The following is a 55,919-nucleotide window of genomic DNA, read 5'->3' as shown; positions in this document are numbered from 1 at the left end:
GGATTCTCCGGATCGTGCTGATTCCCGTGGTCGTGGCGATCCTGCTCGCGGCGTTGCTCGAGCCGGTCGCGGCGGCCATGCGCCGCCGCGGGATGAACAGGTCGCTGGCGGCCGCGCTGGTGCTGCTCGGCGGGCTGATCGTCGTCTTCGGTGGGCTCAGCCTGATCGTGCAGACGTTCATCTCGCAGTTCGACGACCTCTCGGACCAGGTCGGGCAGGGCATCGACGAGGTGCAGACCTGGCTGGCGAACAGCCCGCTGCACCTCTCGCAGGCCCAGGTCAACGACGCGATCGAGCAGTTGCAGCGGCAGTTCATGGACAACCGGGACAGCCTGGCCACCGGGGCGCTGAGCACGGCGACCACGGTCGGCGAGGTCGTCACGGGGTTCTTCCTGGTGCTCTTCACGCTCTTCTTCTACCTGCGCGACGGCGAGTCGATCTGGACCTTCCTGTGCCGGCTGCTGCCGCGGGGCGCGCGGGTGCCGGTGGCCCGGGCCGGGCACTACTCGTGGCACACGCTCGTCTCGTACGTGCGGGCCACCGTGCTCGTGGCGTTCATCGACGCGGTCGGCATCGGCATCGGCCTGGCGGTGATGGGGGTCCCGCTCGCCCTGCCGCTGGCGGCGCTGGTGTTCCTCGGCGCCTTCATCCCGGTGATCGGTGCGACGGTCAGCGGGGCCGTGGCGGTGCTGGTCGCCCTGGTCACCCAGGGGCCGATCAGCGCGCTGATCGTGCTGGCCATCGTGATCGGGGTGCAGCAACTCGAAGGGCACGTGCTGCAGCCGCTGATCATGGGGCGGGCGGTCGCGTTGCACCCGCTCGCCGTGATCCTCGCGATCGCGACCGGTGTCGTGGTCGGCGGCATCGTCGGTGGTCTGGTGGCCGTGCCGATCCTGGCCGTGGCCAACACCGCGGTCCGCTATCTCGTCGAGCATCCGACGGGCGAGCCGACGCCGGACCACGAGCCACCGGGCACGGAGCCGGCGGGGGAGGACGACGACGAGAAGGACGACGACGTGACGGACGACGACGAGCCGGAGTCGTCCACGGTGGAGCTGCCGGCCGACCCCGCCCCGCGCTGAGGAGCTAGAGAGCGCCGATCGCCTCGTCGATCGGTGTGTCTCCGCCGGTGACCTCGAACTGCCGGCGCACGGCCAGGTTGCCGGTCAGGACCGCGGCGATCGACGCGGCCACGTCGGCGCGGGGGATGCTGCCCCGGGCGACCGTCTCGCCGACCGTCACCTTCCCGGTGCCGGGCTTGTCGGTGAAGCCGTCCGGGCGCAGGATCGTCCAGTCCAGGTCGCTGCCGCGGACCGCGGCATCGGCCGCGCTCTTCGCCTCCAGGTAGACCTCGAAGTCGTCGTCGAGGGACGGGTCGAAGTCGTCGGCGCCGATCGCGGAGAGCACCACGAACCGGCGCACGCCGGCCGCGGCCGCCGCCGCGGCGAGCAGGACGCAGGCGTCCCGGTCGACCGTCCACTTGCGAGCCGGGCCGCTGCCCGGGCCGGCGCCGGCGGCGAACACGGCCGCGTCCGCGCCGTCCAGGGCGGCGGCCACGTCCTCGCGGGACACCTTCTCCAGGTCGAGGACGACGGGCTCGGCCCCGGACGCCACCACGTCGGCGGTGTGCGCGGGGTTGCGGATGATGCCCACGACCGTGTGGCCGCTGTCGGCGAGCCGCCGGTTGAGCAGCCGGGCCACCTGCCCGTGGCCGCCGGCGATGACGATCCTCATACCCGCGACGCTACTCCGGCCCCGGCGCGGCGCCGGGCTGGGCACGCGCGTAGCGGGCCGGCGGCTCGCCCACCACGGCCGTGAAGTCCCGGGTCAGGTGGGCCTGGTCGGCGTAGCCGAGGCGGGCGGCCAGGGCGCCCACGTCGAGGTTCTCGCCGCGCTCCGCGGCCGCGGCGGCCGCCTCGTGCAGGCGGTACCGGCGGATCACCCACTTCGGGCCGACGCCGACGTGGTCGGCGAAGAGGCGCTGCATCGTCCGCGCGCCCACACCGAACGCGTCGACGAGGTGGTCGACCCGGGTGACGGCCGGGTCCTCGGCGGCCCGGGCGGCGATCGCCTCGACGGTGCGCGCGGCCGGGTCCGGCTCGGCCGGGGCGCGCGCGGTGAGGAACCCGTCGAGCAGCGCCGCGGCGTCCGCGTCGGAAGCGGCCAGGACCGCGTCGGCGGCCAGGTCGGGGAACACCTCGTCGACCGGCAGGAAGCGGTCGGTGATCGTGGCTACGGGCGCGCCGAGGAACGGGCGGAACCCGGTCGGCCGGAACCGCACGCCGAACACCCGCCCGGTGCCGGTCAGCACCTCGGTGAACCGGCCGCGGGGCACGCCGGTGACGCGGCAGCGGCCGGGCAGGAAGGTGACGTTCACGGCCGGGTACGTGAGCACCGCCTGCTCGTGCGGCGCCTGCCCGCGCAGGTCCCAGTGGATGATCCAGTAGTGCGCGACGTAGGGCGCGAGCGCGGCGGCCGGCGCCCGGGTGCTGAACCGGAACGCCCGGTGCGCCCGCCCGGCGTGCAGGATCCCCGGCATCCGCCCAGGCTATGTCGCGTTTGTTCAAGCCCCGGCACCGGCCGTCGGCCTAGCGTGGTCCCCATGCACCTCGACTCCGTGATCTCCGACGCGACCGGGCGTACGGGCGCCGTGCTGCGCGCCGTGACCCCGGCCGACCTGGCCGCGCCGACGCCGTGCGCGCAGTGGGACGTGCGCACGCTGGTCAACCACCTGCTCCAGGTGGGCAGCGCGCTGGCGCTGGCCGGGCGCGGCGGGCCGGTGCCGGGCGAGCTGTGGGCCGCGGAGCTGATGGACCCGGAGTTCGCGGACCGCTTCGACACCGACGCCGCCGACGCGCGGGCCGCTTGGGCGGAGCCGCCGGCGGGCCCGATCACCCTGGGCGCGTACGAGATGCCGCCGGCCGCGGTCGCCTCGATGCTGGCCGCCGACCTCACGATCCACGGCTGGGACCTGGCCCGGGCGACCGGCCAGGACTACGCGCCCGAGCCGGGCACCGTCGAGCTGACCACCCGGTTCATGGCCGAGATGGTCGAGCAGGGCCGCGCCCGTGGCATCTTCGCCGATCCGGTCCCGGTCGCCCCGGACGCGGGACCGTTCGCGGCCGTGCTCGCGGTCAGCGGACGCGATCCGCGGTGGCGGAAGCGCTGACAGCGGGCGTTCCGGCGCGCTCCGGCCGGGCGCGGCCGAAGTACATCAGCTCCCAGATCGCCTCGTCGGCGACCTGCTCGACCAGCCGGCCGTCGCGGTGGTGCGCGATCGTGAGCACGCCCGCGAAGCGCAGGTAGGCGCCGTCGAACCGGGCCAGCCGGGCCGCGGCCCGCTTCCACCACGGCAGGTCGCCGGTGAGCGGGTTGCGGACGAGGTCGCGCTCCCGGTCGAAGGTCACGACGTAGGTGTCGGGCCCGTCGACGTAGGTGTAGCGGACGATCCCGGCCACGGGCTTGCCGGTCTTCGGATCCGTGTAGACGTCCTGCCGCTCGAACGTCAGCTTCGCCGGGTCGTCGCCGATGATCCGGCCGTCGCGGGCCAGCATGAAGATCGGGATCTCGTGGAAGCCGTACGTGGCCGTCGCGGTGATGAACGACGCGATCACCGTGTACGGCCCGGCCTGCCCGCGCCCCCAGTACCAGTCGTTGACGATCTTCAGCAGGCCGACGTTGCCCCAGTTGTGGTCGTGGTAGCCGACCCCGGTGACGTCGTGCCGGACACCCGCGACGGTGTACGAGCCGCGGACGGTGCCCTGCGGCACGGCGGGCAGCCAGCTGAACTCCAGGTCCCGCACCGGCCCGAAGAGCATGTGCCCGGTCGCCGGGCGCCAGGCGGGCACGTCGGCGGTCAGCGTGAGGTCGACCTGGACGTCACCGGCGGTCGCTTCGATCCGGTAGTCGCGCAGGCCGTACCCGGTGAAGTGGTTGCCGGGCCACATCCGCACGTCGGTGCGCCCGCGCAGCGCCGACCACTGCGCAGCGGGGACCGCGATCGTGTGGTTGCTCGTGGTGCCGTCGGGCAGGTCCACATTGACCCGAAGCTGCGGGGCGAGGCCGCCGCCGGTCGCGCTGAGGTCCTTGTTCATGAACACCACGACGACCTTCGCGCCGTCGTCGAGGTGGGCGTCGAAGTACCACCACTCGTAGGTTCCCGCCCGCCCGTCGGTGCGGGCGCCGTCCTCCCACTCCCGCACGGCGTCGCGCTCGAGCCCGAAACGCTCGTAGTCGTCGCTCATGACGGCCAGTCGGTCCGGCATGACTCCTCCTCTCACAGGCCGGCGAACCCGGTCCGCCAGGACGGGTACGCGGGCTTCCAGCCGAGTCCTTCGCGGGCGTGGCGGTTGCTGGCGCCGCGGGCCCAGGCGTGCGGCCGCTCGCCGGTCGACACGGGTGGCGCGGGCACACCGACCGCCGCGCAGAACGCGGGCACCCACTCGGCGGCGGGCGCGGGCTCGTCGTCGCAGACGTTGACCGCGCCGCTGGGCCAGTCGAGCGCCTCGGCCGCGGCCGAGGCGGCGTCGTCGACGTGCAGCAGGCTGCTCACGTCGGCGTCCGCCCGGACCGCGCCGGCCGGCGCCCGTTGCGCCATCAGGCCCCCACGGGCGAACCAGGTGTCCGGGCCGTAGAGCGTCCCGTAGCGCAGCACGACCCATTCGGGCGCCTCGCGCACCGCCGCCTCGAGCGCCGCGACACCGGCCACACTGGTCCGGCGCGGTTCCGGGGCGCCGGCGTCGAACGGCGTGTCCTCGGTCGCCGGCGCGAGGCCGGGTTCGTACGCCCAGGCGATGCCCTGCGCCACGATCCGCCGCACGCCCGCCGCCAGCGCCGCGTCGACGAGGTTGCGGGTGCCGACCTGCCGCAGCCGCGAGTTGGCGGCGAGGTCGCCCGAGGCGAGCGTGGTCACCTGGTGCATGACGACGTCCGGCCGGGCAGCGGCGACGGCCGCCATGACACCGTCGCGATCGAACAGGTCGACGGCGCCCGGCCCGGTGCGGGCGAGCGGGACGACCTCGTGGCCGCGCGCGGCCAGCAACGGCCCGAGCCGCCGCCCGATGACGCCGGTCGCACCGGCGAGCAGGACCCGGGTCATGGCCGCGGGGCGCGCAGGTGGCGCCGGGCTTCGAGCTCGTCCGCGCCGACCAGCACGAGCATCTCCTGGTCGGGCGCGCAGACCATCACGACCAGGAACGTGGTCGGCCGGTCCGGCAGGTTGTTGGCGGCCTGGTAGTGGATGACGTCGCCGCCCGGCTCCCAGAACGCCTCGCCGGCCTTGATCACCCGCTCCGGCTCGCCCTCCAGCTCGAAGATCATCTCCCCGTCGAGCAGGTAGCCGAACACCGGACCGGAGTGCCGGTGCGGCGGTGAGCCCGGGTCGCCCGGCGGCAGCTCGATCGTCGCCGTCATCACGTGCGAGCCGGCCGGGAGCAGCGGCGGCAGCGCCGTGCCCAACAGCTCGACCTCGTTGTTGCCCAGTTTCATGCGTACGACTCCTCGGTCATTCCTGGTGCTGGAAGCGGGACAGCTTCTCGGGGTTCAGGGTCAGCAGGACGCGTTCGATGCCGGCGTCGGAGGCGTCGATCGCGATCAGGGCGACCGCCTCGCCGTCGTGGGACGCGAGGATCGCCGGCTGGCCGTTCGACTCGACGATCTCCATGTCCAGGTCGGCGCCGTACTTGCGCCAGAGGCCGACGATGTAGCGCGCCACGTTCTCGCGGCCGACGATCGGGTGCGGTGCGGCCCGGACGGTGCCGCCGCCGTCCGCGTACGAGGTGGCGGTCTCGGCCAGCAGCCGCTCCAACTGGTCCAGGTCACCGGCGCGGGCCGCGGCCAGGAACGAGCGCAGCAGCCGGCCGTGGTCGGCGCGCCCGACGGTGGCCGGCCGCTCCTCGGCGAGATGCGTGCGGGCCCGCCGCCCGAGTTGCCGCGCGTTCGTCTCGGACGTGCCGAGCACCTCGCCGATCTGCCGGAACGGGTAGTCGAACGCCTCGTGCAGCACGTACACCGCCCGCTCGGCCGGCGTGAGCCGCTCCAGCAGGAGCAGCAGCGCGAGCTCAAGCGACTCGTCGCGCTCCGCCCGGAACACGGGGTCGGCGGCCGTGTCGACGGGCTCGGGCAGCCACGGTCCGGGATAGACCTCGCGGCGGGCGCGGGCCGACGTCACGGCGTTGAGCGCGAGCCGGGAGGTCGTCGTGATCAGGAAGCCCTCCGGGTCGCGGACCCGGTCGCGGTCGGTCTGCTGCCAGCGCAGCCACGCGTCGTGCACGACGTCCTCGGCGTCCGCGACGGTGCCGAGCATCCGGTACGCGATGCCGAACAGCCGCGGCCGCACGGCGCCGAACGCCTCCAGCGCGCCGTCCAGGGTCCCCAGTCTCTCTGGCCTCTCCATCACCGTTCGCCCCGTTCCTCGCATGGCTCTACGACCGCCGCCGCCGGGCGCCGGTGCACAGACACGTACCCCTGCGCCGCGGTCCTACGACGCAGCCGCGCACCAGCGTGGTGACCAGCCAGGACAGCGGGTCCGCCACGCGTTCCCGCGCGGCCGGCGGCATCGTGTACCAGCGCGCGTACGTGGCGCGGACCGCGTGCTCCGCGGCCTCCCGGTCGCCGATCAGGCCGTACGCGAGGATCTCCAGCAGCCGCCGCTCGGCGACGACGGCCCGCAACGCGCTGGGCAGGCGGGGTTCCGACACCATGGCCACCCTCCTCGCTTCCACTCACCAGATACGGACCGAGCGGCCCCGCGATTCGTGACATCCGGCTCCGCGGCTCTGGATAGGCTGGTCAACGGGGTCGATATGCCCGAAATCCGTACGCCTGACCAGCGGTTGCGGGTTTTCGTCAGCTCGACGATGAACGAGCTGTCGGAGGCCCGGGTCGCCGCGCGGCGGGCCATCGAGCAGCTGCACCTCACGCCGGTGATGTTCGAGCTGGGTGCCCGGCCGTACCCGCCGCGCGACCTGTACCTCGCCTACCTGGACCAGAGCGACGTCTTCGTCGCGATGTACGGCGAGAGCTACGGCATGGTCGAGCCGGGCCGCGAGGTGTCCGGCCTCGAGGACGAGTTCCTCGCCGCGAAGGGCAAACCCCAGCTCGTGTACGTGCAGCGCCCGGCGCCGCACCGCGAGCCGCGGCTGACCGAGATGCTGGAGCGGGTGGCCCGCGGCGGCGTCTCCTACCGTACGTTCGCGCACCCCGACGAGCTGGTCGGCCTGATCGGCGGCGACCTCGCCCTGCTGCTCAGCGAACGCTTCGGCGGGACGACCGGCGCACCCGCACCCGCCGAACCCGCCGAACCCGTCGAGCCCGTTCGCACGCCGCGCCGGCTCGGTGGGACCAACACGTTCATCGGGCGCCGGCGCGAGCAGAAGGAGCTGCGGTCGCTGCTGCGCGGATCCGGCCCGCGGGTGGTGACGCTGGCCGGGCCGGGCGGGATCGGCAAGACCCGCCTCGCCGTCGAGGTCGTGGCGGCCGTCGCCCGCAGGTTCGAGTCCGTGGCCACGGTGGAGGTCGACCAGCTCGCCTCGGCCCGCCAGGTGCCGCCGGCGATCGCCGCCGCGTTGGGCGTGCCCGACACACCCGGCCTGTCGGTGCTCGACGCGGTGGCGGGCTCCGTCGACGGGCACCGGACCCTGCTGCTGCTCGACGGCTTCGAGCACGTGCTGGACGTGGCGCCGATGGTCGCCGAGCTCGTCGCGCGGACGTCCCGGCTCACCGTGGTGGCGACCAGCCGTGAACCCCTGCACCTCACCGGCGAGCACGTCTTCGAGGTGCCGACGCTCGGCGTGCCGGACTGGGCCGACAGCACCGCCACCGCGCGCAGGGCGGACTCGGTGCGGCTGTTCGCCGACCGGGCCGCGGCGGCCGGGGTGCGGCTGCGGTTGGACGAGTCCGCCGTGCGTACCATCGCGGAGATCTGCCGACGGCTCGACGGCCTGCCGCTGGCCATCGAGCTGGCCGCGCCGCGGACCCGGCTGCTGGACCTGCCCGACCTGCTGGCGCGACTCGACAGCAGCTTCGACGCGCTCGGCGCAGGCGCCCGCGACATGCCGTCGCGGCAGCGCACGCTGCGCTCGACGATCGCCTGGAGCTACGACCTGCTCGACCCGCCGGACCGCACGCTGTTCGCCCGGCTCGGCGTGTTCGGCGGCAGCTTCCGCCTCGACGCGGCGGAGACGGTCTGCGACGCGGCGTTCGACGACGTGTCGTCCCTTGTGGACAAGGCGCTGCTGCGCCCGGACCACTCGGTGCCCGGCGAGCCCCGGTTCAGCATGCTTCACGTCGTTCGCGACTTCGCGACCGAGCGCCTGGCGGGGACCGGTGAGGCCGAACAGCTCCGCAAGCGGCACGCGGAGCACTTCCGCCGCCTGGCCTTCGACATCGGCGCGTCGCTCGCCGGCAACGACCGCATCCGGCCGCTGGTGCTGACCTGTGTGGCCGACCGGGACAACTGCCGGCTCGCCCTGCGCTGGTTCGTCGACAACGGCGACGCCGGGTCGGCGGTCGGCATGGGCCTGGCCATCTGGCCGCTGCTGTTCGACCAGGGTCTCGCCGTCGACGTCCAGGAGGCGATGGACCGGGCGCTGGCGACCGACCTGAGCGCCGACGACCGGGCCAACGCCCAGCTCGTGCTCGGCATGCTGGCGTTCCTGCGCGCCGACTACGGCCGGGCGGCGGAGGTGCTGCCGGCGGCCCGCGCGCATTTCGTCGCGCGCGGCGACGAGCGCGGGGCGGCCACCGCGTCACTCGTGTTCGGCACGATCGACGCCGCGACGGACCCCGACGAGGCCGACCGGGAGCTGCGCTCCGCCGTCGACACGTTCCGCCGGCTCGACGACCGGTGGTGGCTCCTGCTGGCCCAGCTCTCGCTCGGCCTCGCCCGGGTGACCATGCACCGGGAGGACGCCGCGATCCCGCTGCTCGAGGCCGGTGTGCGGGACGCCCGTGAGGCGCAGGACGACGTGCTGTTCAGCAACGGGCTCATCGGGCTCGCGCTGGCGCACCTGCACACGGGCGACCTCGCGCTGGCCGGCCGGCAGTTCGGGGAGGCCCTCGAGCGGGCGGTCGCGTTCGGCAGCCGGGAGACGATCCCGCGGGCGCTGGACGGGCTCGCCGCCGTGGCGGAGCGGACCGGTGACACCGACCGGGCCGCGACGCTGTTCGGTGCCGCCGAGGGCGTGCGCGGGACGGCCGGGACCGACATGTGGGGTGTGGACCGGGAGGACCACGCGCAGACCGGCCGGCGGTTGCGGGCCAGCCTCGGGGACGAGCCGTACCGCCGTCTCACCACCGGCGGCGCCGCGCTGGCCCTGGACGACGTGCTGGAGCTGGCCACCCTGTGAGAGCGCTCTCTCGCCCACTGAGATGCCATTGACATCCGCCGCTGGGTTTGGTGACCTGCTCTGCAATAGAACGCCCCCGACCGTCCCCGGAGGCACCATGAAACCGTTCTCTCATCGGTGGCGCGCGCCGGCCGCCGTCCTCGCCGTGGCCCTGGTGACCACGGCCCTCTCGTTCACGATGCTCGACCCCGCCGGCGCGGCACCGCTGGGCGCCGGCAGCTACGCCACCAGCCGTCCCGCCGGCGGCGCGGCGCCCGTCGCCTGCGCCGGCGTCTCCGCGAACCCCCGCCTCTACGTCACCGGCAACGCGCCTGCCGGGGCGGTGCCGACCAACGACTGGTGGTCGTCGCTGCTCTACAAGCGCGACAACGCGAGCTGTCAGTTCTCGGCGCCGCTGCACGCGCACCCGATGTCGTTCCAGCCGGCCGGCGACGGCCTCGGCGTCTCTTACACCACCACGCCCACGATCTCGGGCACGCCGACGACCGTGGGGGAGTACCACTACCCGTACAGCCGGGAGTTCACCCTCGGCGTCGCCGGGCTCAGCTCGCCCGACGTCAAGGTGGACGGTTGGACCGACTGGACCGTCTCGCCGTACTGGGCCGGCAACGGCCGCACCCTGCGCGCGACGATCGGGCACGGCCTGCCGTTCGTGTACGCCCAGGTGACCGGCGGCAACGCGGTGCTCTCGTTCCCGAGCACGCCGGCCGTCTGGGTCAACAGCGGCAACCGGGTCGGCTTCACGATGCGCGGGCACGACTACGTCGCGTTCGCGCCGACCGGTGCCACCTGGACCGTCAGCGGCACCACGATCACGTCCACACTGGCCGGTCGGGGTTACCTGTCGGTGGCGCTGCTGCCGACGACCACGTCGACGCCGGCGGCCGAGCGGACCGCGCTGGCCGACAGCTACGCGACCTACGCGCACCGGCACGTCACCGGCACCACGGTGAGCTGGTCGTTCAACCAGGCGACCAGCAGCGTCAACGCGACCTACGCGTTCGCCACCACCGCCCGCGAGGGCTCCGGCGGAGGCACGGTCGCGAGCCTCTACCCGCACCAGTGGAAGAACCTCGCCTCGGGTACGCCGATCACCCCGACCTACGTCTCCGCGCGCGGGCCGATGCGTACCCTCGTCGGGGTCTCGTCCTTCACCACCGCCATCCGGTTCAACGGCGTGCTGCCCGAGGTCCCGGCCGTCGCCACGTCGACCGGCGCCGACCTGACCACCCTGGGCACGCTGCTCGACCAGGTGGCCAACGGCGACCCGCTGGCCGGCGTGGGCAACGACACCTACTGGACCGGCAAGGGTCTCGGCCGGGCCGCCCGCCTCGCCGAGATCGCCGACCAGCTCGGGCGCACCACCCAGCGGGACCGGATGCTCTCGGCGATCCGCACGCGGCTCACCGACTGGTTCACCGCCTCGGCGGGCAAGACACAGCGCGTCTTCGCGTACGACGCCGCCTGGGGCACGCTGGTCGGCTACCCGGCCTCGTACGGGTCCGACACGGAGCTCAACGACCACCACTTCCACTACGGCTACTTCATCGCGGCGGCCGCCACGCTGGCCCGGTTCGACCCGGGGTGGGCGGCGCAGTCGCAGTACGGCGCGATGGTCAACCTGCTGATCCGCGACGCCAACAGCTGGCAGCGGTCCGACACCATGTTCCCGTTCCTGCGCGACTTCGACATCTACGCCGGGCACGACTGGGCCGCCGGGCACGGCGCGTTCGGCGCGGGCAACAACCAGGAGTCGTCGTCGGAGGGCATGAACTTCGCCAACGCCCTCATCCAGTGGGGCATCGCGACGGGCCAGCCCGCGGTCCGCGACGCGGGCCTGTTCATCTACACGACCCAGGCGCAGGCGATCCAGGAGTACTGGTTCGACTCGTCGGACAGCAACTACCCGGCGGCGTTCGGGCACAGCACGGTCGGCATGGTCTGGGGCGACGGCGGCGCGTACGCCACATGGTTCAGCGGCGAGCCCGAGATGATCCAGGGCATCAACCTGCTGCCGATCACGGGCGGGTCGCTCTACCTGGGCCAGCGGCCGTCCTATGTGAACACCAACTGGGACGAGCTGGTCCGCAACAACGGCGGGCAACCGACCGTCTGGCCGGACGTGCTCTGGTCGTTCCGCGCCCTGGGCTCGGGCGGTGCCGGTGACGCGGCCCTGGCGGCGTGGCGGGCGAACCCGGGCTATCCGCCGGAGGACGGCGAGACGCGGGCGCACACGTTCCACTGGCTGCGCAACGTCGCCGCGCTCGGCACGGTCGACACCTCCGTCACGGCGGACACGCCGCTGTACGCGGTGTTCACGAAGAACGGCGCGCGGACCTACGTGGCGACGAACGCGACGGCCAACCCGGTGACGGTGCGGTTCTCGGACGGGCGCACGCTCACGGTGGCCGGCGGCCGCACGGCGACGACCGGCGCGTTCACCTGGAGCGGTGGCGGCGGGGTGTCGAACCCGCCGACCGGCGGACCGACGGACCCGCCGACCTCGAACCCGCCGACGTCGAACCCGCCGACGAGCAACCCGCCCACGAGCAACCCGCCGGTGGGCTCGAACCGGTTGCTCGTCCGCTCGGGCGGTGCGTTGTCCACATCGGCCGGTGGCGCGGCGACCACCGTCACGCTGGCGGCGGCCAACGGCAACTGGGACGGCACGCCGCACAACCCGGCCACGTTCACGCTGTGCGGGCTGCGCGGCCCGGTCAGCGGCACGACGGCGTTCCAGCTCCACGTGGACGCCGGGGGAGCGGTGGCGCAGGGCGTGCAGGCCCGGGTCTCGTACGACCCGGCCGGCACGGGCACGTTCAGCCGGGTGGAGACGTACGCCTACTTCGCCACGGATCCGGTGCCCGGCACCGAGGCCTACACGCAGGCGGCGGGGCTGCGGTCGTCGTCGGGCACGCTCGCCGCGATGACGGGCGGCTGCGCGAAGCTCGAGGTCTGGAACGCGATCGGCAACGCCCCGACGACGGTCCGGGTGGACGCCACCGCCACGGAGGGGAGGCAGTCCACGGTGACCGTGCCGTTCACGGTCTCCTGACAGGCAGGGGTTCCCGCGGGCCAACGGCCTGCGGGAACCGCCTACGCGCGGGTTCCCGCGGGCCGACAGCCTGCGGGAACCCGCCTTCGCTCGCTAAATGGCGGGCGTCCGGCGGCGGGCGGCCGCTACCGTGCCCGCATGCTGGACGTGCGGGAGCGGTTCGTCGACTCCGGGCCGCTGCGGATCTGGACCGAGCGGGTCGGCGATCCCGCGCTGCCCGCGGTGCTGATGGTCATGGGGTCCGCCGCGCAGGGCGTCAGCTGCCCCGACGAGCTGGTGGCGCGGCTCGTCGCGCGGGGCGTCCAGGTGATCCGGTTCGACCATCGGGACACCGGGCGGTCCAGCGTCGTCGACTTCGACGCCGATCCCTACACGATCCCGGACCTGGCCCGCGACTGCCTGGCCGTGCTGGACGGTTACGACCTCGGCTCCGCCCACGTGGCCGGGGCCTCCCTCGGGGGCATCATCGCGCAGTGGCTGGCGGTGCACGCCCCGGAACGGGTCCGGTCGTTGACGGTGCTGTCCAGCTCACCGATGGGTCATGACCCGAGCGCCGCGTGGGCGCGGGCCCGGGCCGGGGAGCCGGCCGACCCCGACGACCTGCCTCCGCCGTCGGCCGAGTTCCTCGCGCACCTGGCCGCCGGGCCGCCGCCGGGTGTGGAGTCCGACGTGGCCCTGTTCCGGGTCTTCAACGGGCCCGTCCGGCCGTTCGACGAGGCGGCCGCCCGCACGATGCTGGAGCTGGCGCTGTCCCGGGCCACCGACCCGGCGGCCGCCGCCAACCACCACCGGGCCGTGTGGCTGGACGCCCCCGACCTGCGCGCCCCGCTGTCGTCGATCACCGCCCCGACCGCGATCGTCCACGGCGACCAGGACCCGGTCTATCCGCTCGCCCACGGCGAGGCCCTGGCCGCCGCGATCCCGGGCGCGGTGCTGCACGTCGTCGCCGGGATGGGTCATGTCCTGACCTCGCCCGGCCTGCCCGAGGAGGTCGCCGACCTGATCCGGCTGTGACTACAGAGCGGCCGCCACCGCCTGGTCGACCGGGATGTCGTCGCGCAGGCTGATCACCGCGACCACCGCCGTCAGGGGCATCGGCCCGTAGAGGTGCGGGAACAGGGCGCCGCCGCGGGAGACCTCCCAGCGCAGGGCCGGGCCGAGCACGTCGGGGTCGACGGCGAGCATCGTCAGGTCGGTCTGGCCGGCGAACACCCGGGCCGCCGTCTCCACGACCTGGTCGGCCGCCGAGAAGTGGATGAAGCCGTCGCCGCGGTCGAAGTCGGAACCCTCGTAGACCCCGGCGGCCTCGGCGGCGCGCCACTCCGCGGTGGCCAGCAGCTTGTAGATCACCGGGCCGAGCCTACCGGCGCCGTCGGCACCCAGAAGCGGAGTTTTCCGTGGCGTTCGTCCTCGAGCACGCCGCCGTTCGCCTCGATCACCTTGCGCGAGCCGACGTTGTCGACGTCGCAGGTGACCAGCGCCGACGGGATGCCGAGCGCGTGGGCCGTGGGCAGCGCGGCCCGCAGCATCGCGGTCGCGTGACCGCGCCGGCGGGCGGTCGCCCGCACGTCGTACCCGATGTGCCCGCCGTACTCGCGCAGCCAGTCGGTGAGCCGGTGGCGGATGGCGAGCCGGCCGAGGTAGTCGGTGCCGTCGACCCACCAGAGGGTCGTGGCCGGGACGAAGTGCGCCGGCCGGGGCGACTCCTCGAGGGCATCGGCGCGCAGCGCGTCGACGTAGGCCCGGAACACGGCCGGGTCCGCCCAGCGGTCGCCGTACTCCCTGATCTCTCGCCCGATCATGGACTCGTCGTCGGGTGCGCCCCGCCCCTCGGCTTGGAACTCGGCCATGGCGGTGCGGAACGAGTCGTGGACGTCGGCGGTGGGTGACACGAGTGCGGGCATGCGGAGCTTCCTATCACCCCACGCGCTGCAGCGCGCGGTCGCGTCGGGCCGCCACCAGCGAGCCGGACTCCCGCCGGGCCATCCGGCGCAGCACCGGCGGCGCGAGCAGCAGCCCCGCGACCGCCCAGGCGCCGAGCACGCCGAGCGTCTCCAGGTGGCGCCCGGAGTCGCCGATCTCGACCACCACGGCCGCGTCCGGGAGCAGGGCCGCGCGCATGCCGAGGCCGAGCCAGTAGAACGGGAAGACCTGCGCGACCGCCTGCAGCCAGCCCGGCAGGGCCGCGAGCGGATAGAAGATGCCGGAGATCGCCACGACGCCGAGGATCGGCAGGGTGAGCAGGCTCTGGCCGCGGGCGCTGCCGAACGCCGCGCCGAGCACGATGCCGAGCGGCAGGGTGGCCACCATGGCCAGGGCCAGCAGCCCGATCACGGCGGGCCAGCCGCCGGTGACCAGGCCCGGCACGAGCAGCGCGGCCGGGACGAGGAAGATGACCAGGTCGGCGAGGAGACCGCCGCCGACGAGGAGCAGGGTGCCGATCAGGTACGCGGGCATGCCGTGCGGTGTCGCCCGGGCGCGCAGCAGCGTGCCGTCCTCGCGGTCGGCGGTGAGCTGCTGGCTCAGCGAGATCATGCCGAAGGCGGCGTTCATCCCGAGGATGCTCGGCACCGCGAGCGCGCCCAGCGAGAAGGCGCCGAACTCGCGGCCGCGCAGGGCGACAACGGCGCCGACCATCAGCGCCGGCCAGAGGACGTGCGAGAAGATCTCGGCGCCGTTGGCGAACGACTGGCGGAGCAGGATCAGGCCGCGCCGCCAGCCGTTGCGCAGGGTCATCGGGTCACCTCGGCCTTCCGCACCAGGGTCAGGTAGGTCGCCTCGAGCGAGGCGCGGCGCACCTCGAGGTCCGCGAGCGCCGCGCCGTGGGTGGCGAACAGGTCGCGGACGAAGGCCGTCGAATCGGGCGTCGAGCGGGTGAAACGCGCGTCCCCGACGCGCCAGCGGACCTCGTCGGCACCGACGATCGACTGGGCGAGCCGGTCCGGCGACCCGGACGCCACCACCCGTCCCTGGTCGAGGATGACGATCCGGTCCGCGAGCCGCGCCGCCTCGTCGAGGTCGTGGGTGGTCAGCAGCACCGTGGTCTCCAGGCCCGCGACCAGGTCGTGGAACTCGCGCCGGGCGACGGGGTCGAAGCCGGCGGTGGGCTCGTCGAGGAAGAGCACGTCGGGCCGGCCGACCACGCCGATCGCCACGTCGAGGCGGCGGCGCTGGCCGCCGGAGAGGGTCCGGATCTTCTGGCCCGCCTGGTCGGTGAGCCCGACGGCGGCGAGCAGCGGGTCGACCGGCCAGGGCCGCGGGTAGTAGCCGGCCAGGTGCGCCAGCAGTTCCCGGACCCGCCACTTCGCGTGGTCGCGCCAGGACTGCAGCACGATGCCGACCCGGGCGCGCCAGTCGTCGCCGCCGAGGAACGGGTCGGTGCCGAGCACCGCGACCCGCCCGGCGGTCCGGCGCCGGAACCCCTCCAGGATCTCGATCGTGGTGGTCTTGCCCGCGCCGTTGGGGCCGAGGAGGGCCACCGTCTCGCCGGCGCCGACCTGGAACGTCACGTCGTGCAGCACCTCGGTCGCGCCGTACCGCATCCGGATGCCGTCGACGTCGATGACCGTCGTCGTCATACCGGCGGACGGTAGTTTTCGTTTACGGTGCCGTCAACGCTAGAGTCGTTTGCTGACAAGGAAATCAAGGAATCATTGCAATGGCGATGAGGGTGTACGCAACGGGCCGTTGCAATGGGATGACGGTGAACGCAACGGAGGTCGCGATGCCGGGCGGCAGGCTGACGCACGACGAGCGGGTCGCGATCGCGGCCGGGCTCTCGGACGGCCACGGCTACGCGGAGATCGCCCGCGGGCTCGGCCGGCCGACCTCGACGGTGACCCGGGAGGTGTCCCGCAACGGTGGCGCCCGCGGTTACACCGCCGACCGGGCGCACCGGGCGACCGCCCGCCGGGCCCGCCGGCGGCAACCGGCGACGGTCCGTGCCGACCGGCCCGACGACGCCGAGGCGCGGCAGGCGTTCGTCGAGGAGTTCGCCGACCTGCTCGCGGCGGCCGGCATCCCGCGGATGGTGGCCCGCGTGCTGTCCAGCCTCTACACCAGCGACACCGGCGCGCTCACCGCCGCCGACCTCGTGGAGCGGCTGCGGGTCAGCCCGGCGTCGGTGTCCAAGGCGGTCGGCTACCTCGCGGCGCTCGACCTGCTCCGCCGCGAGCGGCTCGGCCGGCGGGAACGCTACGTGGTCGACGACGACGTCTGGCTGCGCGCCTGGGCCGGCAACGCGAAGGTCCACCTCCTGTGGGCCGACGCGGCCGCCCGCGGTGCCGTCCTGTTCGGCGCGGACACGCCCACCGGCGCCCGGCTCGGGGAGATGGGTGGGTTCTTCGGCCGGCTCGCCGACGACATGTCCGGCGGCCCGGACGACGCCGCGGTCGGCGACGTGCGCACCGTCACGGCCGCGTTGGTGCAGGTCGGTGGCCCGTTGACGCGCGCCGCGCTGGCCACCGGGCTCGCCTGGCCGGCCGACCGCGTCGAGGCCGCCCTGCACGACGCCGTTCGCCGCGCCGACCTGACAGGTCCGGTGCTGGTGCGCCGGATTCGCGGCGCGCGTTATGTCGCGACGCCCCGGCTCACCGCCGCCCAACGCGACGCATTGACCGCCGTCGCGCAGTCAGCCTGATGTCACGCTGCGGTTTCTGGCCGAAAGTGTCATGGTGATCGTCTCATCGGTAGGACATTGTTGATCTCGCAACCAAGAAGGCCGGACTTTATGGAAGCGGATAATGGCGCACATTGACCAATTCGGGTATGGCTGGATCACCCCAGCTCTGAGCTATGCGCTGTCGGTGCTGGGCTCGGTGCTCGGCCTGATTTGCGCCCAGCGGGCGCGGGAGGCGCACGGCACGGCACAACGCGCGTGGTGGCTCATGTTGGCGGCGTGGGCTATCGGCGGAACGGCCATTTGGAGCATGCATTTCATGGCGATGCTCGGCTTTTCGGTCACCGGTGCCCCCATCCGTTACGACATCGGCTTGACCGCCGCGAGTGCGCTGCTCGCCATCGTGATGGTCGGCATCGGCCTGTTCATCGCCGGCATGGGCCGGCCCATGCTGCTCAAGGTGCTCGTCGGCGGAGTGGTCGCCGGCCTCGGCGTCGCGGCGATGCATTACACCGGCATGGCCGCCATGCGACTGAACGCCGACGTGCATTACGACGCCACCCGCGTCGGCCTGTCGATCGCGATCGCCGTGGTCGCGGCGGCCGTCGCGCTCTGGCTGGCCACCAACGTCAGGGGCGCCCTCGCCGTCACGGCCTCCGCCCTGGTGATGGGCGTCGCGGTCAACGGCATGCACTTCACCGGCATGTACTCGATGTCGGCGACCCTGCACGAGGAGCAGAACACGATGTCGGGCGCCACGGCCTCGAACCTGCTGGTGCCGATCGTGCTCGCGGTGATCCTCGTCGTCATCGGCCTGGTCTACGCGGTGCTCGCCGCGCCGACGGCCGACGACCGGGCCGGTGCCGAATACCTCCAGAGCCGGATGGCCGACCGGCTCGACAGCGCGACGGGCCAGGCGCCGGCGCCCGACCCCCACGGCCTGGCCGCCAAGACCGCTCCCAAGCCGCCCGCGGCCGACCCCAACGGCCTGGCGTCCCGGTTCCAGAGCCGCCGCTGAGCCTTTACGGTTGGTGCTCATGGAGTTCAACTGGGCATCCAGCCACCGGTACGGCGCCGCGCGGCTGGCCCACCCCTCGACGATCGACGAGGCCCGTGAGCTGGTCGCCGGCGCCGACCGGGTCCGCGCCCTCGGCACCCGGCACACGTTCACCGGTCTCGCCGACACCCCCGGCCTGCTGCTGTCGACCACCGGGCTGCCGATGGACCTCGAGATCGACGAGGCCGCCGGCACCGCCACGGTGGCCGGCGGCGCCCGCTACGGCGAGGTCGCGATCGCGCTCGACGCGCGAGGCTGGGCGCTGGCGACCATGGCCTCGCTGCCGCACATCTCGGTCGCGGGCGCGGTGGCGACCGGCACGCACGGTTCGGGGAACCGGACCGGTTCGCTGGCGGCGGCCGTCCGCGCGGTCGAGATCATCGGCCCCGACGGCGCGCTGCGCCGGGTCAGCCGGGGCGAGCCGGACTTCGCGGGCAGCGTGGTCGCGATCGGCGCCCTGGGCGTGGTGACCCGGGTCACGCTCGACATCGAACCGTCCTATGTGATCCGCCAGGCGGTCTACCGCGACCTGCCGTGGAGCCGGGCCGAGACCGACTTCGACGCGCTGACCGGCGCCGCCTACAGCGTGAGCCTGTTCCTCGACTGGGCCAGCGACCGGATCGCGCAGGTCTGGCTCAAGAGCCGCGGCGACCTGCCGGGCGAGCTGTTCGGCGTGGCGCCGGCCGACGAGCCCGTGCACATGCTGGCCGGCGCGACCACCGAGGCGGTCACGGGCCAGCAGGGCATGCCCGGCCCGTGGCACGACCGGCTGCCGCACTTCAAGCTGGCCTTCACCCCGAGCCGGGGCGAGGAGCTGCAGAGCGAATACCTGCTGCCCCGGTCGGCGGTGCAGGAGGCGTTCGCGGGACTGCGGCCGCTCGGCCGGCGGATCTCCGAGCTCCTGCAGATCACCGAGGTCCGCACGGTGGCCGCCGACGACCTGTGGCTGAGCTGCGCGTACGGCACCGACGTGGTCGGGATCCACTTCACCTGGGTCAAGGACATCGAGCGGGTGTACGCGCTGCTGCCCGACATCGAGGCCGTGCTGCTGCCGCTCGGCGCCCGCCCGCACTGGGGCAAGTGCTTCGTCACCACCGACGTGGCCGACCTCTACCCGCGGATGGCGGACTTCCGCGCACTGCGCGCCCGGGTGGACCCCGGCGGCAAGTTCGGCAGCGCCCTGGTCGACAAGCTGCTCGGCTGAGCGCCTACCGCGGCCAGCTCGTCAGGGCGCGGTCGAGGGCGGCGACGAGCTGCTCGAACGAGGAGTCGAGGCTGAGCGGCAGGCCGAACCCGGCGGCGGCGTCGATCGCGACGAAGCCGTGCAGGGCGCTGCGGGCAACCCGGGTCGCGTCGATCGCGCGGTCGCCGCTCAGGCCGTACCCGTCGAGGACCGCGAGGAACACGGCGACCGCGCCCTCGGCCGCGGCCTGGTATTCCGCGTCACCGGGGTCCGGGGCGCGTAGCGACGCGGCGTAGGGACCCGGGTGGGCGCGGGCGTAGTCCCGGTAGGCGACGGCGACGGCCCGCAGCGCGGCCGGCCCGCTGCGGCCGACCGCGGCCGTGGTGGTCGCCGCGGTCAGCTCCCGGATGCCGCGCAACGCCAGCAGCCGGCGCAGCCCGTCGAGGCCGGGCACGTGCTTGTAGAGGCTGGGCAAACTCACCCCGAGCCGGCTGGCCACCTGGGCCAGGGTGAGCCGGTCCAGGCCGACCTCGTCGGCGAGGCGGGCCGCCTCGTCGACCACCGTGGCCGGCGTCAGGCCGGCCCTAGGCACCCGCGAACGCCTTGCCCAGGAAGGTCACCAGCGCGGGGTTGACCAGGTCGGGCCGCTCGGCCATCGGGTAGTGCCCGGCGCCCGGCACGAGCACGAGCTCGCCGCGCACCGCCTCGGCGACCCACCGGGCCTCGGCGACCGCGTCGGGCCAGTCGGGGTCCTTGTCGCCCATCACGACCAGGGCCGGCGCGGTCACCCGGGGCAACCGCTGCTCGGCCGGCGCGTGGCTGGTGCCCGCCGTGGCCCGGAACGACGCCAGGTGGTCGCCGCGGCGCAGGCTCTCCTTGATGCGGGCCTGGTGCGCGGCCAGGTCCGCGGGCGGGTTGCCCGGGTAGTACCGCTTGTAGTAACCGGCCCACGCGCCCGGACCCCACGGCTTGCGCAGCAGCAGCGAGATCGACAGCCGGGCGGCGGCCGACAGCTTCGGGTCGCGCACGACCGGGCCGAGCAGGGCGAGGGCGGCGACGGTGTCGGGCCGCTCGGCGGCGGCGTAGACCGCGGCGCCGGCGCCCAGGCTGTTGCCGACGAGCGCGGCCGGCCCGCCGCCGAGGTGGTCGATCAGGGCGAGCGCGTCGGCGGCGGCCGCCACGTCGTCGTAGGCGTCGAAGCCGTCCGAGCTGTCGCCGTGACCGCGCAGGTCGAAGGTGGCGACCCGGTAGCCGGCGTCGACCAGGGCGGGGACGGTGAAGCGGTAGACCGAGCGGAGGTCGCCCATGCCGTGCACGGCGACCACCAGCGGGCCGTCGCCCGTGACGTCGTAGGCAAGGCGCCGGCCGGCGCCTCGGTCGAGGTAGTTAGTACTCATAGCCATAAAGCTAATGCCCTTAACTTCGATCGTCAACCCGAGACGGGCCGCGGCTGGGTGTCGGTGGCGAGCCGGGCCGGCTCGGCGAGGGTCACCTCGAGCCGGCGGGCCGAGTCGAGGTGGTCCGCGGTCCAGATCACCCGCACCGCCGTCGCGGTCGCCGCGCCGTCGCCGCCGCTCAGGTCGCTGCGGACGGCCTCGATCAGCCGACCGTCGTCGACCAGGTCGGGCGGGCTGGGCGCGGGGGCGGCCCGCCCGCCGGCGATGCTGGCGGCCAGATCCGCGTACCAGTTCTCGACCTCCTGGCTGGTCCGCAGCAGCAGGGCGCGGGCCGCGGCCCGGTCGCCGGCGGACGGGTTGCCGCGCTGCCACAGGTCGAGCACCGCGTCGGCGGCGATCCGCAGCCCCGCCACGCCGTTGACCAGGCTGGTGATCTCCGCGAGCGGCATCGGCTTGGCGCCCCGCTCGCTCAGGTAGGTGCGGAACGTGTCGTCGAGGCGGCGAGACGAGGCCGCGGCCCGCTGCGCTTGGGCGGTCGGCGCCGGCGGGCGGGCGGTGCCGTCGCAGCAGGCGGCCGCGTACTCCACCGCCGCGTGCAGGTAACGGGCGCTGTCCTCGTACGCGTCGGACAGGGCGGTCCGCAGTTCCTTGCGCGCGCCGCGCGGCCAGAGCAGCAACCCGACCAGCAGGCTGATCCCCACGCCGATCGCGATGTCCTCGATCCGGATCAGCCCCAGCTCCCAGCCGGCCGGCTGGATGATGTTGAACAGGATCAGCAGCGCGACGGTGAACGCCGCCTGCCCGGCCGTGAACGAGATCAACGCCGGCGCGACCCCCGCCATCAGGATCGCGATCGGCAGCAGGCCCCAGAGCACGTCGACGTCGGTGCCGATGCCGATCAGGATCACCGCGCCGATCACGAACCCGACGACCGTGCCGGCGATCGCCCGCAGCGCGTTCTGGCCGGTGGCCAGCGCGTTCGAGCGCAGCACGGAGAGGGCGCCGAAGATGACCCAGAACGAGTGTTGTACGCCGACGTAGTGCACGACCACGACGGCCGCCGCGACGCCGACCGCGCCGCGCAGGCTGTTGTGCAGCCAGGTGGAGTGCCGCTGCAGGTGGGCGAGCGCCCGCTCGCGGGCCGTCGCGAACGGCCCGGCGAGGCCGCCCGGCTGCTGGCCCAGGATGCGCTGCGCCCAGGTGCGCCGCTCGGCCGCCACGCTCAGCTCGACGTTGCGGGCGACGAGCCGGATCGCGTACGCCAGTTCCTGCACCCGGAAGCTCGGTTCGAGGGAGCTGAGGAACTCCGCGGCGCGGCCGTCACCGCCGGCCCCGGACGGCGCGGGCAGCCGGCTGCCCGTGGCGGCGCGGGACACCTGGCCGAGCACCGCGTCGAGCCGGCGTTGGGCGGCGTGCAGCGCGTCGGGCGTGGTGTCCGGCCGTTCCAGCAGCGCGGCGGCCTCGTCCAGCAGGTCGGCGGCGGCGTCCTTGGCGGCGGTGACCGCTTCGCTGCCCGGGGTCCGCGCGGCCCGATGCCGGGCGATGTCGCGGATCCAGGCGAGCTCGTCGACCAGCCGCACGCGGGTACGGGCCGAGCTGGTGAGGCCCGTGGGGCGGGTGGGCGTGGCCAGGAAGCTCCGGTGCAGGGCGGTCACCGCCGCGTCGGCCCGGTCGACCAGGGCGGTGTAGCGCTCGTGGGACAGGCCGTCGTGGCGCCAGATCCGCGCGCCGGCGTGCAGCGTCTCGGCGAGGGCGCGGCAGGCGGCCACGATCAGCGGGCGCAGCGGGTCGCGGACCGGCGCCGGCCAGAGGAACCGGACGGCCAGCAGCGAGGCGCCGGCCGCGAGCCCCCAGCCCGCCAGGCGCGGCACGACCTGGCTCGGACCGGCGGGCAGGGAGACGGCGAGGATCACGGCGAGCAGCAGCGCGACGCCGGCGCCGGCGAGCACCGAGCTGACCACGCCCGAGAACAGGATCAGGAAAGCGATCAGCAATATCACCGGGGCGGCGAGCCAGACGTGCGGTGAGATCAGCGTGCCGACGGCGATCAGCACGCCGCCGACCAGGATCAGCCCCAGCTCGGCCTGGATCCGCTCGCGCATCGGGCCGCCGAACTCGACGAGCAGCAGCATGCAGAACGCGCCGATGATGGCGAAGGTGCCGATCGTGGTGCTGCCGATGCCCAGGAGCCCGACGGCGAAGACGGCCGGCCCGACGACCGCCGCGCGGGCGCCCCGCCGCACGGCGCCGTCGACCCAGAGGCGCCTGGCGGCGCGCACCGTGGCGGCGGCCGCGGACCGGACCTGGGTCATCAGTCGCACCAACCCCGACAAAACGGGAAATTACGATCGATCTTCCCAGGCTAACACCGGTGGTGGCGGGCGTCAGGCGGCTCCGATCCGCTCGGAGAACTCGACGAGACGGTTGGCGAAGCCCCACTCGTTGTCGTACCAGCCGAAGACCTTGACCTGGTTGCCGACGGCCTCGGTCAGCGGCGCGTCGAAGATCGACGAGTACGGGTTGCCGACGATGTCGGCCGAAACGAGGGGCGCCTCCGAGTACCGCAGGTAGCGCCGCAGCCGTTCCCCGCCGGCGGCCGCGCGGAAGGCCGCGTTGACCTCGTCGGCGGTCGCGCCGCGCCGCAGCACCACCGTGAGGTCGGTGATCGAGCCGACCGGGACGGGGACGCGCAGAGCGGCGCCGGTGAGCCGCCCGTCGAGCTCTGGGATGACCTTGCCGATCGCCTTCGCCGCGCCCGACGACGTCGGGATCGTCGAGACGGCCGCCGCGCGGGCCCGGCGCAGGTCACCGTGCGGAGCGTCGTGGAGCCGCTGGTCGCCCGTGTAGGCGTGGACGGTCGTCATCAGGCCCGACTCGATGCCGAACGCGTCGTGCAGCACCTTCGCCAGCGGCGCGAGCGAGTTCGTGGTGCACGAGCCGTTGGAGAAGACGTCGTGGCTGTCGGGGTCCAGCTTGTCGTCGTTCACGCCGAGGACGAAGGTGGGGACGTCGCCCTTGGCCGGTGCCGAGACGACGACCTTCCGTGCGCCTCCCTTCAGGTGGGCGGCCGCCTTGGCGCCGTCGGTGAAGTGGCCGGTCGACTCGATGACGACGTCGGCGCCGACGTCGCCCCACGGGATGCCAGCCGGGTCGGGCTGCGCCAGCACCGTGATGGTCTTCCCGTTGACGGCGATCGCGTCGCCGTCGAGGCCGACACCGTCGAGGTGGCCGGAGACGGAGTCCCACTCGAGCAGGGTGGCCAGCGTGCGGGCGTCGGTGAGGTCGTTGACCGCGACCACCTCGACGTCGGCGTCGCTCGCCAGGGCCGCCCGCAGGTAGCTGCGCCCGATCCGGCCGAAGCCGTTGATGCCGATGCGTACGGTCATGCTGTCCTCCCGGTGTTCTGGTGGCTGGGCGCGGCGGCTCGCAGCAGGTCGAGGGCGCCGGCGCGGGCGTCGTCGAACGGGCCCGGGTCCTGTTGTGCGATCGCCAGCACGTAGCCGCCCTGCAGCACGGCCATCAGGGTGTGGGCGAGGCGCTCGGTGTCGAGGTCGGCGCGCAGTTGACCGGCGGCGACGGCCTCGCGGAGCACGCGGACCCAGCTGTCGTGGACCTGGGCGAACGCGCGGGCGACCGGGGCGAGCAGGACCGGGTCCTCGCGGACCTGCGGGTCCTGGGTCATCCGGCCGACCTTGCAGCCCTTGAGGGCGGCGCGGGGGCGCATGAGGTAGGCCTCGATGCGGGTCATGGGGTCGCCTTGGCCGTCGAGCTCCGAGGTCGCGGGCAGGAGGTCCTGGACGTTGCGCTCGAGGGCGGCGAGGGCGAGGTCGCGCTTGGTGGGGAAGTGGTGGTACATGCTGCCCTGGCCGACGCCGGAGCGCTCGCGCACGTGGCGCGGGCTGGTGTCGGCGTAGCCGCGCTCCCACATGAGCTCGCTCATGGTGTCGACCAGGAGCTGTCGTGAGTCCATGGCTGAAGTGTACATACCAGTAGGTACAGCGGGGCGGCTGCGGTGGGTGGCTTCGCGGTGCGTGCGGTGTGGGGCTCAGCGGGCGCCGGTGGAGGTGCGGCGTTCGATGGCGTGCAGGACCGCCGCCATGTCGGCCGGGCCGTGGCCGAGCGCCTGGGTTTCCGCGTAGAGCGCGTGGGCCGTGTCGAGCAGCGGGGAGGCCAGACCCGCCTCGCGGGCGGCCGCGGCGACCAGGCGGTTGTTGTCGAGCACGTTGGCGATCGACGCCTGGACCGCGAAGTCGCGGTCGACCAGCTTGCGGGCCTTGACCCGGGAAACGGCGCTGGCCATCGGGCCCGCGTCCAGGACGTCGACGAACTGGTCCAGGTCGAGGCCGTGGCCGGCGGCGAAGTGCACCGCCTCCGCCAGGCCCGTGACCAGGGTGATCAGGAACAGGTTGACGGCGAGCTTCATCGTCAGCGCGCCGGGGACCGGGCCGCAGGTGAACGTCTCGCGGCCGAGCGGTGCCAGCAGCGGGCCGACGACCGCCAGGTCGTCCGGGTCGCCGGCCAGCATGACGACGAGCTCGCCCGCCTCGGCCGGCTTGCGTGAGCCGGAGACCGGGGCCTCCACGTAGCGGCCGCCGCGGGCCTGCACGCGGGCGGCCAGTGCGGCCGAGTGCTGCGGGGCCGTCGTACCCATGTGGACAATGATCTTGTCTTCGATCGGGACGTCGGCGATGGTCGCGTCGATGGCGGCCGCGTCGGCCAGCATCATCAGCAGCACGTCGACCTTCGCGACGAGGTCGGCCGGTGTAGGGGCGACCGTCGCTCCGGCGGCCCGCAACGGCGCGGTCCGCTCGTGCGTGCGGTTCCAGACGACCAGCGGGGTGCCGGCGCGGAGCAGGTTGAGGGCCATGGGCGTGCCCATCACGCCGAGACCGGCGAAGCCGACGCGCATTCCGCACCTCCGGGTCGTGTTATGACGGCCGACATAATAGCGCCCACTATGACGTCTCTCATAGAGTGCAGCCATGAGCCAGCACGGTCCCCGGGAGCGGATGGTCTTCAGCGCGGCCCAGCTCATCCGTCGTTCCGGTGTGACGGCGACGGGGCTGCGTGACGTGGTCGCGCACGCGGAGGCACCGCGCGGGTCGCTGGGGCACTACTTCCCGGGCGGCAAGGAGCAGTTGGTCAACGAGGCGGTCGACTGGGCAGGGCGGTACGCCGCCAACCGCGTCGACCGCTTCCTCGCCGGCATGACGCGACCGACGCCGAGCCGGCTGTTCGCGGCGATGGTGCGGCAGTGGACAGACGAGTTCCGCGCCATCGGGTACGGCCAGGGCTGCCCGGTCGCCGCGGCCACCGTCGACGCGTCGGTGACCGACTCGACCCGGTCGGCGGCGGCCGCCGCGTTCACCGCGTGGCGCGCACCGATCGCCCGCGCACTGGTGGGGATGGGCGTGCCGGCCCGGCGGGCGACCTCCGCCGCCACACTGATGGTCAGCGCCGTGGAGGGCGCGATCCTGATCGCGCGGGCCGAGCAGAGCCCCCGCGCCCTCACGACGGTCGCCCGCGAGTTGGGGCCCCTGCTCGACAGCTACGTCATCCGCTGATCAGGCGAGCCGCGCGCTCCGCGACCGCGAGGGTGGCCGTGTGGGTGTTGCCCGTGACGATCGACGGCACCACCGACGCGTCGGCGACGCGCAGGCCGTCGACCGCGTGCACGCGTAGTTCCGGGTCCACCACCGCGGCGCCGTCGATGCCCATCCGGCACGTGCCCGCCGGGTGGGAGCACGGCGTCACGGTGTCCCGGACGTACTGCGCCAGGACCGCCGCACTGTCCACGCCGGAACCCGGGAACTCCTCGGTGTCACGCACGGAACTCAGCGCCGGCGCGCCGCCGAGGTCGCGGGCCATCCGCAGGCCCGTCACCATCCGGTCGACGTCGGCGTCGTCCGCGAGCAGGGCCGGGTCGATCAGGGGCGGCGCGTACGGGTCGGGCCCGCGCAGCCGCACCGTTCCCCGGCTCGCCGGGCGGGTGAGCGCGAAGACCACCGAGTAGCCGTCCTCCTCGCCCGGCTCGTGGCGCGGGTGGAGCGGCCGGTCGCCGAACGTGAGATGCAGGTCCTGCGGCCCGTCCGGATCGGTCCGGGCCAGCATGTGCGGTGCCCGGTCGGCCGGGACCGGCCCGGTCGCGGCATAGGCGACCTGGGACCGCGGGTGATCCTGCAGGTTGCTGCCGACACCCGGCAGGTCGGCCACGACCGGCAAACCGTTGGCCCGCAGGTCGGCGCCCGGTCCGATGCCCGAGAGCAGCAGCAGCCGCGGCGACCCGATCGCGCCGGTAGCCAGCACCACCTCACGGTCGGCGCAGGTCAGCCCGGTGTGCCCGTCGACGTGGTAGGCGACGCCCCGGCAGTCACCCCGATCCACGACGACCCGGACGGCCTGGGCGTCGGGCAGCACGGTCAGGTTGGGCCGCTGGGCGATCGCGGCCAGCATCTCCCCGGCGGGCAGGGCGTCCCGGTCGGCCTGCGGGTGGTGCCCGGCCTCGACGGTCGCCGCCCAGAGGGGTTCGACGGGCGGCCCGACGGGCGACGCGGCGCCGGCGCCGAGGAACGGCAGGAGGGCGGCGTACGTCCAGTCGGTGGCGCCGGCTTCGGCCCAGGCGTCGTAGCTGTCCGGGTCGCCGAGCCCGGCCATGAGCCCGTCGGCCCGGCTGGAGCCGCCGAGGGCCTTGCCCAGTGGGTACGAAAGCGTGGCCCGGTCGGCGTCGGCCTGCGGCACGGTGCGGTAGTGCCACCCGCTGTCCCCGTCCGGGAACGCGGTGCCGGCCTCCAGCAGGAGCACGGTGACTTCCGGGTCGGCGGACAACCGGGCGGCGAGCACACAACCAGCCGTACCGGCCCCGACGATGACATAGTCGAACGACCGCATGGCGGATCCTCCCTGGGATCGGCCCATCCGTCGATGCTAGGCACGCCCGGCCGTCGCCCGCAGCGGTTAGCCCGAACCGCTCCGGCAATGCCGCCCGGATCAGCCCACCGACGGCAGCCTGTCCGGAGCCGCCCGCCGAACCCCGCGCAGGACCGGGACGAGGAAGAGCAGCGCGGCGAGTTGTACGCAGCCGACCGTCAGCAGGACGCCGCGGGGCGGGAGGGCGGCGGTCACCGGGCCCGTCGCGGCCGCGCCCAGGGCGAAGGAGCCCACCTTCAGGCTCGCGGCCGTCGCCACCACCTGGCCGTAGCGGTCGACCGGGACCGACTCCTGGCGGACCGCCAGCGTCGCCGCGAGCATCGGGCCCGTCGCGGCACCGCCGAGGGTCGCCGCCGCCACGGCCGGTGTGAAGCCCGGTGCGGCCGCGATCGTCGCGAACGCGCCGCCGAGCACCGTCAGGGCGGCGACGAGCACCGCGAGCGGACGGAACCGCGACAGCAACCGCGCCGAGGCGAGGGCACCCGCGAGCGAGCCGGCGCTCATCGCCGTCAGGAACCACGCCCCGTGCGCCGCCGGGTGTCCGAACTGGACAGCCAGCAGCGGGAAGGTGACCGGCAGCAGACCCTGTGCGGCGTAGCCGACGGTGGTCGCCAGCGTCGTCGCCCGCAACGCGGGCACCCGCCGGAGCAGGCCGATCCCGTCCCGCAGCGCGGTCGGCAGCGGCACGCGCCGCACCACGACAGGGCCGGGCATGGGTGCCGCGGCGACGAGGACCAGGCCGGCGGCGGCGATGCCCGCGACCGCGGCGAGCGCCGGGCCCGCGCCGGCCAGGCCGGCGGCCACCGCGACGAGCGCCGGCCCGCCGAGGCCCGCCACCTCGTAGCTGGCCGCGTCGAGCGCGTTCGCGCGGGGCAGCGCGTCCGGCGCGGTGCGGGGGACCAGCGCGCTGTAGCCGCCGGTGAGGATCGGCGCGGTCAGGCCCGCCACCAGGCCCAGCGCCACGAGGGCCGCACCCGGCGCCCGCCCGGCGAGGACGAGGATGCCGGTCAGCGAACCGGCGAGCGCGACCTGGTTGGCCAGGAACAGCGGCCGCGGCCGGGCCAACCGGTCCAGCAGGGCGCCGAGCACCGGGCCGGTGACCAGCGTCGGCAGGGCGAACGCCGCGACCACCAGGCCGGCCAGGCCCGGGTCGCCGGTGCGGGCGACCACCAGCAGCGCCACCGCCACACCCGCCGCGTCGTCGGCCAGGCGGGATCCCGTCGCGGCCAGCAGCAGGCGGGCCGGCGCTGTAACGGGTTGCATGCCGAGTACCGTAACAGCCATGTTCGGATACTCGCGCTGGGCGGCCCTCGCGGCGGCGCTCGCCAACACCGCCCCCGGCCGGCGGCACGGCGACCTGCTGGCCACGCCGGCCGACCTCGCGGCGCTGCTGCGCGCCCACGACGAGCCCGAGCCCGTCGACGTCGACGCCGGCGACCTGCGGGACGCCCTGGCCGCCCGGGACGCGTTCACCGGTGTCTTCGACGCGGCACCGGACGAGCAGGCGCTGGCCGAGCGGCTCAACACGCTGCTCGCCGGCAGCGCCCGGCCGCGACTGGTGGCGCACGGCGGCGTACCCCTGCATCTGCACGTCGACGCGCCCGGCGCCTCCTGGGGTGGCTGGCTCGCGGCGTCCGGCGCGATGGGTCTCGCGCTGCTGGTCGCCGAGCACGGCGCCGACGTCCTGCGCCGCTGTGCCGCCGACGACTGCCGGGACGCGTTGCTGCGTACCGGATCCGGGCCGGCCCGCAGGTTCTGCTCGGCGACCTGCGCCAGCCGGGTACGCGTCGCGGCGCACCGGGCCGCTCAGGGGCGCAGGGGCAGCCCGGCGGCCTCGTAGACCGCGTCGATCAGCGACATCGTCGCCACCGAGTCGTCGGGCGGCGTGAGGTTGGTCCGCTTCCCACCGACCGCGGCGACGAACGCGCGGAGCTGGTGCACATAGGTCGGTTCGCCGCCGAACCGCTCCTGGCGCCGCCGCCCGTCGACGGTGAGCGTGAAGCGCGACGGGAGCTGCGGCGTGGCGTAGTTGAACACCGACATCGTGCCGCGGGTGCCGACCACGCGCGCCCGGATCCGCAGCAGCGTCGACGACCACATGGACGCCTCGATCCGGCCCGTGCCCCCGCCGGGCAGCGCGAGGTCGGCCGTCATCGCGCGGTCGATCCGCCGGTCGCGGCGCAGCGTCAGCGCCTCGGCCGCCGTGACGGTGGGCTCGCCGGGGCTGAGCATCCGCAGGCAGTGCGCGGCGTAGCAGCCGGCGTCCATCAGCGCGCCGCCGGCCAGGTCGTACTGGTAACGGATGTCGCCGAAGCGGGGGAGCGGGAAGCACATCGAGGTCTCGACCCGCTCGATCGCGCCGAGCTCACCCTCCCGCACGACTCCGGCCATCCGCCGCGCGAGCGGGTGGTAGCGGTAGTGGAACGCCTCCATCACCACGAGCCCGGTGCCGGCGGCCGCGTCCCGCACCGCGATCGCCTGGGCGGCGTTGCTGGTGAACGGTTTCTCGCAGAGCACGTGCTTCCCGGCCGCGATGGCGGCCAGCGTCCACCGCGCGTGCAGCCCGTTGGGCAACGGCACATAGACGGCGTCGAGGCTGGGATCGTCGACCAGCTCCTCGTACGAGCCGTGCACGGTCGGAATGCGGTGCCGGCGCGCGAACCGCGCGGCCCGCTCGCGCGAACGTGCCGCGACGGCGGCCACCTCGACACCGTCGACGGCGGATGCCGCGCGCACCAACGCGGCCGGCGCGATCCGCGCGGCGCCGAGCACCCCGATCCTCACCGCCGCAGTCTAGGCCGGCAGATCCGCGGTCGGGGTGACTGCCGGCTCCGGGTGGGCGGCGGGCGTGGCCAGGTCCCGCTCCGCCTCGCCCAGCAGCTTGTGGCCCGTGGCCAGCACGAAGATGGCCAGCACGAAGGTCACGCCGCCCAGGTAGAAGGGGACCGAGAGCGAGAACGCGTCCGCCAGCTTGCCCGCCGCGAACGGGGCCAGGCCGCCGCCGATGAAGCGGACGAAGCCGTACGCCGACGACGCGACCGAGCGTTCCACCGGCGAGACCAGCATGACCGCCTGCGTGGTCAGCGTGTTGTTGATGCCGATGAACGCGCCGCTGACGATCACGGCGACGATCACCGTCGTCGGCGTCGACACGCCCGCCGCGATCACCGCCATCACCACGCCGAGCGCCGCCAGGTTGACGTAGAGCACCTTCGCCGTGCCGAACCGGGCCTGCAAGCGTGGCGCGAAGAACACGCTGAACAGCGCCACGAGCAGACCCCAACCCGTGAAGACCAGGCCGAGGTGGTGGGCGTCGAGTTCCATCGGGTACGGCGCGTACCCGAGCATCGTGAAGAAGCCCCAGTTGTAGAGCAGCGCGGTTAGGCCCATGACGAGCAACCCGCGGTGGCGCAGGGCGCGCAGCGGCGCCGACAGCGAGGTCGGCCGCGCCGGCTTCGGCATCGACGGCACGAACGCGACGGTCGCGACCAGGGCGATGAACATGAGCGCCGAGACGCCGAAGAACGGGCCCTTCCAGCTGATGCTGCCGAGCTCCCCGCCGAGCAGCGGGCCGACCGCGATGCCGAGACCCAGCGCCGTCTCGTACAGGATGATCGCACCCGCGAAGCCGCCGCTCGCCGACGCGACGATGACCGCGAGGCTGGTCGCGATGAACAGGGCGTTGCCCAGTCCCCAGCCGGCCCGGAAGCCGACGATCCCGCCGATCGAGTCGGAGGCACCGGCCAGCGCGGCGAACACCACGATGATCACCAGGCCGACGACGAGGGTGCGCTTGGCGCCGATCCGGCTGGCGACCGCGCCGACCACCAGCATCGCGACGGCCGTCACCACGAGATAGCTGGTGAACAGCAGGGAGACCTGGCTCGGCGTCGCGTGCAGGTCGTCGGCGAGCGCGGGCAGGATCGGGTCGACGAGGCCGATGCCCATGAACGACACGACGCAGGCGAACGCGACGGCCCAGACGGCGCGCGGCTGTGTGAAGGGACTGGCGGAGGACATAGCTGTACTATACAGCTTGTCGGGAAAGTGGAAGGGGACCCGGCCCCCGGATCCCCTTCCCGAGCGGAGCTCTCAGCCCAGGTCCACCGCCACCAGGCGGGCGGCGTCGGCGGCCGCGTCGTCGGTCGCCTCCTGCGCCTTGCGGTCGGCCTCGATGGCCTGGTCGTACGCGGCCACCTCCCGGTCGACGTCGACGTCGGTCCAGCCCAGCACCGAGCCCATCAGCCGCGCCGCGTCCGGTGCCGCCTGCACACCACGGGAGAACGTCTCGAAGTACGCCCTTGTGCGCCGCGACAACACGTCGTCGAGATGCAGCGCGCCCTCGTGGCTCGCGCCGTAGACCGCCTCGACCCGCAGGTAGTCGTCGGCGCCGGGCAGCGGCTCGGCCAGACCCGGGTCCTTCGCGATCATCCGCAGCAGCTCGAAGATCAGCGAGCCGTACCGGTTGAGCAGGTGCTCGATCCGGTGCACGTGCAGGCCCCAGTCCTCGGCCAGGTCGTGCCGCTGGTTCCACAGTGCCCGGTAGCCGTCGGCGCCGAGCAGCGGGATGTCCCGGGTCACCGAGTCGGGCACGTTCTCCTGGTCGAGCCCCCGCACGGCCGCGTTGACGGTGTCCTCGGCCATCTTGCGGTAGGTCGTGTACTTGCCGCCCGCCACGACCACCATGCCGGGCACCGGGCTCGCCACCGAGTGGTCCCGGGACAGCTTGGCGCTCGACTCGGCGGTGCCGGCCACCAGCGGCCGGAGTCCGACGTAGACACCCTCGATGTCGGCCTGTGTCAACGGTGAGACGAGCACCGAGTTGACGTGGTCGAGCAGGTACTCGATGTCCGTCGAGGTGGCCGCCGGCCGGGCCTTGTCGAGCTCCCAGTCGGTGTCGGTCGTGCCGATCAGCCAGTGCCGGCCCCACGGGATGACGAACAGCACGCTCTTCTCCGTACGCAGGATCAGGCCCGTGTCGAGCTGGATCCGGTCCCGCGGCACGGTGAAGTGCACGCCCTTCGACGTGTGGACGTGGAACTCACCCCGGGTGTCGGCGAGCGCTTGCGTGTCGTCGGTCCAGACGCCCGTCGAGTTGATCACCTGCTTGGCCCGGACCTCCCGGGTCTCGCCGGTCATCAGGTCCTCGACCAGCGCACCCACGACCTGCTCGCCCTCGCGCAGGTAGTCGAGCACCCGCGCGCGGTTGGCCACCAGCGCGCCGTAGCTCGCCGCCGTGCGTACCACCGTCATGGTGTGCCGGGCGTCGTCGACCTGGCCGTCGTAGTACTGCACCGCACCGATCAGGGCCGTCTTCTTGAGGCCGGGCGCCACCTTGAGCGCGCCGCGCCGGGTGAGGTGCTTGTGGTGCGGGAGGCCCCGGGCCGTACCCGAGGTGATTCCCATCGTGTCGTAGAGGATCAGGCCGCTACCGACGTACGGGCGCTCCCAGATCCGGTGCTTGAGCGGGTAGAGGAACTGCACCGGACGCACCAGGTGCGGCGCGATCCGTTGCAGCAGCAGGCCGCGCTCCCGCAGCGACTCGGCCACCAGGCCGAACTCGAACTGCTCCAGGTAGCGCAACCCGCCGTGCATCAGCTTGCTGGACCGGCTGGACGTGCCGGACGCCCAGTCGCGGGCCTCGACCAGGCCGGTCGACAGGCCACGGGTGACCGCGTCGAGGGCGCAGCCCGCGCCGACCACGCCGCCGCCCACCACGAGGATGTCCAGTTCACGTTCGGCCATCCCGGCGAGGGCCCGGCTTCGTTGTGCTGCGGAAAGGGCCACGGCCTCCACGGCAACCTCCTGCCTTCCAAGGGGTGGGGCGCCGCACGCGCGTACGCCTGCGACGCCCCGGTCGGTACCTCAGTCGACCTCGAGCCAGTCCATGGTCCGGTCGACCGCTTTCTTCCACATCTTGTAGCCGTCGGCCCGCTGCTGGTCGCTCCATTCGGGCGTCCAGCGCCGGTCCTCGTGCCAGTGGGCCCGCAACTCCTCGACGGAGTTCCAGTACTTCACCGCGAGGCCCGCGGCGTACGCGGCACCCAGCGCGGTGGTCTCCGCGACCACCGGCCGGCTCACCGGCACACCCAGGACGTCGGCCTGCATCTGCATCGCCAGGTCGTTGGCCGTGATGCCGCCGTCGACCTTGAGGATGTCGAGCGTGACCCCGGAGTCCTTCTGGGCCGCCTCCACCACGTCCTTGGACTGGTAGCAGATCGACTCCAGCGTCGCGCGGGCGAGGTGGCCGGCCGTGTTGAACCGCGACAGGCCGACGATCGCACCACGTGCGTCGGACTTCCAATATGGAGCGAACAGGCCGGAGAACGCGGGTACGAAGTAGACACCCCCGTTGTCCGGGACGCTGCGCGCCAGGGTCTCGCTCTCGGACGCGTTGCGGATGATGCCGAGCTGGTCGCGCAGCCACTGCACGGCCGAACCGGTCACCGCGATCGAGCCTTCCAGCGCGTACACCGGGTCCTGGTCGCCGAACTTGTAGCAGACCGTGGTGATCAGGCCCGCCTTCGACCGGACGACCTCGTTTCCGGTGTTGAGCAACAGGAAGTTACCCGTGCCGTAGGTGTTCTTCGCCTCGCCGACGGCGAAGCAGACCTGGCCGACCGTGGCCGCCTGCTGGTCGCCGAGCGACGCGGGCAGCGCCACCTCGCCCTTGAACGGGCCGCCGGCCTTGGTCATCCCGTAGAGATGCGGGTCCGACGACGGCCGGATCTCCGGCAGCATCTGCCGCGGGATGTTGAAGAACGAGAGCAGCTCGTCGTCCCAGTCGAGCGTCTCCAGGTTCATCAGCATCGTCCGGCTGGCGTTCGTGACGTCGGTGATGTGCAGTCCGCCGTCACGCCCACCGGTGAGGTTCCACAGGACCCAGGCGTCCGTGTTTCCGAAGATCGCGTCGCCGCTCTCCGCCGCTTCGCGGACGCCGTCGACGTTCTCCAGGATCCACTGGATCTTCCCGCCGGAGAAGTACGTCGCCGGCGGGAGACCGGCCTTGCGCCTGATCACGTCACCCCGGCCGTCGCGGTCGAGTGCGGCCGCGATCCGGTCCGTCCGGGTGTCCTGCCAGACGATCGCGTTGTAGTAGGGCCGCCCGGTGCGGCGGTTCCACACGACCGTCGTCTCGCGCTGGTTGGTGATGCCCACCGCGGCGAGGTCACTGGCCGACAGGTTCTGCCGGCTCATCGCCGTGGTGATCACCTCCTGCGTACGCTGCCAGATCTCGAGCGGGTCGTGCTCGACCCAGCCGGCCTGCGGCAGGATCTGCTCGTGCTCGAGCTGGTGGCGCCCAACCTCGCGCCCCTCGTGGTCGAAAATCATGAATCGTGTGCTTGTCGTGCCTTGGTCGATAGCGCCTACGTAATCCGCCATCTCTGTGTTTCCTTCCGGGTTCGTGGGTCCGGTCGCTATCTGTTGGGCCCTGGCCCCGGATCGATCGGTCCAGCCCCCGGATCTCGTCTGCCCGGGCCTTCACCCGTGCCGGGATCGAATCGGCCGGAGCCGGGATCCCGTCCGCCGGAGCCGGGGATCGCGCCCCCGGAACCGCGCTCGATCGGCCCGGACTCGCCGGTCGGCGTGCCACCCTCGCCGCCACCGACGGCGTCGACGGGAACCTCTTCCACGCCGGCGCGACCGGGAGGCGGAGCGGTCGTCTGCAGGAACGGCAGGACGCGACCGATGAGCGTGACGTAGATCAGGCCACCGATGAGACCACCGATGATCGGGGCGGCAATGGGCACCCACCAATAGAGCTGGTTGTATTGATCTCGCCAGGCCGTGCCGTATCCGGTGATGTAGGACGCCAGTCGAGGCCCGAAGTCACGGGCCGGGTTGATGGCGTAACCGGCGTTGGTGCCCCACGCCATACCGATCGCGACCACGACCAGACCCACGATGAACGGGGTCAGGTTCGACAGCGGCGGGTCGTTGAGGCGGTCGGTCAGCACGAAGATCAGGAACACCAGGATCGCGGTGCCGATGACCTGGTCCAGGAAGCCGCCCCAGAGGCTGACCGGCAGCGTTCCGTTACCGGGCAGCGTGGAGAAGACGCCCTGCGACTTGGCGGTCAACCCCGGGTCGAAGTTGTGCAGCACCGAGTTGTACGCCCAGCGCACGAGCAGAGCGCCGACGAAGGCACCCAGAACCTGCGCGAAGATGTACGGCACCACGCTCTTCCACGGGAACTTACGGAACGCCGCCAGCGCGATGGTGACGGCGGGGTTGAGGTGGGCACCGGAGATGCGTGCCGCGGTGTAGACACCGAGCACGACACCAAAACCCCACGCCCACGAGATGCTGTCGTGGTCACCGAGGCCGGAGCCGCCGGCCGTTACCTGTGCGACCACGCCGATACCGAACAGAAGCAGAATCATCGTGCCCAGGAATTCGGCGATCATCTGGACCACGATGTTCTGTCTGCTGAGAATTCCTCGAATCCCAGCCACAGCTTTAGCCCCCCAACAGCGTGCAACCTGGGCGATCCGCGGATTGACCATCACCGCCAGGAGCGCGCCTTGGGACCCACAACAGGATGAAGGCCCCAACCGGGGAATAGACACGTAACTAACGGCTATGTCTGAATATTCGGATTCGCCCTTTCTCACCGTCAGTCAAGCACGTGACCTCCGATAGGGCTACGGCCAATGGCTTTAAACCCGAAAATTGCTCTTTTTTTGGTACGCACCGCGGCGTACGCGAGGTGTCGCCCTATTTTTTGTTGCCCGCCGGGCAGCCAGAATGGATCACCTATGTCAGGCTAACCGGCCGGCCCGGGCGTGGAGTCCGAATCGCCAACCATCCACAATGGTGGTTACCAATGCGTCGTGACGCGATTCCCGGGACTTATGTGGTCGCCGCCCACCGGGCCGGAGGGGCCCGGGTCACGAAACCGTTGCGCTCGGAGGCCGCGCGGGTGGCGAGCGTGGCCTTCGGGCCGACTGTCGCGGGCTGGTCCGCGCCTCTGCCGGCGACCGCCCGGTGCAGGTGGGGGTGGGTGCCCGCGGCGGTGTTCACCGCGGGGCCTCATCGATCGTCAGGAGCTCGTCACAGGCTCCTCCTAGGCTGTTCCCAGGCTCCTCCGAGGGTTGTTCCGTAAGAGATACGGTGTGCCAGTCCGTCCGATCCGGGTGCTCCTCGTGGACCACGAGCCCCACAGCCATGCCCTGCTCCCCGACGCGGGCCGGGCGCGGTCGCCGCGGGACCCGGGGTGAGGGCGCCGCGGGTTCGGCACTGGCGGCACTGGACCCTGCGTGCCCGGCTGGTCGTCGCGGTCGCCACGTTGAGCGCGCTGGCCCTCCTGGTCGCCAACGCCATCGGGCTGGCGCTGCTGCGCCGCAACCTCACCGACCGGGTCGACGAGCAACTCCACAGCGCGGCCAAGGCGGCCGCCCAGCGGCCGTCCTGGGAAGGAGTCGCCGCGCCGAACCCGATGTTCCCGCGCGGCCGCCTCGACGTCGACCGCGCCTTCGTGGTCGTGGCCCCGGACGGCGGCACGGCAGTGGCGGCCGTGACGACCGGTGCGCCCGCGCCGAAGCTGCCCGCCTACGCGGACCTGGTGGAACAGGCCGAGGGCGAGCCGTTCACGGTCAGCGCGGTGGACGGCACCATGTCGTGGCGGCTGCTCGTCGTGTCCCGCGACGACGGCAGCCTGGCCGTCTCCGGCGTGTCCCTCAAGGCCGTCGACGCCACCGGCGACATGCTGCTGGCCATCGACGTCGCCGTGATGCTCGTGGTGCTCACGCTGCTCGCGGCCGTCGCCGCGCTGGTGGTGCGGATGGGGCTGCGGCCGCTGACCCGGATGGAGCGCACCTCCGCCGAGATCACGGCGGGCGACCTGTCCCGCCGGGTACGGGACGTCGACCCGCACACCGAGCCCGGCCGGCTCGGCATCGCGCTCAACTCGATGCTCGACCGCATCGAGGCCGAGGTGTCCGCCCGGACGACCTCCGAGCGGCGGCTGCGGCAGTTCGTCGCGGACGCGTCGCACGAGTTGCGTACGCCGCTGACGTCGATCCGCGGCTTCGCCGAGCTGTACCGGCGTGGGGGAGCCGTCCCCGGCCCCGGGCTCGACGAGATGATGGCCCGGATCGAGGCCGAGGCCGCCCGGATGGGGCTGCTCGTCGAGGACCTGCTGCTGCTGGCCCGGCTGGACCTGCAGCGCCGGCCCGAGCGGCAGCCCGTCGACCTGCTGGCCGTCGCCGCCGACACGATCAGCGACGCGCACGCCCGGCACCCGGACCGCCCGGTCGCGCTCGAAGCGCTCGCCGGTGGCGACGCCGCGTTCGAGGCGGTCACGGTGCTCGGAGACGTCCACGGCCTGCGCCAGGTCGTCACGAACCTGGTCGCCAACGCACTGCAGCACAGCGCGGCGCCGGCCGCCGTCGTGGTCCGGGTCGGCCGCCGGCGGCCGGGGGAGGCCCCCGACCCGGTGGTCGCCGCGGTGGGCGAGGTGCCGGCGGACCGCCCGGTGGCGGTGCTGGAGGTGGCCGACTCCGGGCCGGGCGTGCCGCCCGAGCACGCCGACCGGGTGTTCGAGCGGCTCTACCGGGCCGACCCGAGCCGCAACCGGCGCAGCGGGGGCTCCGGGCTCGGACTGTCCATCGTGGCCGCCATCGTCACCAGCCACGGCGGCCGCGTGGAGCTGAGCCCCACGCCCGGCGCCGGCGCGACGTTCCGGGTCCTGCTGCCCGAGGACGGTCGGGTGCCCAGCCTGCCGTGAGGTGACCCGTACCGCGCGCGGGTGAAGATCACCCGACCGGGTGACAGCCGCGCCGGATGCCGGCGGGACCCGCCGGGCCGATGAGTAGGTTGACGGGTGAGCGTTGAGGAGCGGGTCAGCGACGCCGTCAACGTGCTCGTGACGATCGTCGAAGCCGGCGGCGCGATCATCATCGGGCTCGGCGCGCTCTACGCCTTCGTGCGCCTGCTCTGGATCGCGGTGCGCGACCGGGACACCGCCGCGTTCGTGGTGGTCCGGCTCGACCTCGGCCGCTTCCTGACGCTCGGCCTGGAGTTCCAGCTCGCCGGCGACATCCTGCGCACCGCCATCTCGCCGTCGTTCAGCGACATCGGCCAGCTCGCGGCGATCGCGGCGATCCGGACCGCGCTCAACTGGACGCTGCGCCGCGAGATCGACGAGGAGCGCCGCCAGGTCGCCGCCGGACGGCACCCGAAGCCGTGACGATGGGCGAGATCACCGAGGCGGCCAGCGCCGTCGTCGTGGCCATGGGCATCGTCGTCGGCGCGGCGACGCTGGCGGCGACCCGGCGCCCGATGGCCGCGCTGGCGGTGCTGCTCGACTTCCTCGCCGCGGCCGGCCTGCTGCACCTCGCGGCCGACCCGACCTATCTGCGGGCGCTGTCGGCGGCCATCGTGCTCGGCATCCGCCACCTGATCACCTGGTCGCTGCAGACCGGCTCGCGCGCCGCCATGATGCCGCCGGGCCCCCGCGACACCGGCTAGAGGGCCTTCTTCGCGTCCTCGTAGGTGCCCTGGGGCGCGTCCTTGGCCGGGCTGTAGAACAGGTTGAGCACGCCCGTGCGGAAGGTCTCGGACGAGTCGAGCGTCAGCGGGATCGGCTGCTCGCCGTCGCCGAAGAGCTTGAGCCCCTTGCCGACCACGATCGGGTGCACCAGCAGGTGCAGCTGGTCGAGCAGGCCGGCGGCGAGGAGTTGGCGGACGACCGAGACCGAGCCCGACATGCCGATGGTGCCGCCGGGCTCGTTCTTGAGCGCCGTGACCGCCTCGACCAGGTCGCCGCGGAGGAGCTCCGAGTTGCGCCAGGTGAACTCGAGCGGCTGCCGCGAGACGACGATCTTGCGGGTGTCGCCGAGGGTCTTCGCCATCTCGGCGTCCTCCTCGCCGGCCAGCTCGCGGTCGGGCCACGCCCCGGCGAAGCTGTCGTAGGTCTTGCGGCCGATCAGATAGGTGTCGGCGTCGCCCAGCGTCCCGCCGACCGCCTGGCCCATCTCGTCGTTGAAATACGGGAAGTGCCACTGGTCGGGCGCCTCGACGACGCCGTCGAGCGAAATGAACAGCTGCGCGACGATTCTCCGCATAACGGCGACCCTAGCAGTGCCCACATGAAACAGTTATCCGGCACCAGGACGTCGCGTGCGAAGGCGCCGCGTGCTGAAAGGAATGGCGATGGTCGGTCCGCGTTTTCTCGCCGTCGCGCTGGCCGCCGCCGTGGTCGTCGCCCTGGCCGGCCCCGCCGGCGCTCGCGAGCGCGCGACCGACCCGTTCGCGGCGGCCGCCGCCCGCTACGACGTCCCCCGCGACGTCCTGCTCTCGCTCGGCTGGATGCTGTCCAGATTGGACCAGCGCGCCGTTGGGCGGGCCGGCGAGTGCGGCGTCATGCAGCTCTCGGCCGACATCCGGCGGGAGGCCGCGGCGCTGACCGGCCGCAGCACCGCGGAGCTGTGCGCCACCGCGGCCGACAACGTCGCCGGCGCCGCCGGGGTGCTGCGCGCGCACGCCGACCGGGCCGGGCTGCGCGCCGCCGACCGGGCCGACGTCAACCTCTGGTACGAGTCGGTGGCCCGGTTCGCCGGCAAGGTCGACGCGTCGATCGCCCGGCTCTACGCCGACACGGTCTTCGACCAGCTCGCCGCGGGCTTAGACACGGTGCCGGCCCGCGCGGTGGCGCCGGTCCGCGGGCGGCTGGCCGACGTGCCCGGCTGGGGGAGCGCCGGCCCGCGCAGCCCCGACCACGAGCCGGCCACCTGGTCGCCGGCGCACGACGACAACTTCCGCGACGCGGACCGCGAGAAGAGCCACCCGATCGACTTCGTCGTCATCCACGTGACGCAGGGCTCGTACGCCGGGACCCTGGCCTGGTTCAAGAACCCCGCGTCGGAGGTCAGCGCCCACTACACGTTCCGCTCCTCGGACGGCGCGGTGACGCAGTCGGTGCGGGAGAAGGACATCGGCTGGCACGCCGGCAACCGCGACTACAACGCGCGCTCGATCGGCATCGAGCACGAGGGCTTCATCGACAACCCGGCCTGGTTCACCGACAGGATGTACCGTGCGTCGGCCGCGCTGACCCGCACCCTGACCGAGAAGTACGGCATCCCGCGGACCCGCGCGAACATCGTCGCCCATCGCGAGGTGCCGGGTGCGGACCACACGGATCCCGGGAAGCACTGGAACTGGACCTACTACCTGCAGCTCGTCAAGGGCGCCACGGGCATCGGCAAGGGCACCGTCAAGGCGCCCACCGGCACGCTCACCGTCCGCAAAGGAGCCGGCTCCGACCGCGCGAAGGTCGGCACGCTGCCCGACGGCGCCAAGGTGACGATCTGGTGCCAGGCCACCGGCACCGCGGAGTCGGGCCCGGTCGGCCGCACGAAGGTCTGGAACCGGATCGGCCAGGATCGCTGGATCTCCAACGCCTACGTGAACACCGGACACCCGGGATTCATCGCCGGCGTGCCCAAGTGCTGAAGAAAACATTCAATTCACGGCTGACATCCGGCACTGCTTTACATAGACGAACATCACCGTGTACGGTGCGGCGATGGTCCTCCATCTGGTGCTCACCGCCGTGCTGGCCGCCGTGCCGACCGGTGTCGCCGCGCCCGCCGCCGACCGCACGCCGGCGCCGGCCGCGATGTTCGCGTCCGCGTCCGCCCGTTACGACGTCCCCCGTGATCTGCTCCTGTCGCTCGGCTACACACAGTCCAGGTTGGACCAGGGCGCCGTCGGCCGGGCCGGGGAGCGCGGCATCATGCAGCTCGACGAGCGCACGCTCACCACGGCGGCGGCGCTGACCGGGCTCCCGCGGGAGATCCTGCGCACCAGCGGGCCGGCGAACGTCGCGGGCGCGGCCGCCGTGCTGCGCTCCTACGCCGACGGGGCGGGGCTCGACGCGGCCGCCCGCGACGACGTCGACCGCTGGTACGGCCCGGTGGCCCGGTTCGCGGGCGACGTCGACGGCCCGCTCGCCCGGCTGTTCGCCGATACGGTCTACGGCCACCTCGCCACGGGCTTCGACGGCCCGGTGACGGTGGCCGCCCGGCCGGTCGCGCCCGACCGTGGTGCGCTGGCCCGGGTGCCGGCCTGGGGCGGCGGCGACGTCGGGGTGCTCAGCGCCGACTACGGCCCGGCCGTGTGGGCGCCGGCGCACTCCGCCAACTTCACGGTCTCCAGCCGGGAGAGCAGCTACCCGATCGACTACGTGGTCATCCACGTGACACAGGGCTCGTACGCGGGCAGCATCTCCTGGTTCCAGAACCCGGCGTCGAAGGTCAGCGCCCACTACACCTTCCGCTCCTCGGACGGCGCGGTGACGCAGTCGGTGCGGGAGAAGGACATCGGCTGGCACGCCGGCAACTGGGACTACAACACGCGCTCGATCGGCATCGAGCACGAGGGCTTCGTCGACAACCCGGCCTGGTTCACCGACGCGATGTACCGGGCGTCGGCGACGTTGACCCGCAACCTGACGACGAAGTACGGCATCCCGCGCGACCGGGCGCACATCATCGCCCACCGCGAGGTCCCCGGCGCCACCCACACCGACCCGGGCCCGCACTGGAACTGGACCTACTACATGCAACTCGTCAACGGCGTGACCGGGACCGGGCGCGGCACCGTCGACACGGCCTCCACCAACCTCAACGTCCGCGGCGGCCCGGGCACGGGCTACGCGGTGGTCGGCTCGGTCGCGGACGGCGCCGCGGTCACGGTCTGGTGCCAGGCCACCGGCACCACGGTCACGGGCACGTTCGGCACGAGCAACGTGTGGAACCGCATCGGCGTGGGCCGCTGGGTCTCCGACACGTACGTCAACACGGGCCACAACGGCTTCATCCCCGGCGTGCCCCGCTGCTGATCACTTCTTACGGTCCGACCGGCCCCGCTCGCGCTCGTCCCCGCGGGAGCGGCGGTCCGGCCGGTCCGGGTCCTCCTCGTGACGCCTGATGTCGGCGATGTTCTTGTTCTCACCCTTGAACAGGACGGCGTCGGTCTTGGGGGCCTTCTCGCGGTCTTCCTCCGGCTCAGTCATGGGGGTCGCCTACCCCGATGCCGCGCGGACATGCGGTACCGGGGTGACCCAACTCGCACATATCGCCAGCCTTCGGGCCCGTCCAGCGCCGCCGCGCCCGGGCATGCTGGGCGCGTGGACGAGACCGTGTGCAGCCCGGTGTTCGTGGGGCGGGGGACCGAGCTGGGTGAGCTGGCGCGCGCCGTCGACGCCGCCAACCGGGGTCAGCCCCAGGCGGTGATCGTCCGCGGCGAGGCCGGGGTCGGCAAGACCCGGCTGGTCCAGGAGGTCCTGCGCGAGCTGCCGGACCGCTCCGTCGCGGCGGTCGGCGGCTGTGTCGAGGTCGCCGGCGACGGACTGCCGTTCGCGCCGTTCTCCGCCGCGCTGCGCGTCCTCTGGCGGCTGCTGCCCGACGAGGTGCGGGCCGCGAGCGCCGGTCACGAGGCGCTGCTCGGCCGGATCCTGCCCGACCTGGCGCCCGGCGCCGCGCCGGCGGGGCGGGCCGACGACGACGTCGCCCGGCTGTTCACGCTGACCGCGCGGCTGCTCGAGCGGCTGGCGACCAACCGGCTCGTCGTGCTGGTGATCGAGGACCTGCACTGGGCGGACCCGGCCACCCGCGAGCTGCTCGGCTACCTCCTGCGCGCCCGGCGCTCGGGGCGCTTCCTGCTGCTGGCCACGCTCCGCTCCGACGACCTGCACCGCCGCCACCCGCTGCGGCCGCTGCTGGCCGAGACCGACCGGCTGCGCGCGGTGCGCCGTGTCGACCTGCCCCGGTTCAACCGGGTCGAGGTCACCAAGCAGGTCACCGCCATCCTCGGTGCGCAGCCCGAGCCGCCGGTGCTCGACGAGATCTACGCGCGGTCCGAGGGCAACGCCTTCTTCGTCGAGGAGCTCGCGCGCGGGCTGCGCGACCACCGCGACATGCGCCTCGACGACCTGCGCGACCTCCTGCTCGTCCGGGTCGAGGCGTTGCCCGAGCACAGCCAGCGGATCGTCCGGATCGCCGCCGAGAGCGGGACCGTCGTCGGCTTCCCGCTGCTGCTCGCGGTGACCGGGCTGGCCGAGAACGAGCTGATCGAGGGCCTGCGCTCCGCCGTGCTCGCCCAGATCCTGGTCACCGAACCCGACGGCGCCGGCTACCGGTTCCGGCACGCGCTGGTGCGGGAGGCGGTCAGCGACAGCCTGCTGCCGGGCGAGCAAGCGCTGATCAACCGGCGGTACGCGGAGGTCATGGAGGCCGACGGCACGCTCGTCCGGGCCGAGGAGCGGCGCGGCCGGCTCGCCCAGCACTGGTTCGCGGCGCTCGACCACGAGAAGGCGCTGGAGAGCAGCGTGCTGGCCGCCAACTGCGCCCACGACCGGTACGCGTACGGCGAGCAGCTTCGGATGCTCGAGCGGGCGCTGCTGCTCTGGGACCGGGTGGCGGAGCCGGTCCGCGCCGGCCTGCCCGCGCTGACCACCCCGGCCGGCTACCCGCCCGCGGGCTACGGGCCCGACCACCGCGGTCCGGACCGGACGGACCTGTTCGCCACCGCGGCCGTGGCCGCCGCCGGCAGCGGTGACCTCGACCGGGCGCTGCACCACCTGCGCGCGGCGCTGGCGGCGGCGACCGGCCCGCTGCGCGCCGCATGGCTCTGGGCGCGCCGCTCCCAGTTCGTGCAGACCGGAAACCGCGGCGACGGCTGGGAGGAGCTGCGGACCGCGCGCGAGCTCGGCTGCGACCAGCCGCCGTCCGCCGTCTACGCCGACGTGCTCGTGCGGATCGCGCTCTGGGGTGCGCGGCACCGGCCGGGGCCGGCGAGCCAGCGCGCCGCCGAGGAGGCCGTGCGGTACGCGGCCGCGATCGGCGCCGAGGAGCAGGAGCTGCACGCGCGCATCATCCGCTGCTGGCTGGCCGCCGAGGCCGACCACGACGGCCACAGCCTCGCCACGCTCTACGCGGTGCGGGACCGCAGCGAGCAGCTCGGCGCGCCCGAGATCGTCGGGTCGGCCAACCAGACCCTGGTGTCGACCCTGGAAGGCATGGGCCGCTCCGCCGAGTCCCTGGCCGCCGGCGACCACGCCGTCGAGCTCTGCCGGTCGCTGGGCCTGTCCGACGTCGAGGCGTGGATCCAGTGCAACCGCTCGCTGTCGCTGTTCTCGCTCGGTCGCTGGGCCGAGGCCGACGACGCCCTCGACGAGGCGGCGGCGCTCGCCCAGGGGTGCAAGCCGCACGGCATCGTGGCGGCCCGCCGGGCTATCGCCCGGCTCCTGCGCGGCGACGTCGGCGCCGCCCGCGAGCAGATCGGCCTCGCCCACGCGCAGCTCGGTGTCGAGGACCGCCAGCCGCAGCTCTTCGTGGCCTTCACCGAGGTCATGATGCAGGTCCTGGCCCGGGAGGGCCGGCTCGCCGACGCCCGCGCCGAGTTCCGCCGCGCGGACGCCGCCGGCCTGACCGCGGGGCCGGTGCGTTACGCGCTGCCGATGCTGTGCGCCGCGGCGGGCATCGAGGCCGACGCGGCCGACGAGGGCGCCGACCCGGACCTCGAGGTGCTGGCGGCGGTACGGCGCGCCGCGGCCCGCTTCGCGGTCGCCTTCCCGGTCTGGCGGGCCTTCGACCAGCTGCTGCGGGCCGAGCTGGGCCGCGCGGAGGGCGCCGACGAGGCCGGCTCCTGGGCGGCCGCCGGCGCCGCGTTCGAGCCCCTCGACCGCCCGTACGAGCTGGCCCGGGCCCTGTTCGGTGAGGGCCGGGCCCGGCTGCGCGCCGGCGGCGACGAGACGGCCGCGCAGGACCGGCTCGCCCGGGCGCGCCGGATCGCCGAGGGCCTCGGCGCCCACCTGCTGCTCGCCGACATCGCGGCCTGCTCGCCCGAGAGCGCGGCCGCACCCGCCGAGCCGCCGGCCGTCCGGGACGCCGACTTCGGCCTCACGCCACGCGAGTTCGAGGTGCTGGCGCTCGTCGCCCGTGGTCGCAGCAACCGCCAGATCGCGCAGGAGCTGTTCATCTCGCCGAAGACGACGAGCACGCACGTCTCCAACATCCTCGCCAAGCTGGGCGCCTCGCGGCGCACCGAGGCCGCCTCCATCGCGCTGCGCCGGGGTCTCGCGGCACCCGAGTAGGGAATTTGCCCTAGGGCGATCCGCGCCCGGTCGGCCAGGAGATCGGATCTGTTCCCGATGTCGCGGCGGCCGTACGCGGTGAGCATGGTTCTCGCCGTCCCGCGTCCCGCTGATCGCGCGAAAGAGGAGACCATGCACTCGCACACCCGACCGGCCCCCGCGGGCGTCGTCATCCGGCCCCTGCAGGCCGCCGACCTGGACCGTGCGGTCGACCTGCTGGTGCTCACGACCGGTGAGCACCGGCGGTTCCGGCTGGTCGAGCGCCTCACGAACGGCGCCGTGACGGGCCCGCACCACGCCGTCGTCGCGGAGCGGGGCGGCCTCGTCGTCGGCGCCGCCCACCTGACCGCCGAGCCGACCTTCCCGGGCACGGTCGCGGCGCACGTCGCGGTCGACGCGTTCCACCGCGGCGAGGGCATCGGCACCGTGCTCGCCGCCGAGGTCGAGTGGGCGGCGGCCCGGCTCGGCCGCGGCCAGGTGCTGACCAGCGCCCTGCGCGACGACCTGCCCGACGGGCGGCGGTTCGCGGAGCGGCACGGCATGCGGGTCACGGCGCACAGCCTCGGCTGGCGCTACGACCTGACCGGGCCAGGCGCGGACGGTGCCCAACTCGCCGCGCGGGCCGGTGCGTCCGCCGCGGCCGCCGGCATCCGCGTGCGCCGCGGCGACCTGGTCTGCGAGGAGGCCGAGATCATGCTCTGCCTGGGACGCAGCATGACGGGCCTGCCGCTGCCGGGGGAGCAGGGCCAGCACGTCGACCTGGCCCAGGCGTGGCGGACGATCCCGCGCGACGGGGTCGTCCTGCTGGCCGAGAAGGACGGCCTGGGCGCGCCGGTCGCCATGTCCATCATCAGCCCGCTGCGGAAGGGCACGGACTGGTACACGGTCTACACCGGAGTCGTGGAGGCCCACCGCGGCCGCGGCATCGCCAAGGCGCTCAAGGCCGCCGACCTGGCGTACGCCCGCGCGGCCGGCGCCGCCGGCCTGACCACGCACAACGACGTGACCAACCGCGCCATCCTGCGGACGAACGGGCGCTTCGGCATGCGGCCGAGCGTCGGCTACTGGAACCTGACCCGCTCGGCCCACTGAACCTCCTGGGCACCCGTCGGGGGTCGGGTGCCCAGGAACCATCCTCGATATCGTCGGGCGTCGTGGAGACGACGATCTCGATCCTGCTGTTCGTGCCCACCGTCGGCCTGACGGTGCTGCTGTTCGCGGCCGTGATCCGGCGGCTGCTCGGCGTCCGCGTCGGACCGTTCCGCACGCTGCTGGCCGGCGTGCTCGTCGTGCTGGTCGCGACCCCGGTGCTCAACGCGCTGGCGCCGGCCGACCCGCGGAGCGTGAGCGCGGGCGAGGCCGTCCTGCTCGGCTTCCTCGCCATCGTGGTGTCCGCGCTGATCGCGATGGCCGCACTGGTGATCCTCGAGGTGCTGCTGCCGACCGGCTCGCTGCCGGGCCCCGTGGAGCTCTGGCGCGGCACCCGCCGGCGGATCGCGCGGAGCCGGCGGTACGCGACGATCGTGCGCATCGCCCTGCGGCACGGTCTCGGCCGGTTCCTGCGGGGCCGGCCCGATCCCGGGCCGTCGTCCGCGGCGGCACGGCGCCGGCTCGGCCGGTCGTTGCGGGCGGCGCTCGACGAGGGCGGGGTCGCCTTCGTCAAGCTCGGCCAGCTCCTGTCGGCCCGCCGGGACCTGCTGCCCGCGGAGATCGCCGACGAGCTGACCGCGCTGCAGGACCGGGCGGCGCCGGTGCCCTGGGAGTCGGTGTCGGAGGTCCTGGCCGCGGATCTCGGCCGGCCGGTCGCCGAGGTCTTCACCTCGTTCGAGCGCGTGCCGCTCGCCGCCGCGTCGGTGGCGCAGGTGCACGTGGCGCGGCTGCCCGACGGCACCGAGGTGGTGGTCAAGGTGCGCCGGCCCGGGGTGGCCGCCGTGGTCGAGCGCGACGTCGACATCCTGCTCCGGCTCGCCCGCACGCTGGAGGAGCGTACGTCCTGGGGCCGCCCGCTCGGGCTGGTCGGCCTGGCCACGGGTTTCGCCGCCGCGCTGCGTGAGGAGCTGGACTTCACCGTGGAACGCGACAACCTGCAGGCGATGGCGGCGGCGCTGGCGTCCTCACCGGACCGGGGCGTACGGGTGCCGGCGGCCCACGCCGCGCTCAGCTCCGAACGGGTGCTGGTGATGGAGCGGATGCCCGGCACGTCGCTGGGCACGGCCGCGGCGGTGCTGGACCGCCTCGGCGACGAGCGCCGGACGACGCTGGCCGCCGGCCTGGTCGACACCATGCTCGACCAGGTGCTCGTGCACGGGATCTTCCACGTCGACCTGCACCCCGGGAACGTGCTCGTCGCCGAGGACGGCCGGCTGGGCGTGCTCGACCTGGGCTCCGTCGGCCGGCTCGACGCGGCCACCCGGGCCGGCATCGGCCACCTGCTCGGCGCGCTCGGCCGCGGCGACTCGGTGGCGGTCAGCGACGCGCTGCTCCAGATCGTCGACCGGCCGGCGGAGATCGACGAGCGGGACCTGCAGCGGGCGATCGGCGCGCTGATCGTCCGGTACGCGGCACCAGGCGGCTCCGCGTCGGCCGCGGCCGTGTCGGCCCTGCTGCGCACGTTCACCGCGTACGGCCTGCGCGTACCGCCCGGGGTGGCCGCGGTGTTCCGTGCCTTCGCCACGCTGGAGGGGACGCTCGGGCTCGTCCGACCGGGGTTCGACCTGGTGGCCCATGCCCGGTCGGCGGCGGGCCAGCGGGTGGCGGAGGCGCTGGGTCCGCAGCGGTTGCGCGGGTCGCTGGAGAACGAGTTGCTTGACCTGCTGCCGGTGCTGCGCCGCCTGCCGCGCCGGATCGACCGCCTCGGCGACGCGCTCGAACACGGGCGGCTGCGGGTCAACGTGCGCCTGTTCGCCGACGAGCAGGACCGCCGGCTGGTGACGGGCCTGGTGAACCGGGCGCTGCTGACCGTGATCGGCGCCGCCGCCGGCGTCATCGCGGTGGTGCTGCTCGGCGCCGGCGGCGGCCCACGGGTCAGCGCGACCGTGTCGCTGTTCCCGCTGCTCGGCTACGGCCTGCTGATCGTCTCGGTCGTCCTGGTGCTACGGGTGCTCGTCGTCGTCCTCCGCCGGGAGTGACCACTCCGTGATCATCTCGTCGTTGGTGTGGATGCAGGTCATCCGCAGCGGCCCGGTCGACGAGGCCGTGAAGCCGTGCAGCTCGTTGGGCGGCACGACGACCACGGAGCCGCCCCGCGCCTCGATCGTCTCGTCGCCCGCCAGGAAGGTGCCGCTGCCTTCGTGCAGGACGAACACCTCCGCGTACGGGTGGCGGTGCGGTCCGGGGCCGTGGCCCGTCGGGCTCGCCTGGATGAAGAACGAGATCGGGACCCCGCCGTGGTCGCGCCCCAGGAAGGTCCGCGAGACCTCGTTGCCGGGCAGGTCACCGTTCTGGATGTGAAGCGCCATGCCCCGGCACGGTAGCGGGTGGGAACCGACCGCGCCTGCCCGTGGTCTCATCCTCTATGGATGCCCGACGGTTCGGCGCCGTGGTCGTGGCGACTGTCCTCGCGCTGGTGGGTTGTTCCGGGCCGCCCGACCGGGCGGCCTACCTCGACCAGTCGGCCAACTCGTGCCCCGCGGTGGACGCCCTGTCCGCGGCGCGGTCCGCGGACCCGTTGCCGGCCGACTTCCGGCCGATCTCGGTCACCCGGTGTACGTTCCGGCTGGCGCTGGCCAGCCCCGGCGTGACGGTGTCGTCGGGCGGCACGGCCTGGTCGTCCGCGCAGCGCGCGACGGGTCCGTTCGACGACCTCGTCCGCGCCCTGCGGCTGCCGCCCGAGGAGCCGGCCGGTGATCTGGTCTGCCCGGCGGTGCACCTGATGCCGGAGCTGCTGGCGCTGACCGACGCCGCGGGCAGGACGCTGGTGCCGGCCCTGCCGGGCACGATCTGCTCGACCCCGATCGCGGAGGTCCAGGCGGCGGTCGACGCGCTCGACTGGGTCGAGCTGGAGCGCTGGTCGTCGGTCGGTCCAAACTAGCCACCCGGGCGCCGGCGGCGGGCGAGGATGAACGACATGACGACGACGGAGGTCCTGGCCTCGACCACGTTCGAGGTGCCGGGCTATCGGGTGGACCGCACGATGGGCATAGCCTGGGGCATCATCGTCCGCAGCGTGGGCGTCGTGCGTGGGGTGACGGGCGGCTTCAAGGCGCTGCGCCAGGGCGAGGTCTCCGAATACACGCAGGTGGTCGACGCGGCCCGCCACACGGCGTTCGAGCGCTTGGTGGCGCACGCCCACGAGCTGGGCGGCAACGCGGTGATCGGGGTGCGCTTCGACTCGTCGGACATCGGCAACGGCCTGTCGGAGATCGTCGCCTACGGCACGGCCGCGGTCGTCGTCCCAGCCTAGCCCGCTCCGGTCGGCCCAGGCTTGGTCCGCTTCGGGCGGTGACCGACCGAGAGCGCCAGCCGGCCGAGTCGGACCCAGTCCAGGGCCGCCCGGGCAGCGCGGACGCCGGGGCGGTGGCGGGGCACCCGTACCCGTAGCGCCTTGGGTCGGATCCGGCAGTGCAGTGGCGTTTCCAGCAGGAGCGCCTCGCCGTCGACACCGACCGGCACGCGGGCGCCGCCCGCCTCGATCGTCGCCTCCGGGGCGGCCAGCACGGTGACCGACTCCGACCGCCGTCCGCGCAACAGCCGCAGCGCGGCGGCGGTCGAGTCGACGGTCAGCGCGATGACGCCGAGCCGGCCGCGGTCGAGCCGGGGCCGCTGCCCCAGCCCGGCGACGTCGTCCACCGTGTACGGGTTGTTGCTCACCAGGATCGCCTGCGGCGCGGGGCAGACGACCTCGCCGACGCGTAGTTGGAGCCGCGGTCCTTCGTGCTGGGCGAGCAGGTCCGGGAGCAGCGCGAGGGCGGTGCCGGCCTTGTCGGCGCGATAGGCGTCGCTCTGGACGACGGCGGCGTACACCCCGAACGAGGCATTGTTGACGAACGTCCGGCCGCCGAGGTCCCCGAGATCGACGCGGACCTCGACGCCGTCGGTGAGCGCGTCGAGGCAGGCGGCCGGGTCGTCGCGGTCGAGACCGAGGTCGAGCGCGAAGTGGTTGCGGGTACCGGCCGATACGACCAGGAACGGGAGGTCGTGTGCGGCCGCGATCCCGGCGACGATGGCCTGGGTGCCGTCGCCGCCGGCCACACCGAGCAGGTCCGCGCCGCGCCGGACGGCGTCGCGGGCGAGCGCGGCGACGTCGGTGGTGCCGGTCGGGTCGAGCAGCACGACCTCGGCGCCGAGCGCTCGCGCCCGCTCCGCCAGGTGGAACTCGCCGACCTTCCCGCCGCCGGAGCGCGGGTTCATGATGATGAACGGCCGCTGCGGCGGCGGCGTGAACTCCTCGCGCGGTGCGCGCACGGCCTGGGCGAGCGCCCGCCGCCCGACGCCACCGGCCAGCGCGAGCAGGCCGAGCGAGACCGCGGCGACCCAGACGAGCCGATGCAGCGCGAAGACCAGCAGCACGGCGAGCGGGGCACCGACGAGCAGGGCCGCGGCCAGCCACCGCACGATGCCGGCGTGCGCGAGGAACCACCAGCCGGCGGCCACGGTGGCGACCAGGCACCCGAGCGCGATCACCAGCATCGCGATGCTGCCGCGCACGCCGGCGACCAGCACCGGCACCGCGAACGCGGCGAGCACGGCCAGGAACGCGACCCGCGCCAACCACCGCTCGATCACCGCCGCCGGACGCCCCGGCCCGGCCGCCTGGGTAGCCATATCTACCGATATTACGACCAATCGGCCTTATGGGTCGCGGGATGTCGCCAGCCACCGCGCGTGCCGGCGGATGCGGAGCGGGTCGTCGGGAAAGCAGGTCTCCCACGGGTGATCCAGGCTCACCCAGGCGGCGGGCTGCCCGGGCTCGGGCGTCAGCGTCGCCGCGCCGTCGACGATCGCGGCGTAGGACACGCTCAGGGTCGCCGGCCAGTCGGGGTGGTAGGAGCGGACGTTGGCCGCCGCCGGCCGGTCGAGCAGATCGGCGTCGACCCCGGTCTCCTCGCGCAGCTCACGGCGCGCCGCGGCACGGGGCGTCTCCCCGGGTTCGACCCGGCCGCCGGGCGGAACCCACCCCCGCCATGGATGACGCACGAGCAGCACCCGGGACAGGTCGGCGTCGAACGCCCAGACGTCGGCCCCGAGCGCACCCTCGGGACTGGGACCGACGGCAGCCACCCAGCCCGCGACGTCGTCGAACGCGACCCGGGCGAGGCGGGCGTCGTCCAACGCGGCCTTCAACGACTGCCGCCGCAACTCGTCAGGAGTCATGGCGGCAACCTAGCGGGAGGGTACGACACCGCCGGCCACGATCTCCGGGACCGACCTCGGCGCGCGGAGGCCCGCGGCCTCCGCGCCGATTGGGGCCGACCTCGATGTTCGGGGCCGACCCCGTCGCGCGCGACCGGCGGCCTCCTCGCGGTCGGCTAGGTCAGGGCCAGGACTCCGCTCAGGGCCGAGGTCGACCGGAGCACCGACGTGCGGGCCGCGGCGTCCGGGACGCGCAGTGTGGCGTGCAGGGAGAGCTGGGCCAGGTGGACGATCGCGGCCAGGTCGCGGCCCGCCACGCCGTCGCGTTCGGCCTCTCGCAGCAGTGTCCCGAGGGACTTTGCCGCCTCCGGCGTGATGCGGCCGGCCGCCGCGTGGTCCGCGATCAGGTCGCGGAGGTCCGAGTACCAGGCCGGGTCCCGGCTCACCGTGCGCGGCACGTAGCCCGAACGGACCGCCGCGGACGTCGCCGCCACCGACGGGGCCGCGTAGGACCACACCGTCGGATAGAGCGCCGCCAACTGCGGCTCGGACAACGGCACCGAGCTGCCGTCCAGGAAGCAGAAGCCCGGACCCGTGTTGCTGCCGCTGTTGACCCGCAGCGGCACCTCGTGCTGCGGCAGGCGGATGCCGCCCAGCGACAGGCCCAGCTCGTCGCGGGCCACCGCCGTGCCGGTCATGGCGATCTTCGGCGCCGTCGGTGGCGGCACGCCGCGGGTGATCCAGGCGACCGAGTGGTCGTACACCGCGTTCTGGACCATGTGTTGCGGCACCCGCGACAGCGACGGCAGCGCGCACGTCTGCGGCTCGCCGGGGTAGCCGCCCGGGTAGGTACCGATGTCCCTCTTGCGCAGCGGGCCGTAGTCGGTGATCAGTTTCCAGTCGCCGTGCGAGGCCCCGGCCACCTCCCAGGCGCGCAGCACCGGCGAGTCCGCCTGGGCGCGGGCCGCGGCCGGGAGGATGCCGCTCGCCACGTCGCCCTCCGAGTTGATCCGGAAGACCTTCGTCGCGAGGTCGGTGCGCAGGACTCCGCCGCCGCCGTGCAGCACGACCGCGTCGACCACGCCGGCCAGGGGGTGGATGCCGTTGTAGTAGCTGGCCAGGCGGCCGGCCGACTGCGAGTGGCCCGTGGCGATCACCAGCGACGGCCGGGGAAGCGGGCCCAGGGGGACCGCCCGCACCGCCTGGCTGAAGATGTCGTACGACAGCGAGTCGTCGTTGATCGTGCCGCCCGCCGTCACGTCGAGCGCGCCGTAGCGACCCGGGCTCCACGCCTTCAACCCCGTGGCAGAGTGCACGCCCGCGCGCTGCGCCGAGACGCCGACCCACGCGTAGCCCGCCCGCAGGAAATGCTCGTGCGACTGGAACCAGTCGACCTCCTGGTCCCACTGGTTGCTGACGTTGAGCCACTCGGCGACCACCACGCCGTTGAACGCCTTACCGACCATGGGGCGACGGACCACGATGCGCGTCGTGTACGGGTGGCCCGTGCTGACGACGGTGGCCGTGGCGGTGCCGCTCGTGGCGTATCGGGTGGCCGTGCCGCTGACGAAGAACTCCTCCTCGACGTAGCCCGCCGCGGCGAGGTCGACGTCGGTGGCGAGGAACGGGTAGCCGTGGCCGGGGTCGCCGACCGGGGTGGTGGCCGCGACCGGGCCGCTGACGACCGGGGTGGGGACGACCGGGGTGGGGACGAGAGCCGCCGTGGCGGGGGAGGGGACGGCGAGGAGACCGACGACCAACGTCAGGAGCGCGAGAAGACGGGTTCGCATGAAACAGAATATAGATCGTCGTCAGTTGTCGGTGCGGCGCCACGGCTGGAAGGCGTTGGCCACCGCCCGCAGCGCCGGCCGTAGCTCCGGATGGTGCCGCAGCAGCACCGTGGTCATGGTGTTGTCGGCGACCCAGTCGAGGCCCACCCGCGTGTAGACCTCCGGCGTGTAGTCGCGGGTGAAGAACCGGTCGCTGTTGAGCCGGCGCGACGCCATCAACACGAACACCCGGAACGCCGTGTCGCTGAAGGCGAAACCGCGTGGCGGCCGCTCGGCGAACATGCCGACCATGAGGTCGAGGCTCTCCACGTCGTCGCCGTAGACGGCCCGCAGCCGCGCGGCCAGCGCCGCGTCGCCGGTCAGCTCCGCGTAGCTCTCGACCGGCTCGAGGTGCATCAACCGCCGGAACGCGTTGTAGCGCGGCACCCCCAGCTCCCGGATCCGCACGAGGTCGGTGGCGGCCAGGTCGACCAGCCGCCCGTCGGGCCGCTCGAACTCCTGCAGGTGCCGGGGGAAGTTGTCGAGCACGAGTGCGCCCGGGTGCGCGGTGCCGAACGAGTAGAACAGATCGGCCATCCGCGTCGAGGCGGCGACCGCGAGCGCCGCGGGGCCCGACAGCTCCCGCAGCGTCCACGAGCCCACCGCGGCGTCGTCGGCGGCCGCGCGCACGGCGAAGTCGTCGGGCATCAGCGGGTGCATCCGGTAGACCGCGACGAACTCCTCGGTGAGCGTGAACGGCACCCCGAAATGGTCGGTCGCGGACCCGATGATGCCGCTGATCGCCTCGCTGGAGCTGATCCGCCCGAACCGGCGGCGGACCCGCTCGCCGGCCAGCCCGAACCAGTTGGCCCGCATCGCCGTCACGGTCGTCGGGTGGTTGATCATCGCGGGCGTCCACTCGATGGTGTGGATCTTCGCGAGCAGCGCCGCCAGGATCAGCCGGGCCCGTTGGAACAGCTCCTCGTCGAGCCAGCCCGGATGCTCGCCGCGCAGCCGGTCGCAGATCGCGTTGTGCTCCCGGGCGAACAGGTCGTGCAGCATCAGGAGCCCGAGCCAGAAACCCGGCTCCCGGGTCGGGTCGTGACCGTCGACGACCGGCCGCATGGGGCCGACCCGCAGCTTGCCGTCGACGCCGGTGCGCGCGGCCCGCTGCTCCGCCGCGCTGTTGCCGTAGAGCATCGAGCCGTCCCACCAGTGGCTGTGCAGGTTGGCGTCGCCGAGCACGCGCGGGATCGTCAGCTCACCGCCCGGCCACGCATCGTCCGACGCGAGCGGGACGGACCACGCCGACGACGCCGGCCCGTGACCGTGGGTGAACCAGTCGCGCACCATGAACTGGATCCACGACGCCGCCAGCACGTTGAACGTCGGCGCCGGTCGGAACTCGTGGCGGGTCAGCAGCGCGCGGCTGACCGTACGCGGGTTCGGTGTCAGGACATCACGCGCGTCGCCGGTCAGCACCGCACCGATCGGGATGTTACGGCCGAACCGGGCACCGGCCATGCCCATCGCGCCGTCGTCGAGGTCGTTCCACGCGCCGTCCGCGGTGCGTCGCGTCGTGTAGGCCGCCATGAACGGCGCGGCGGCGGGCCGGCCACCGGCGTCGTGTAGGTTCTCCCGGCGCAGCGTGTCGCGGACGCCGACCAGCACCGCGAGGCCGAGCGGCAACGGCAGCCGGTGCCACCCGAACCGCCGGTCGACCCACTCCGTGAGGGCGCCGTAGCGGCGCGCGAACCAGCCCGTCATCCGGCTGAGGCTAGTCGCATCGACCGGTGTCACGCTGTCCCGGCGCGTCACTCTGCGTACCCGGCGGGTCCGAGGTCTGTTAGCGCTCACACCACCGTGGACGGTCCCGCGAAGACGCAGCGTGTCGGCCTGTTTGCCGTCCGGAAGCCAGGTGCGCCGGAGCGCCCGCGAACGCACCCTCCTTGTTACGAGACCGTGACCGGTGGATGTCGGTACGAGGGGTTGACGCTGCCGTTGTTAGCGCTAACACTGTCCGACGTTGTAATCCGCGCAACGTTGATGGCTTCAAACCCCGGAGGGGGGAACAGCTTGTGAACAGACGACTTCTGGCCGTTCTGGGCGCTGCCGCTCTGGCGCTGAGCATGGCGGCTTGCGGTGGCGAGGGCGCCGGCAGTGGCACCGACG

51 protein-coding genes and 1 pseudogene (1 of these 52 running past the window's edge) are annotated in these 55,919 nt (G+C 73.6%); 20 read left to right on the top strand and 32 right to left on the bottom strand.

The annotated features are described in order from the left end of the window. On the top strand, positions 1-1,082 hold the 3' portion of the coding sequence (locus tag Asi02nite_RS17635) for an AI-2E family transporter (protein ID WP_203714255.1). 247 nt of this gene lie to the left of the window's left edge; the window shows 1,082 of its 1,329 coding nt (coding positions 248-1,329); its start codon lies off the left edge, out of view; its stop codon occupies positions 1,080-1,082. Positions 1,083-1,086: 4 nt separating this feature from the next. Here Asi02nite_RS17635 and Asi02nite_RS17630 read toward each other — a convergent pair whose 3' ends face one another. Together Asi02nite_RS17630 and Asi02nite_RS17625 are read right to left on the bottom strand one after the other, a co-directional pair. Further along, the gene (locus tag Asi02nite_RS17630) at positions 1,087-1,734 is read right to left on the bottom strand and encodes an NAD(P)H-binding protein (RefSeq protein WP_203714253.1); all 648 of its coding nucleotides are present in this window, start codon (positions 1,732-1,734) and stop codon (positions 1,087-1,089) included. Positions 1,735-1,744: 10 nt separating this feature from the next. Beyond that, positions 1,745-2,539, bottom strand: a complete 795-nt coding sequence (locus Asi02nite_RS17625; protein WP_203714251.1) for an AraC family transcriptional regulator — start codon at positions 2,537-2,539, stop codon at positions 1,745-1,747. 63 nt (positions 2,540-2,602) lie between these two features. On the opposite strand from Asi02nite_RS17625, the gene Asi02nite_RS17620 reads away from it, so the two are divergent. Continuing rightward, positions 2,603-3,169, top strand: a complete 567-nt coding sequence (locus Asi02nite_RS17620) for a TIGR03086 family metal-binding protein (protein ID WP_203714248.1) — start codon at positions 2,603-2,605, stop codon at positions 3,167-3,169. Here the strand turns inward: Asi02nite_RS17620 and Asi02nite_RS17615 are convergent. Genes Asi02nite_RS17615 through Asi02nite_RS17595 form a run of 5 tightly spaced genes read right to left on the bottom strand, consistent with a single transcriptional unit; the run spans position 3,135 to position 6,701 of the window. Then, positions 3,135-4,265, bottom strand: coding sequence for a lipocalin-like domain-containing protein (locus Asi02nite_RS17615; RefSeq protein ID WP_203714245.1), 1,131 nt, complete (start codon positions 4,263-4,265; stop codon positions 3,135-3,137). The two genes, Asi02nite_RS17620 and Asi02nite_RS17615, sit on opposite strands and share 35 nt — an antisense overlap. A gap of 11 nt (positions 4,266-4,276) precedes the next feature. After that, complete coding sequence (locus tag Asi02nite_RS17610; protein ID WP_203714243.1) at positions 4,277-5,098, bottom strand: NAD-dependent epimerase/dehydratase family protein; 822 nt, start codon at positions 5,096-5,098, stop codon at positions 4,277-4,279. Then, a complete protein-coding gene (locus Asi02nite_RS17605) occupies positions 5,095-5,487 on the bottom strand; it encodes a cupin domain-containing protein (RefSeq protein WP_203714242.1) in 393 nt (130 codons plus the stop codon). Before Asi02nite_RS17605 ends, Asi02nite_RS17610 begins: the two co-directional genes overlap by 4 nt. A gap of 16 nt (positions 5,488-5,503) precedes the next feature. After that, positions 5,504-6,394, bottom strand: a complete 891-nt coding sequence (locus Asi02nite_RS17600; RefSeq protein ID WP_203714240.1) for an RNA polymerase sigma-70 factor — start codon at positions 6,392-6,394, stop codon at positions 5,504-5,506. A 28-nt stretch (positions 6,395-6,422) separates the two neighbouring features. Next, the gene (locus Asi02nite_RS17595; protein WP_203714238.1) at positions 6,423-6,701 is read right to left on the bottom strand and encodes a sigma factor; all 279 of its coding nucleotides are present in this window, start codon (positions 6,699-6,701) and stop codon (positions 6,423-6,425) included. A 102-nt stretch (positions 6,702-6,803) separates the two neighbouring features. Here Asi02nite_RS17595 and Asi02nite_RS17590 point away from each other — a divergent pair, with 102 nt between their 5' ends. The 3 genes from Asi02nite_RS17590 (at position 6,804) to Asi02nite_RS17580 (ending at position 13,416) form a co-directional block, all read left to right on the top strand. Continuing rightward, positions 6,804-9,347, top strand: coding sequence for a DUF4062 domain-containing protein (locus tag Asi02nite_RS17590; protein ID WP_203714236.1), 2,544 nt, complete (start codon positions 6,804-6,806; stop codon positions 9,345-9,347). A gap of 97 nt (positions 9,348-9,444) precedes the next feature. Further along, entirely contained in the window at positions 9,445-12,402 is a 2,958-nt protein-coding gene (locus tag Asi02nite_RS17585) for a glycosyl hydrolase (RefSeq protein ID WP_203714234.1), read from the top strand. A 138-nt stretch (positions 12,403-12,540) separates the two neighbouring features. Further along, on the top strand, positions 12,541-13,416 hold the full coding sequence (locus Asi02nite_RS17580; RefSeq protein WP_203714232.1) for an alpha/beta fold hydrolase: 876 nt from the start codon (positions 12,541-12,543) through the stop codon (positions 13,414-13,416). Here Asi02nite_RS17580 and Asi02nite_RS17575 read toward each other — a convergent pair whose 3' ends face one another. The 4 genes from Asi02nite_RS17575 to Asi02nite_RS17560 are packed head-to-tail and all read right to left on the bottom strand — an operon-like array spanning position 13,417 to position 15,980. Then, positions 13,417-13,752, bottom strand: coding sequence for a DUF952 domain-containing protein (locus Asi02nite_RS17575; protein WP_203714229.1), 336 nt, complete (start codon positions 13,750-13,752; stop codon positions 13,417-13,419). Beyond that, positions 13,749-14,306 (bottom strand): GNAT family N-acetyltransferase, encoded by a 558-nt coding sequence (locus Asi02nite_RS17570; protein ID WP_203714227.1) that lies wholly within the window; start codon positions 14,304-14,306, stop codon positions 13,749-13,751. The genes Asi02nite_RS17575 and Asi02nite_RS17570 overlap by 4 nt, the downstream gene beginning before the upstream one ends. A 13-nt stretch (positions 14,307-14,319) precedes the next feature. Then, complete coding sequence (locus tag Asi02nite_RS17565) at positions 14,320-15,138, bottom strand: ABC transporter permease (RefSeq protein ID WP_203714212.1); 819 nt, start codon at positions 15,136-15,138, stop codon at positions 14,320-14,322. Then, positions 15,135-15,980, bottom strand: a complete 846-nt coding sequence (locus Asi02nite_RS17560; protein WP_203714210.1) for an ABC transporter ATP-binding protein — start codon at positions 15,978-15,980, stop codon at positions 15,135-15,137. The genes Asi02nite_RS17565 and Asi02nite_RS17560 overlap by 4 nt, the downstream gene beginning before the upstream one ends. Before the next feature lie 125 nt (positions 15,981-16,105). On the opposite strand from Asi02nite_RS17560, the gene Asi02nite_RS17555 reads away from it, so the two are divergent. From Asi02nite_RS17555 to Asi02nite_RS17545, 3 genes are all read left to right on the top strand, one after another. Next, a complete protein-coding gene (locus Asi02nite_RS17555; protein WP_239126780.1) occupies positions 16,106-17,041 on the top strand; it encodes a GbsR/MarR family transcriptional regulator in 936 nt (311 codons plus the stop codon). 103 nt (positions 17,042-17,144) lie between these two features. Further along, on the top strand, positions 17,145-18,038 hold the full coding sequence (locus Asi02nite_RS17550; RefSeq protein WP_203714209.1) for an MHYT domain-containing protein: 894 nt from the start codon (positions 17,145-17,147) through the stop codon (positions 18,036-18,038). Between the two features lie 19 nt (positions 18,039-18,057). Beyond that, positions 18,058-19,281, top strand: coding sequence for an FAD-binding protein (locus Asi02nite_RS17545; protein ID WP_203714207.1), 1,224 nt, complete (start codon positions 18,058-18,060; stop codon positions 19,279-19,281). 4 nt (positions 19,282-19,285) lie between these two features. Here the strand turns inward: Asi02nite_RS17545 and Asi02nite_RS17540 are convergent, their stop codons facing one another. The 6 genes from Asi02nite_RS17540 to Asi02nite_RS17515 form a co-directional block, all read right to left on the bottom strand. Continuing rightward, positions 19,286-19,852: a TetR/AcrR family transcriptional regulator gene (locus tag Asi02nite_RS17540; protein WP_203714205.1), complete on the bottom strand. Its 567-nt coding sequence runs from the start codon at positions 19,850-19,852 to the stop codon at positions 19,286-19,288. Then, positions 19,845-20,657: an alpha/beta fold hydrolase gene (locus Asi02nite_RS17535; protein WP_203714204.1), complete on the bottom strand. Its 813-nt coding sequence runs from the start codon at positions 20,655-20,657 to the stop codon at positions 19,845-19,847. Before Asi02nite_RS17535 ends, Asi02nite_RS17540 begins: the two co-directional genes overlap by 8 nt. A 32-nt stretch (positions 20,658-20,689) precedes the next feature. Then, positions 20,690-22,969 carry an FUSC family protein gene (locus Asi02nite_RS17530; RefSeq protein ID WP_203714202.1) on the bottom strand — a complete coding sequence of 760 codons (2,280 nt, stop codon included), beginning with the start codon at positions 22,967-22,969 and terminating at the stop codon, positions 20,690-20,692. Positions 22,970-23,041: 72 nt separating this feature from the next. Further along, positions 23,042-24,043 (bottom strand): type I glyceraldehyde-3-phosphate dehydrogenase, encoded by a 1,002-nt coding sequence (gene gap / locus Asi02nite_RS17525; RefSeq protein ID WP_203714200.1) that lies wholly within the window; start codon positions 24,041-24,043, stop codon positions 23,042-23,044. Continuing rightward, positions 24,040-24,627, bottom strand: a complete 588-nt coding sequence (locus Asi02nite_RS17520; protein ID WP_203714189.1) for a TetR/AcrR family transcriptional regulator — start codon at positions 24,625-24,627, stop codon at positions 24,040-24,042. Before Asi02nite_RS17520 ends, gap begins: the two co-directional genes overlap by 4 nt. Positions 24,628-24,702: 75 nt before the next feature. After that, positions 24,703-25,566: an NAD(P)-dependent oxidoreductase gene (locus Asi02nite_RS17515; protein ID WP_203714187.1), complete on the bottom strand. Its 864-nt coding sequence runs from the start codon at positions 25,564-25,566 to the stop codon at positions 24,703-24,705. Between the two features lie 73 nt (positions 25,567-25,639). Here Asi02nite_RS17515 and Asi02nite_RS17510 point away from each other — a divergent pair, with 73 nt between their 5' ends. Beyond that, entirely contained in the window at positions 25,640-26,221 is a 582-nt protein-coding gene (locus Asi02nite_RS17510; protein ID WP_203714186.1) for a TetR/AcrR family transcriptional regulator, read from the top strand. On the opposite strand, the gene Asi02nite_RS17505 is transcribed toward Asi02nite_RS17510, so the two are convergent. Together Asi02nite_RS17505 and Asi02nite_RS17500 are read right to left on the bottom strand one after the other, a co-directional pair. Further along, positions 26,211-27,545, bottom strand: a complete 1,335-nt coding sequence (locus Asi02nite_RS17505; protein WP_239126778.1) for a GMC family oxidoreductase — start codon at positions 27,543-27,545, stop codon at positions 26,211-26,213. The two genes, Asi02nite_RS17510 and Asi02nite_RS17505, sit on opposite strands and share 11 nt — an antisense overlap. Before the next feature lie 99 nt (positions 27,546-27,644). Further along, on the bottom strand, positions 27,645-28,847 hold the full coding sequence (locus tag Asi02nite_RS17500; protein ID WP_203714183.1) for an MFS transporter: 1,203 nt from the start codon (positions 28,845-28,847) through the stop codon (positions 27,645-27,647). Positions 28,848-28,866: 19 nt separating this feature from the next. Here Asi02nite_RS17500 and Asi02nite_RS17495 point away from each other — a divergent pair, with 19 nt between their 5' ends. Further along, positions 28,867-29,424 (top strand): CGNR zinc finger domain-containing protein, encoded by a 558-nt coding sequence (locus Asi02nite_RS17495; RefSeq protein ID WP_203714182.1) that lies wholly within the window; start codon positions 28,867-28,869, stop codon positions 29,422-29,424. Here Asi02nite_RS17495 and Asi02nite_RS17490 read toward each other — a convergent pair. The 6 genes and pseudogenes from Asi02nite_RS17490 to Asi02nite_RS17465 form a co-directional block, all read right to left on the bottom strand. Continuing rightward, a complete protein-coding gene (locus tag Asi02nite_RS17490; RefSeq protein ID WP_203714181.1) occupies positions 29,391-30,368 on the bottom strand; it encodes a Gfo/Idh/MocA family protein in 978 nt (325 codons plus the stop codon). The genes Asi02nite_RS17495 and Asi02nite_RS17490 overlap by 34 nt on opposite strands. Before the next feature lie 9 nt (positions 30,369-30,377). Then, positions 30,378-31,604 carry an MFS transporter gene (locus tag Asi02nite_RS17485; RefSeq protein WP_203714179.1) on the bottom strand — a complete coding sequence of 409 codons (1,227 nt, stop codon included), beginning with the start codon at positions 31,602-31,604 and terminating at the stop codon, positions 30,378-30,380. A gap of 72 nt (positions 31,605-31,676) precedes the next feature. After that, positions 31,677-33,380 carry a glycerol-3-phosphate dehydrogenase/oxidase gene (locus Asi02nite_RS17480; RefSeq protein WP_203714178.1) on the bottom strand — a complete coding sequence of 568 codons (1,704 nt, stop codon included), beginning with the start codon at positions 33,378-33,380 and terminating at the stop codon, positions 31,677-31,679. A 69-nt stretch (positions 33,381-33,449) separates the two neighbouring features. Continuing rightward, entirely contained in the window at positions 33,450-34,967 is a 1,518-nt protein-coding gene (glpK, locus tag Asi02nite_RS17475; protein ID WP_203714174.1) for a glycerol kinase GlpK, read from the bottom strand. 245 nt (positions 34,968-35,212) lie between these two features. Beyond that, positions 35,213-36,022: pseudogene (locus tag Asi02nite_RS17470) on the bottom strand (MIP/aquaporin family protein); the annotation flags it as partial. A 415-nt stretch (positions 36,023-36,437) separates the two neighbouring features. Further along, complete coding sequence (locus Asi02nite_RS17465) at positions 36,438-36,608, bottom strand: hypothetical protein (protein ID WP_203714167.1); 171 nt, start codon at positions 36,606-36,608, stop codon at positions 36,438-36,440. 193 nt (positions 36,609-36,801) lie between these two features. On the opposite strand from Asi02nite_RS17465, the gene Asi02nite_RS17460 reads away from it, so the two are divergent. From Asi02nite_RS17460 to Asi02nite_RS17450, 3 genes are all read left to right on the top strand, one after another. After that, positions 36,802-38,313: a sensor histidine kinase gene (locus Asi02nite_RS17460; RefSeq protein WP_203714166.1), complete on the top strand. Its 1,512-nt coding sequence runs from the start codon at positions 36,802-36,804 to the stop codon at positions 38,311-38,313. Positions 38,314-38,409: 96 nt separating this feature from the next. Beyond that, the gene (locus tag Asi02nite_RS17455; RefSeq protein WP_203714164.1) at positions 38,410-38,775 is read left to right on the top strand and encodes a DUF1622 domain-containing protein; all 366 of its coding nucleotides are present in this window, start codon (positions 38,410-38,412) and stop codon (positions 38,773-38,775) included. 2 nt (positions 38,776-38,777) lie between these two features. After that, entirely contained in the window at positions 38,778-39,056 is a 279-nt protein-coding gene (locus tag Asi02nite_RS17450) for a hypothetical protein (RefSeq protein ID WP_203714163.1), read from the top strand. On the opposite strand, the gene Asi02nite_RS17445 is transcribed toward Asi02nite_RS17450, so the two are convergent. Beyond that, entirely contained in the window at positions 39,053-39,652 is a 600-nt protein-coding gene (locus tag Asi02nite_RS17445; RefSeq protein WP_203714162.1) for a dihydrofolate reductase family protein, read from the bottom strand. The genes Asi02nite_RS17450 and Asi02nite_RS17445 overlap by 4 nt on opposite strands. An 88-nt stretch (positions 39,653-39,740) precedes the next feature. On the opposite strand from Asi02nite_RS17445, the gene Asi02nite_RS17440 reads away from it, so the two are divergent. Both Asi02nite_RS17440 and Asi02nite_RS17435 read left to right on the top strand, forming a co-directional pair. After that, on the top strand, positions 39,741-41,042 hold the full coding sequence (locus Asi02nite_RS17440; protein ID WP_203714161.1) for an N-acetylmuramoyl-L-alanine amidase: 1,302 nt from the start codon (positions 39,741-39,743) through the stop codon (positions 41,040-41,042). A 73-nt stretch (positions 41,043-41,115) separates the two neighbouring features. Next, positions 41,116-42,432, top strand: coding sequence for an N-acetylmuramoyl-L-alanine amidase (locus Asi02nite_RS17435; RefSeq protein ID WP_203714148.1), 1,317 nt, complete (start codon positions 41,116-41,118; stop codon positions 42,430-42,432). Here Asi02nite_RS17435 and Asi02nite_RS17430 read toward each other — a convergent pair whose 3' ends face one another. Then, positions 42,433-42,606, bottom strand: a complete 174-nt coding sequence (locus Asi02nite_RS17430) for a hypothetical protein (RefSeq protein WP_203714147.1) — start codon at positions 42,604-42,606, stop codon at positions 42,433-42,435. It lies immediately after the preceding gene. A gap of 114 nt (positions 42,607-42,720) precedes the next feature. Between Asi02nite_RS17430 and Asi02nite_RS42345 the strand changes: the two genes are divergently transcribed. The 3 genes from Asi02nite_RS42345 (at position 42,721) to Asi02nite_RS17415 (ending at position 48,815) form a co-directional block, all read left to right on the top strand. After that, complete coding sequence (locus tag Asi02nite_RS42345) at positions 42,721-45,687, top strand: helix-turn-helix transcriptional regulator (protein ID WP_203714145.1); 2,967 nt, start codon at positions 42,721-42,723, stop codon at positions 45,685-45,687. A gap of 132 nt (positions 45,688-45,819) precedes the next feature. After that, a complete protein-coding gene (locus Asi02nite_RS17420) occupies positions 45,820-46,779 on the top strand; it encodes a GNAT family N-acetyltransferase (protein WP_203714143.1) in 960 nt (319 codons plus the stop codon). A 62-nt stretch (positions 46,780-46,841) separates the two neighbouring features. Further along, positions 46,842-48,815: an ABC1 kinase family protein gene (locus tag Asi02nite_RS17415; protein ID WP_239126777.1), complete on the top strand. Its 1,974-nt coding sequence runs from the start codon at positions 46,842-46,844 to the stop codon at positions 48,813-48,815. On the opposite strand, the gene Asi02nite_RS17410 is transcribed toward Asi02nite_RS17415, so the two are convergent. Next, positions 48,780-49,145 carry a cupin domain-containing protein gene (locus Asi02nite_RS17410; protein WP_203714141.1) on the bottom strand — a complete coding sequence of 122 codons (366 nt, stop codon included), beginning with the start codon at positions 49,143-49,145 and terminating at the stop codon, positions 48,780-48,782. The genes Asi02nite_RS17415 and Asi02nite_RS17410 overlap by 36 nt on opposite strands. Positions 49,146-49,225: 80 nt before the next feature. Here Asi02nite_RS17410 and Asi02nite_RS17405 point away from each other — a divergent pair, with 80 nt between their 5' ends. Both Asi02nite_RS17405 and Asi02nite_RS17400 read left to right on the top strand, forming a co-directional pair. Further along, positions 49,226-49,717 (top strand): hypothetical protein, encoded by a 492-nt coding sequence (locus Asi02nite_RS17405; RefSeq protein WP_203714139.1) that lies wholly within the window; start codon positions 49,226-49,228, stop codon positions 49,715-49,717. A gap of 36 nt (positions 49,718-49,753) precedes the next feature. Further along, positions 49,754-50,089, top strand: coding sequence for a heavy metal-binding domain-containing protein (locus Asi02nite_RS17400; RefSeq protein ID WP_203714137.1), 336 nt, complete (start codon positions 49,754-49,756; stop codon positions 50,087-50,089). On the opposite strand, the gene Asi02nite_RS17395 is transcribed toward Asi02nite_RS17400, so the two are convergent. The 4 genes from Asi02nite_RS17395 to Asi02nite_RS17380 form a co-directional block, all read right to left on the bottom strand. Beyond that, a complete protein-coding gene (locus tag Asi02nite_RS17395) occupies positions 50,086-51,450 on the bottom strand; it encodes a diacylglycerol/lipid kinase family protein (protein ID WP_203714135.1) in 1,365 nt (454 codons plus the stop codon). The two genes, Asi02nite_RS17400 and Asi02nite_RS17395, sit on opposite strands and share 4 nt — an antisense overlap. A gap of 27 nt (positions 51,451-51,477) precedes the next feature. Then, positions 51,478-51,999, bottom strand: a complete 522-nt coding sequence (locus tag Asi02nite_RS17390; protein WP_203714134.1) for an NUDIX domain-containing protein — start codon at positions 51,997-51,999, stop codon at positions 51,478-51,480. A gap of 155 nt (positions 52,000-52,154) precedes the next feature. Beyond that, positions 52,155-53,768, bottom strand: coding sequence for an alpha/beta hydrolase domain-containing protein (locus tag Asi02nite_RS17385; protein ID WP_203714133.1), 1,614 nt, complete (start codon positions 53,766-53,768; stop codon positions 52,155-52,157). A 21-nt stretch (positions 53,769-53,789) separates the two neighbouring features. Further along, positions 53,790-55,514, bottom strand: a complete 1,725-nt coding sequence (locus Asi02nite_RS17380) for a peroxidase family protein (protein ID WP_203714132.1) — start codon at positions 55,512-55,514, stop codon at positions 53,790-53,792. Positions 55,515-55,919 lie beyond the last annotated feature (405 nt).

It is taken from the genome of Asanoa siamensis, assembly GCF_016862555.1.
GTDB lineage: Bacteria > Actinomycetota > Actinomycetes > Mycobacteriales > Micromonosporaceae > Asanoa > Asanoa siamensis.
Note: the sequence above shows the minus strand (reverse complement) of the source record. Positions and strands in the feature narration are given on the sequence as shown.

Excerpts from the sequence above, each read along its gene's own strand:
- Asi02nite_RS17630 (WP_203714253.1), bottom strand. The coding sequence starts at position 1,734 with ATGAGGATCGTCATCGCCGGCGGCCACGGGCAGGTGGCCCGGCTGCTC.
- Asi02nite_RS17625 (WP_203714251.1), bottom strand. The coding sequence starts at position 2,539 with ATGCCGGGGATCCTGCACGCCGGGCGGGCGCACCGGGCGTTCCGGTTC.
- Asi02nite_RS17620 (WP_203714248.1), top strand. The coding sequence starts at position 2,603 with ATGCACCTCGACTCCGTGATCTCCGACGCGACCGGGCGTACGGGCGCC.
- Asi02nite_RS17615 (WP_203714245.1), bottom strand. The coding sequence starts at position 4,265 with ATGCCGGACCGACTGGCCGTCATGAGCGACGACTACGAGCGTTTCGGG.
- Asi02nite_RS17610 (WP_203714243.1), bottom strand. The coding sequence starts at position 5,098 with ATGACCCGGGTCCTGCTCGCCGGTGCGACCGGCGTCATCGGGCGGCGG.
- Asi02nite_RS17605 (WP_203714242.1), bottom strand. The coding sequence starts at position 5,487 with ATGAAACTGGGCAACAACGAGGTCGAGCTGTTGGGCACGGCGCTGCCG.
- Asi02nite_RS17600 (WP_203714240.1), bottom strand. The coding sequence starts at position 6,394 with ATGGAGAGGCCAGAGAGACTGGGGACCCTGGACGGCGCGCTGGAGGCG.
- Asi02nite_RS17595 (WP_203714238.1), bottom strand. The coding sequence starts at position 6,701 with ATGGTGTCGGAACCCCGCCTGCCCAGCGCGTTGCGGGCCGTCGTCGCC.
- Asi02nite_RS17590 (WP_203714236.1), top strand. The coding sequence starts at position 6,804 with ATGCCCGAAATCCGTACGCCTGACCAGCGGTTGCGGGTTTTCGTCAGC.
- Asi02nite_RS17585 (WP_203714234.1), top strand. The coding sequence starts at position 9,445 with ATGAAACCGTTCTCTCATCGGTGGCGCGCGCCGGCCGCCGTCCTCGCC.
- Asi02nite_RS17580 (WP_203714232.1), top strand. The coding sequence starts at position 12,541 with ATGCTGGACGTGCGGGAGCGGTTCGTCGACTCCGGGCCGCTGCGGATC.
- Asi02nite_RS17570 (WP_203714227.1), bottom strand. The coding sequence starts at position 14,306 with ATGCCCGCACTCGTGTCACCCACCGCCGACGTCCACGACTCGTTCCGC.
- Asi02nite_RS17565 (WP_203714212.1), bottom strand. The coding sequence starts at position 15,138 with ATGACCCTGCGCAACGGCTGGCGGCGCGGCCTGATCCTGCTCCGCCAG.
- Asi02nite_RS17560 (WP_203714210.1), bottom strand. The coding sequence starts at position 15,980 with ATGACGACGACGGTCATCGACGTCGACGGCATCCGGATGCGGTACGGC.
- Asi02nite_RS17550 (WP_203714209.1), top strand. The coding sequence starts at position 17,145 with ATGGCGCACATTGACCAATTCGGGTATGGCTGGATCACCCCAGCTCTG.
- Asi02nite_RS17545 (WP_203714207.1), top strand. The coding sequence starts at position 18,058 with ATGGAGTTCAACTGGGCATCCAGCCACCGGTACGGCGCCGCGCGGCTG.
- Asi02nite_RS17535 (WP_203714204.1), bottom strand. The coding sequence starts at position 20,657 with ATGAGTACTAACTACCTCGACCGAGGCGCCGGCCGGCGCCTTGCCTAC.
- Asi02nite_RS17530 (WP_203714202.1), bottom strand. The coding sequence starts at position 22,969 with ATGACCCAGGTCCGGTCCGCGGCCGCCGCCACGGTGCGCGCCGCCAGG.
- gap (WP_203714200.1), bottom strand. The coding sequence starts at position 24,043 with ATGACCGTACGCATCGGCATCAACGGCTTCGGCCGGATCGGGCGCAGC.
- Asi02nite_RS17520 (WP_203714189.1), bottom strand. The coding sequence starts at position 24,627 with ATGGACTCACGACAGCTCCTGGTCGACACCATGAGCGAGCTCATGTGG.
- Asi02nite_RS17515 (WP_203714187.1), bottom strand. The coding sequence starts at position 25,566 with ATGCGCGTCGGCTTCGCCGGTCTCGGCGTGATGGGCACGCCCATGGCC.
- Asi02nite_RS17510 (WP_203714186.1), top strand. The coding sequence starts at position 25,640 with ATGAGCCAGCACGGTCCCCGGGAGCGGATGGTCTTCAGCGCGGCCCAG.
- Asi02nite_RS17505 (WP_239126778.1), bottom strand. The coding sequence starts at position 27,545 with ATGCGGTCGTTCGACTATGTCATCGTCGGGGCCGGTACGGCTGGTTGT.
- Asi02nite_RS17500 (WP_203714183.1), bottom strand. The coding sequence starts at position 28,847 with ATGCAACCCGTTACAGCGCCGGCCCGCCTGCTGCTGGCCGCGACGGGA.
- Asi02nite_RS17495 (WP_203714182.1), top strand. The coding sequence starts at position 28,867 with ATGTTCGGATACTCGCGCTGGGCGGCCCTCGCGGCGGCGCTCGCCAAC.
- Asi02nite_RS17485 (WP_203714179.1), bottom strand. The coding sequence starts at position 31,604 with ATGTCCTCCGCCAGTCCCTTCACACAGCCGCGCGCCGTCTGGGCCGTC.
- glpK (WP_203714174.1), bottom strand. The coding sequence starts at position 34,967 with ATGGCGGATTACGTAGGCGCTATCGACCAAGGCACGACAAGCACACGA.
- Asi02nite_RS17450 (WP_203714163.1), top strand. The coding sequence starts at position 38,778 with ATGGGCGAGATCACCGAGGCGGCCAGCGCCGTCGTCGTGGCCATGGGC.
- Asi02nite_RS17445 (WP_203714162.1), bottom strand. The coding sequence starts at position 39,652 with ATGCGGAGAATCGTCGCGCAGCTGTTCATTTCGCTCGACGGCGTCGTC.
- Asi02nite_RS17440 (WP_203714161.1), top strand. The coding sequence starts at position 39,741 with ATGGTCGGTCCGCGTTTTCTCGCCGTCGCGCTGGCCGCCGCCGTGGTC.
- Asi02nite_RS17435 (WP_203714148.1), top strand. The coding sequence starts at position 41,116 with ATGGTCCTCCATCTGGTGCTCACCGCCGTGCTGGCCGCCGTGCCGACC.
- Asi02nite_RS17430 (WP_203714147.1), bottom strand. The coding sequence starts at position 42,606 with ATGACTGAGCCGGAGGAAGACCGCGAGAAGGCCCCCAAGACCGACGCC.
- Asi02nite_RS17420 (WP_203714143.1), top strand. The coding sequence starts at position 45,820 with ATGCACTCGCACACCCGACCGGCCCCCGCGGGCGTCGTCATCCGGCCC.
- Asi02nite_RS17410 (WP_203714141.1), bottom strand. The coding sequence starts at position 49,145 with ATGGCGCTTCACATCCAGAACGGTGACCTGCCCGGCAACGAGGTCTCG.
- Asi02nite_RS17400 (WP_203714137.1), top strand. The coding sequence starts at position 49,754 with ATGACGACGACGGAGGTCCTGGCCTCGACCACGTTCGAGGTGCCGGGC.
- Asi02nite_RS17395 (WP_203714135.1), bottom strand. The coding sequence starts at position 51,450 with ATGGCTACCCAGGCGGCCGGGCCGGGGCGTCCGGCGGCGGTGATCGAG.
- Asi02nite_RS17390 (WP_203714134.1), bottom strand. The coding sequence starts at position 51,999 with ATGACTCCTGACGAGTTGCGGCGGCAGTCGTTGAAGGCCGCGTTGGAC.
- Asi02nite_RS17385 (WP_203714133.1), bottom strand. The coding sequence starts at position 53,768 with ATGCGAACCCGTCTTCTCGCGCTCCTGACGTTGGTCGTCGGTCTCCTC.
- Asi02nite_RS17380 (WP_203714132.1), bottom strand. The coding sequence starts at position 55,514 with ATGACGGGCTGGTTCGCGCGCCGCTACGGCGCCCTCACGGAGTGGGTC.